The sequence below is a fragment of the Aeromonas media genome (genome assembly GCF_000819985.1).
Taxonomy (GTDB): Bacteria; Pseudomonadota; Gammaproteobacteria; order Enterobacterales; family Aeromonadaceae; genus Aeromonas; species Aeromonas media.
In genome coordinates this window covers 928-58598 of record NZ_CDBZ01000198.1, presented here as the reverse complement: position 1 = coordinate 58598, position 57671 = coordinate 928, and the positions used below count along the sequence as shown (strand labels likewise).

At 62.4% G+C, this 57671-nt stretch carries 50 protein-coding genes (1 of these 50 running past the window's edge); 34 read left to right on the top strand and 16 right to left on the bottom strand.

Annotated elements, in window-relative coordinates; all coding sequences use genetic code 11:
• From BN1127_RS17110 to mltB, 6 genes are all read left to right on the top strand, one after another.
• Positions 1–1843, top strand: the 3' portion of a protein-coding gene (locus BN1127_RS17110; RefSeq protein ID WP_042650238.1) for an FAD-dependent oxidoreductase. 311 nt of this gene lie to the left of the window's left edge; 1843 of the gene's 2154 nt are visible here — the last part of the coding sequence; the start codon falls outside the window, past its left edge; the stop codon is at positions 1841–1843.
• A gap of 18 nt (positions 1844–1861) precedes the next feature.
• Positions 1862–3028, top strand: coding sequence for an ABC transporter substrate-binding protein (locus BN1127_RS17105; protein WP_042650237.1), 1167 nt, complete (start codon positions 1862–1864; stop codon positions 3026–3028).
• Between the two features lie 3 nt (positions 3029–3031).
• Positions 3032–4687 carry an ABC transporter permease gene (locus BN1127_RS17100; protein ID WP_042650236.1) on the top strand — a complete coding sequence of 552 codons (1656 nt, stop codon included), beginning with the start codon at positions 3032–3034 and terminating at the stop codon, positions 4685–4687.
• A 2-nt stretch (positions 4688–4689) separates the two neighbouring features.
• Complete coding sequence (locus BN1127_RS17095; protein WP_042650235.1) at positions 4690–5349, top strand: ATP-binding cassette domain-containing protein; 660 nt, start codon at positions 4690–4692, stop codon at positions 5347–5349.
• A complete protein-coding gene (locus BN1127_RS17090; RefSeq protein ID WP_042650234.1) occupies positions 5342–5944 on the top strand; it encodes a CDP-alcohol phosphatidyltransferase family protein in 603 nt (200 codons plus the stop codon). The genes BN1127_RS17095 and BN1127_RS17090 overlap by 8 nt, the downstream gene beginning before the upstream one ends.
• A 128-nt stretch (positions 5945–6072) precedes the next feature.
• Positions 6073–7158 (top strand): lytic murein transglycosylase B, encoded by a 1086-nt coding sequence (gene mltB, locus BN1127_RS17085; RefSeq protein ID WP_042650233.1) that lies wholly within the window; start codon positions 6073–6075, stop codon positions 7156–7158.
• 43 nt (positions 7159–7201) lie between these two features.
• Here the strand turns inward: mltB and BN1127_RS17080 are convergent, their stop codons facing one another.
• The gene (locus BN1127_RS17080) at positions 7202–7684 is read right to left on the bottom strand and encodes a MarR family winged helix-turn-helix transcriptional regulator (protein WP_005325629.1); all 483 of its coding nucleotides are present in this window, start codon (positions 7682–7684) and stop codon (positions 7202–7204) included.
• A 94-nt stretch (positions 7685–7778) separates the two neighbouring features.
• Here BN1127_RS17080 and BN1127_RS17075 point away from each other — a divergent pair, with 94 nt between their 5' ends.
• Positions 7779–8660 (top strand): DMT family transporter, encoded by an 882-nt coding sequence (locus BN1127_RS17075; protein WP_042650232.1) that lies wholly within the window; start codon positions 7779–7781, stop codon positions 8658–8660.
• A gap of 84 nt (positions 8661–8744) precedes the next feature.
• Here BN1127_RS17075 and pgm read toward each other — a convergent pair whose 3' ends face one another.
• Entirely contained in the window at positions 8745–10394 is a 1650-nt protein-coding gene (gene pgm / locus BN1127_RS17070) for a phosphoglucomutase (alpha-D-glucose-1,6-bisphosphate-dependent) (RefSeq protein ID WP_042650231.1), read from the bottom strand.
• A 52-nt stretch (positions 10395–10446) separates the two neighbouring features.
• Positions 10447–10953, bottom strand: coding sequence for a replication initiation negative regulator SeqA (gene seqA, locus BN1127_RS17065; protein ID WP_042650230.1), 507 nt, complete (start codon positions 10951–10953; stop codon positions 10447–10449).
• A 289-nt stretch (positions 10954–11242) separates the two neighbouring features.
• Between seqA and BN1127_RS17060 the strand changes: the two genes are divergently transcribed.
• The 4 genes from BN1127_RS17060 to fldA are packed head-to-tail and all read left to right on the top strand — an operon-like array spanning position 11243 to position 13164.
• On the top strand, positions 11243–12007 hold the full coding sequence (locus BN1127_RS17060; RefSeq protein WP_042650229.1) for an alpha/beta fold hydrolase: 765 nt from the start codon (positions 11243–11245) through the stop codon (positions 12005–12007).
• Positions 12008–12062: 55 nt separating this feature from the next.
• The gene (locus tag BN1127_RS17055) at positions 12063–12284 is read left to right on the top strand and encodes a DUF2788 domain-containing protein (RefSeq protein WP_005325663.1); all 222 of its coding nucleotides are present in this window, start codon (positions 12063–12065) and stop codon (positions 12282–12284) included.
• A gap of 20 nt (positions 12285–12304) precedes the next feature.
• Positions 12305–12601, top strand: a complete 297-nt coding sequence (gene ybfE / locus BN1127_RS17050; protein WP_005325670.1) for a LexA regulated protein — start codon at positions 12305–12307, stop codon at positions 12599–12601.
• A 38-nt stretch (positions 12602–12639) separates the two neighbouring features.
• Complete coding sequence (fldA, locus tag BN1127_RS17045) at positions 12640–13164, top strand: flavodoxin FldA (RefSeq protein ID WP_005325673.1); 525 nt, start codon at positions 12640–12642, stop codon at positions 13162–13164.
• A 46-nt stretch (positions 13165–13210) separates the two neighbouring features.
• Here fldA and BN1127_RS17040 read toward each other — a convergent pair whose 3' ends face one another.
• On the bottom strand, positions 13211–13711 hold the full coding sequence (locus BN1127_RS17040) for a DUF4442 domain-containing protein (protein WP_042650228.1): 501 nt from the start codon (positions 13709–13711) through the stop codon (positions 13211–13213).
• A 244-nt stretch (positions 13712–13955) separates the two neighbouring features.
• Here BN1127_RS17040 and fur point away from each other — a divergent pair, with 244 nt between their 5' ends.
• Positions 13956–14384, top strand: coding sequence for a ferric iron uptake transcriptional regulator (fur, locus tag BN1127_RS17035; protein ID WP_005325677.1), 429 nt, complete (start codon positions 13956–13958; stop codon positions 14382–14384).
• A gap of 117 nt (positions 14385–14501) precedes the next feature.
• Here fur and glnS read toward each other — a convergent pair whose 3' ends face one another.
• From glnS to nagE, 3 genes are all read right to left on the bottom strand, one after another.
• Entirely contained in the window at positions 14502–16163 is a 1662-nt protein-coding gene (glnS, locus tag BN1127_RS17030) for a glutamine--tRNA ligase (RefSeq protein ID WP_005325679.1), read from the bottom strand.
• Positions 16164–16502: 339 nt separating this feature from the next.
• A complete protein-coding gene (locus tag BN1127_RS17025; RefSeq protein ID WP_042650227.1) occupies positions 16503–19166 on the bottom strand; it encodes a beta-N-acetylhexosaminidase in 2664 nt (887 codons plus the stop codon).
• Between the two features lie 122 nt (positions 19167–19288).
• Positions 19289–20743 carry an N-acetylglucosamine-specific PTS transporter subunit IIBC gene (gene nagE, locus BN1127_RS17020; RefSeq protein WP_042650226.1) on the bottom strand — a complete coding sequence of 485 codons (1455 nt, stop codon included), beginning with the start codon at positions 20741–20743 and terminating at the stop codon, positions 19289–19291.
• A 271-nt stretch (positions 20744–21014) separates the two neighbouring features.
• On the opposite strand from nagE, the gene nagB reads away from it, so the two are divergent.
• Genes nagB through nagC form a run of 3 tightly spaced genes read left to right on the top strand, consistent with a single transcriptional unit; the run spans position 21015 to position 24189 of the window.
• On the top strand, positions 21015–21815 hold the full coding sequence (gene nagB / locus BN1127_RS17015) for a glucosamine-6-phosphate deaminase (RefSeq protein ID WP_005325685.1): 801 nt from the start codon (positions 21015–21017) through the stop codon (positions 21813–21815).
• A gap of 9 nt (positions 21816–21824) precedes the next feature.
• The gene (gene nagA / locus BN1127_RS17010; protein ID WP_042650225.1) at positions 21825–22970 is read left to right on the top strand and encodes an N-acetylglucosamine-6-phosphate deacetylase; all 1146 of its coding nucleotides are present in this window, start codon (positions 21825–21827) and stop codon (positions 22968–22970) included.
• 4 nt (positions 22971–22974) lie between these two features.
• Complete coding sequence (gene nagC, locus BN1127_RS17005; protein WP_042650224.1) at positions 22975–24189, top strand: DNA-binding transcriptional regulator NagC; 1215 nt, start codon at positions 22975–22977, stop codon at positions 24187–24189.
• A 68-nt stretch (positions 24190–24257) separates the two neighbouring features.
• Here nagC and BN1127_RS17000 read toward each other — a convergent pair whose 3' ends face one another.
• The 3 genes from BN1127_RS17000 to aspS form a co-directional block, all read right to left on the bottom strand.
• A complete protein-coding gene (locus tag BN1127_RS17000; protein ID WP_042650223.1) occupies positions 24258–25883 on the bottom strand; it encodes a phosphoethanolamine transferase in 1626 nt (541 codons plus the stop codon).
• Between the two features lie 347 nt (positions 25884–26230).
• Positions 26231–26971: a YebC/PmpR family DNA-binding transcriptional regulator gene (locus tag BN1127_RS16995; RefSeq protein ID WP_005325689.1), complete on the bottom strand. Its 741-nt coding sequence runs from the start codon at positions 26969–26971 to the stop codon at positions 26231–26233.
• Positions 26972–27039: 68 nt separating this feature from the next.
• On the bottom strand, positions 27040–28818 hold the full coding sequence (gene aspS, locus BN1127_RS16990) for an aspartate--tRNA ligase (RefSeq protein ID WP_042650222.1): 1779 nt from the start codon (positions 28816–28818) through the stop codon (positions 27040–27042).
• A 432-nt stretch (positions 28819–29250) separates the two neighbouring features.
• Here aspS and BN1127_RS16985 point away from each other — a divergent pair, with 432 nt between their 5' ends.
• The 8 genes from BN1127_RS16985 to BN1127_RS16950 all read left to right on the top strand — a co-directional run bounded on the left by BN1127_RS16985 (position 29251) and on the right by BN1127_RS16950 (position 37332).
• Positions 29251–30099, top strand: coding sequence for a DUF72 domain-containing protein (locus BN1127_RS16985; RefSeq protein ID WP_042650221.1), 849 nt, complete (start codon positions 29251–29253; stop codon positions 30097–30099).
• Positions 30100–30482: 383 nt separating this feature from the next.
• Entirely contained in the window at positions 30483–31223 is a 741-nt protein-coding gene (gene cmoA / locus BN1127_RS16980; RefSeq protein ID WP_042650220.1) for a carboxy-S-adenosyl-L-methionine synthase CmoA, read from the top strand.
• The gene (cmoB, locus tag BN1127_RS16975; protein WP_042650219.1) at positions 31220–32197 is read left to right on the top strand and encodes a tRNA 5-methoxyuridine(34)/uridine 5-oxyacetic acid(34) synthase CmoB; all 978 of its coding nucleotides are present in this window, start codon (positions 31220–31222) and stop codon (positions 32195–32197) included. The genes cmoA and cmoB overlap by 4 nt, the downstream gene beginning before the upstream one ends.
• 52 nt (positions 32198–32249) lie before the next feature.
• Positions 32250–33038 (top strand): ATP-dependent zinc protease family protein, encoded by a 789-nt coding sequence (locus BN1127_RS16970; protein WP_005325701.1) that lies wholly within the window; start codon positions 32250–32252, stop codon positions 33036–33038.
• Between the two features lie 3 nt (positions 33039–33041).
• Positions 33042–34580 (top strand): inactive transglutaminase family protein, encoded by a 1539-nt coding sequence (locus BN1127_RS16965; protein ID WP_005325703.1) that lies wholly within the window; start codon positions 33042–33044, stop codon positions 34578–34580.
• 3 nt (positions 34581–34583) lie between these two features.
• On the top strand, positions 34584–35549 hold the full coding sequence (locus BN1127_RS16960) for an alpha-L-glutamate ligase-like protein (protein WP_005325705.1): 966 nt from the start codon (positions 34584–34586) through the stop codon (positions 35547–35549).
• A gap of 304 nt (positions 35550–35853) precedes the next feature.
• On the top strand, positions 35854–36768 hold the full coding sequence (locus tag BN1127_RS16955) for a hydrogen peroxide-inducible genes activator (protein ID WP_042650218.1): 915 nt from the start codon (positions 35854–35856) through the stop codon (positions 36766–36768).
• A 117-nt stretch (positions 36769–36885) separates the two neighbouring features.
• Entirely contained in the window at positions 36886–37332 is a 447-nt protein-coding gene (locus BN1127_RS16950) for a C40 family peptidase (RefSeq protein WP_042650217.1), read from the top strand.
• A gap of 82 nt (positions 37333–37414) precedes the next feature.
• Here the strand turns inward: BN1127_RS16950 and BN1127_RS16945 are convergent, their stop codons facing one another.
• Positions 37415–37708, bottom strand: a complete 294-nt coding sequence (locus BN1127_RS16945; protein WP_042650216.1) for a hypothetical protein — start codon at positions 37706–37708, stop codon at positions 37415–37417.
• Positions 37709–37921: 213 nt separating this feature from the next.
• Here BN1127_RS16945 and BN1127_RS16940 point away from each other — a divergent pair, with 213 nt between their 5' ends.
• From BN1127_RS16940 to BN1127_RS16925, 4 genes are read left to right on the top strand one after another with little or no spacing between them, the layout of a single operon-like run.
• On the top strand, positions 37922–39349 hold the full coding sequence (locus BN1127_RS16940; RefSeq protein ID WP_042650215.1) for a coniferyl aldehyde dehydrogenase: 1428 nt from the start codon (positions 37922–37924) through the stop codon (positions 39347–39349).
• 8 nt (positions 39350–39357) lie between these two features.
• Positions 39358–39948, top strand: coding sequence for a TetR/AcrR family transcriptional regulator (locus BN1127_RS16935; RefSeq protein ID WP_042650214.1), 591 nt, complete (start codon positions 39358–39360; stop codon positions 39946–39948).
• Positions 39938–40447, top strand: coding sequence for a hypothetical protein (locus BN1127_RS16930; protein ID WP_042650213.1), 510 nt, complete (start codon positions 39938–39940; stop codon positions 40445–40447). The genes BN1127_RS16935 and BN1127_RS16930 overlap by 11 nt, the downstream gene beginning before the upstream one ends.
• Before the next feature lie 17 nt (positions 40448–40464).
• Positions 40465–41649 carry an iron-containing alcohol dehydrogenase gene (locus BN1127_RS16925; RefSeq protein ID WP_042650212.1) on the top strand — a complete coding sequence of 395 codons (1185 nt, stop codon included), beginning with the start codon at positions 40465–40467 and terminating at the stop codon, positions 41647–41649.
• A 39-nt stretch (positions 41650–41688) separates the two neighbouring features.
• On the opposite strand, the gene cysM is transcribed toward BN1127_RS16925, so the two are convergent.
• A complete protein-coding gene (gene cysM, locus BN1127_RS16920) occupies positions 41689–42591 on the bottom strand; it encodes a cysteine synthase CysM (protein ID WP_042650211.1) in 903 nt (300 codons plus the stop codon).
• A gap of 146 nt (positions 42592–42737) precedes the next feature.
• Between cysM and BN1127_RS16915 the strand changes: the two genes are divergently transcribed.
• The 6 genes from BN1127_RS16915 (at position 42738) to BN1127_RS16890 (ending at position 48056) form a co-directional block, all read left to right on the top strand.
• A complete protein-coding gene (locus BN1127_RS16915; RefSeq protein ID WP_042650210.1) occupies positions 42738–42995 on the top strand; it encodes a GNAT family N-acetyltransferase in 258 nt (85 codons plus the stop codon).
• On the top strand, positions 42985–43569 hold the full coding sequence (locus tag BN1127_RS16910; RefSeq protein ID WP_042650209.1) for a nucleotidyltransferase family protein: 585 nt from the start codon (positions 42985–42987) through the stop codon (positions 43567–43569). The genes BN1127_RS16915 and BN1127_RS16910 overlap by 11 nt, the downstream gene beginning before the upstream one ends.
• Before the next feature lie 70 nt (positions 43570–43639).
• Positions 43640–45463, top strand: a complete 1824-nt coding sequence (locus BN1127_RS16905) for a SulP family inorganic anion transporter (RefSeq protein ID WP_042650208.1) — start codon at positions 43640–43642, stop codon at positions 45461–45463.
• A gap of 142 nt (positions 45464–45605) precedes the next feature.
• On the top strand, positions 45606–46952 hold the full coding sequence (locus tag BN1127_RS16900) for an MATE family efflux transporter (protein ID WP_042650207.1): 1347 nt from the start codon (positions 45606–45608) through the stop codon (positions 46950–46952).
• Between the two features lie 11 nt (positions 46953–46963).
• The gene (locus tag BN1127_RS16895; protein WP_042650206.1) at positions 46964–47554 is read left to right on the top strand and encodes a hypothetical protein; all 591 of its coding nucleotides are present in this window, start codon (positions 46964–46966) and stop codon (positions 47552–47554) included.
• 286 nt (positions 47555–47840) lie between these two features.
• Complete coding sequence (locus BN1127_RS16890; RefSeq protein WP_005313020.1) at positions 47841–48056, top strand: HP1242/YdcH family protein; 216 nt, start codon at positions 47841–47843, stop codon at positions 48054–48056.
• A 196-nt stretch (positions 48057–48252) separates the two neighbouring features.
• Here the strand turns inward: BN1127_RS16890 and BN1127_RS21795 are convergent, their stop codons facing one another.
• The 3 genes from BN1127_RS21795 to BN1127_RS16880 form a co-directional block, all read right to left on the bottom strand.
• Positions 48253–49296, bottom strand: a complete 1044-nt coding sequence (locus tag BN1127_RS21795; protein WP_082030145.1) for a GIY-YIG nuclease family protein — start codon at positions 49294–49296, stop codon at positions 48253–48255.
• Positions 49297–49731: 435 nt separating this feature from the next.
• Positions 49732–53337: a pyruvate:ferredoxin (flavodoxin) oxidoreductase gene (gene nifJ / locus BN1127_RS16885; RefSeq protein WP_042650205.1), complete on the bottom strand. Its 3606-nt coding sequence runs from the start codon at positions 53335–53337 to the stop codon at positions 49732–49734.
• Entirely contained in the window at positions 53334–54980 is a 1647-nt protein-coding gene (locus tag BN1127_RS16880; protein WP_042650204.1) for an NAD(P)-binding protein, read from the bottom strand. Before BN1127_RS16880 ends, nifJ begins: the two co-directional genes overlap by 4 nt.
• Before the next feature lie 352 nt (positions 54981–55332).
• Here BN1127_RS16880 and BN1127_RS16875 point away from each other — a divergent pair, with 352 nt between their 5' ends.
• Positions 55333–57135 carry an MOSC N-terminal beta barrel domain-containing protein gene (locus BN1127_RS16875; RefSeq protein WP_042650203.1) on the top strand — a complete coding sequence of 601 codons (1803 nt, stop codon included), beginning with the start codon at positions 55333–55335 and terminating at the stop codon, positions 57133–57135.
• A gap of 89 nt (positions 57136–57224) precedes the next feature.
• On the opposite strand, the gene BN1127_RS22910 is transcribed toward BN1127_RS16875, so the two are convergent.
• Positions 57225–57671: M48 family metalloprotease (locus tag BN1127_RS22910; protein WP_042650202.1), on the bottom strand; the 447-nt coding region annotated here is incomplete at its 5' end.

Here is a 57671-nt window from a genome sequence, read left to right as displayed (position 1 = left end):
CGCCCGCTTCCTGTTGCGCGACTGGGTGAGCCGCCGCTTCGGGGACAAGCTGGCCACCTTTGAGGCCGGCATGGCGAAGGATGGGGCCTTCTATCTGCTGAGCCTGCGCCTCATCCCCCTCTTCCCCTTCTTTCTGGTCAACCTGCTGATGGGGCTCACTCCCATCAGAGTCAGTACCTACTACTGGGTCAGCCAGCTCGGCATGCTGCCGGGCACCTTCGTCTATGTGCTGGCGGGCAGCGAGCTCGCCACCCTCACCAGCACGGGCAAGATCCTCTCCCCCGGTCTGGTGGCGGCCCTGACCCTGCTCGGCCTGATGACCTGGCTGATGCGCTGGCTGCAACGCAGGCTCGCCCTGCGCCGGTTGCACGGCCTCTACCGCAAACCGGCTCGCTTCGACTACAACCTGCTGGTGGTGGGCGCCGGTGCCGGGGGCCTGGTCACCAGCTACATCGCCGCCGCGGTCAAGGCCAGGGTGGCGCTGATCGAGCAGCACAAAATGGGGGGAGATTGCCTCAATACCGGCTGCGTTCCCTCCAAGGCGCTGATCCGAAGCGCCCGCTTCGCCGTTGAACAGCGCAAGGCCGGCGAGCTTGGCTTCAGCCCCAGCCAATCACAGGCCGATTTTGCCGCCGTGATGGCACGGGTGGCCGAGGTGATCAGGGAGGTCGAACCCCACGACTCGGTTGAACGCTATCAGGAGCTGGGGGTGGAGTGCATCCAGGGCCGGGCCAGCCTCGTCTCCCCCTGGGAGCTGGAGGTGGACGACAGACGCCTGAGCAGCCGCCACATCGTCATCGCCACGGGGGCCAGGCCCCTGGTGCCCAAGCTGCCGGGTCTCGAGCAGGTGCCCTACCTCACCTCGGACAGCCTCTGGCAGCTACGCGAACCGCCCCGCCACCTGCTGGTGCTCGGTGGCGGCCCCATCGGCTGCGAGCTGGCTCAGAGCCTTGCCCTGCTCGGCATTCCCGTCACCCTGGTGGAGCTCGCCGATCAGCTGCTGCCCCGGGAAGAGCGGGAGGTCGCCGAGGCGCTGGCCGAACAGATGACCCGCGACGGCGTGCGGCTACTCACCGGCTGGCGGGCGGAACGTGCCGACTACGAGCCCGCGGCCGAGGGCACGCTGCCTATCCGGCTGCAACTGCGCCGGGGGGAGGAAACGCACCTGGTTGAGGGGGATCAGCTGCTGCTTGCCCTGGGCCGGGTCGCCAACGTGAGCGGCTTCGGGCTCGAAGAGCTGGGGGTGGAGCTGGCCCCCCGTGGCACCATAGCAGTCGATGGCTTCCTCGCCACCAACTACCCCAGCATACTGGCGGTGGGAGACGTCGCTGGCCCTTACCAGTTCACCCACTTCGCAGCCCATCAGGCCTGGTATGCCGCCGTCAACGCCCTCTTTGGCCAGTTCAGGCGCTTCAAGGCTGACTACAGGGTGATCCCGGCGGCCACCTACACCAGCCCCGAGATTGCCCGGGTCGGCCTCAACCGCAAGGAGGCCGAGACCCAAGGCATTCCCTTCGAGGCGACCCGCTTCAATCTGGCCGAGCTGGATCGCGCCATCGCCGACGGGGAGCGCCACGGCTTTGTCGAGGTGCTGACGGTGCCGGGCAAGGATAAAATCCTTGGCGCCACCATAGTGGGCGCTCACGCCGGCGAGCGGATCGCCGAATTTGTGCTCGCCATGCGCCACCACCTGGGGCTTGGCAAGATCCTGGGCACCATCCACGCCTATCCCACCCTGATGGAGGGGAACAAATACGTGGCGGGTGAGTGGAAGCGGGCCCACCAGCCCACCCGCCTGTTGACCCTGCTGGCCCGTTATCACAGTTGGCGCCGCGGCGCCTGAGCCCACGAGACCCTCACCATGTTCAAGACCCGAGTTCGCGCCCTGCTCCGCCCCCTGCTCACCGCCGCCCTGCTGCTGACGACCCAGCTCCACGCCGCCGAGACGACCTGGCAACAGACCCTCGCCGAGGCGAAGGGCCAGCGCGTCTACTTCAATGCCTGGGGCGGCAGCCCGGAGATCAACGCCTACCTGGTATGGGCGGGTCAGGAGATTGAGCGCCAATACGGGGTCACCCTGGTGCAGGTGAAGGTGGATGACATAGCCCAGAGCGTCAGCCAGTTGCTGGCCAGCAAGCAGGCGGGCAAGACGTCGGACGGCCCCATCGACCTGCTCTGGGTCAACGGCGAGAACTTCAAGGCGCTCAAGGAGCAGGGGCTGCTGGGGGCCCCTTTCACCCAGGATCTGCCGAACATGGCACTGGTGGACACCAAGCTGCCGGTGCACGAGGACTTCACCCTGCCGGTCGCCGGGCTAGAGGCCCCCTGGGGCATAGGCCAGCTCAACCTGATGGTCAATGGGGACGAGGTGGCCACCCCGCCCACCTCGGCGGCCGAGCTGCTCGCCTGGGCCAGGGCCAACCCTGGCCGCTTCACCTACCCCAAGCCGCCCCAGTTTCATGGCTCGAGCTTCCTCAAGCAGATCTTGCTGGAGCTGACCGCCGATCCTGCGCCCCTCTATCGGGAGGCGAGCAACGCCGACTTTGCCCGCCTCACGGCCCCGCTCTGGGGCTGGCTCGATCAGCTGCACCCCGTGCTCTGGCGCAAGGGCAAGCTCTTCCCCACCAGCGCCGCCGAGACCAAACAGTTGCTCGATGACGGCGAGCTGGCCATGGCCATCAGCTTCAACCCGGGCGAGGCCCAGAGTTCGGTGCAAAACGGCACCCTGCCCCCTGCGGTGAAGGCCGTTGCCATGGCCAAGGGGGCCCTGACCAACAGCCACTTCCTCGCCATCCCCTTCAACGCCAGCGCCCGGGCCGGTGCCAAGGTGGTGGCCAACTTCCTGCTGAGCCCCACCGCCCAGGCCCGCAAGGTGGATCCCGCGTTCTGGGGGGACCCCAGCGTGCTGCGCCAGGATGCCCTGCCGGGGAACCGTCAGCCGGCCCTGCGCTTCAAGGCGGTGGCCGAACCCCATCCCAGCTGGCAGACCCGGCTGGAAGCGGCCTGGGCCGAACGCTACGGCCACTAGACCATGAGCATCCGGCCCTGGCGCCTCCTCTTTCTCCTGCTGTGCGCCCTGTCGCTGGCCGCGCCTGTCGCCGGCGGTCTGCTGCTCCTGCTGCTTGAAGGCCTGGCCAAAGGCCATGTCAGCCTGCTGCTCGCCCAGCCTGGGCTCTGGCACTCGATGGGCCTGAGCCTCTGGGTGGCGGGGGCCTCCACCCTGGGGGCCCTGTTCTTCACCGCCCTGCTGCTCGCCCGGGGGGAGGGGCGCCCCTGGATGCGCTGGCTGCGCCGCCTGCTCTCCCCCTTGCTGGCCCTGCCCCACGTCGCCTTCGCCATCGGCGTGGCCTTCCTGCTCGCCCCCTCCGGCTGGTTGTTGCGCCTGATCTCCCCCGCCCTCACCGGCTTTGACTTGCCGCCCGACTGGCAGACCCTGAGAGATCCCTGGGGGCTCGGCCTCATCCTGGCGCTCATCTTGAAAGAGACCCCCTTTCTGCTGCTGATGGCGCTCTCGGCCCTCGACCCTGCCCGAGTCAGCCGCCAGCAGTGGCTTGGGCAAACCATGGGCTTCAGCGGGTCGCAGATCTGGTGGCGCCTGCTGCTGCCCGCGCTCTGGCCCGCCCTGCGCCTGCCCCTCTATGCGGTGGCGGCCTATGGCCTGGGGGTAGTGGATCTCGCCCTGCTGCTGGGGCCCGATGCGCCAGCTCCCCTGGCGGTGCGGCTCTGGCTCTGGTATCAGGACCCGGACCTCCAGTGGCGCGGGGCCAGCGCCAGCGGCGCCCTGCTGCTGCTGGCGCTCAACCTCTTGCTGCTCGCCGCCCTGCGGCTGCTGGAGTGGAGCCACGGGACGCTTGGCAAGGCCCGTTGGCTGGACGGCAGGCGCAGCCTCCCCTCGCCCTGGCCCGAGCGCCTCACCCGGGCAGGGGTCTGGGTCCTGCTCGCCATCAACCTGCTGGTGCTGGCCTCCCTGCTGCTCTGGTCCCTGGCCCGGCGCTGGTCCTTCCCCGCGCTCTGGCCCAGCGAATGGAGCGGCCACCACTGGCTGGAGTTGCTGCCCACCCTGGGGCCCCTGCTGTGGCAGAGCCTATGGCTGGCCCTGCTCTGCGCCGGCCTCTCGCTGCTGCTGGCGGTGCTCGCCCTGGAGGCGCAGCAGGGCCGCCGCCCCCACCACAGCCAGTGGCCGCTCTGGCTCATCTGCCTGCCGCTGCTGCTGCCCCAGGCCAGCCTGCTGTTCGGGTTGCGCCTGCAGATCGACTGGCTTGGCGGCGTCGACGGCATAGGACCGGGCTGGGTGCTCTGGAGCCAGCTGCTGTTTGTCTTCCCTTACGTCTATCTCTGCCTGCACGGCCCCTATCGCCAGTTCGACGATCGCCTCACCCGGGCGGCACTCTCCCTCGGAGCCAGCCCCTGGCGCGCCTGGTGGCAGGTGAAGGGGCCGCTGCTGGCGCGGCCGCTGCTGTTCTCCTTCGGGGTCGGGGCGGCGGTGAGCCTGGCCCAATACCTGCCCACCCTGCTGTTTGGCGCGGGCCGCGTGGTCACCATCACCACCGAGGCGGTGGCCATAGGCAGCGGCCTCAACCGGCGACTGGCTGGCCTCTATGGCCTGCTGCAACTGCTGTTGCCACTCTTCATCTACGGCCTGGTGCTCTGGCTGCCCCGCCGTATCAACCCCGCACTGAGGCATTGATCATGCTGCATACCACCGAGCTCACCCTCTACCTGGATGATCACCCCATGCTGACACTGCCCCCCCTGACGGTGGCCCCCGGCGAGGTGCTGACCCTGATGGGCCCGAGCGGCTGCGGCAAGAGCTCCCTGCTGGCGGCCTTCGCGGGGGTGCTGCCCCCTGGGCCTATCCGGCTGGCGGGGGAGATACGGCTCGGCGAGCGGCTGCTCACCCCCCTGGCGCCCCAGGCGCGGCGCATCGGCATGCTGTTTCAGGACGATCTGCTGTTTGCCCATCTGACGGTGGCAGAGAACCTGATGTTCGGCATGCCGGCGCATCTCAGGGGGATGGCGGCGAGACGGGCCTGCGCCCTCGAGGCGCTGGCAGAGGTGGGGTTGGCAGGGCAGGCGGACAAGCTGCCGGGCCAGCTCTCCGGCGGTCAGAAGGCACGTGTCAGCCTGCTGCGGGCCCTGCTGGCAGAACCAGAGGCCCTGCTGCTGGACGAGCCTTTCTCCCGGCTGGACAAGCCGCTACGGGCGGCCTTCAGAACCCTGGTATTCGAGCGGCTCAAGACGCTCGGCATGCCCGCCCTGCTGGTTACCCACGACGAGGAGGATGCCCCGGGGACTGTCCTGACACTCACCACTCCCTGCTTGACCAAAGAGGACTCCGACTTTGTTTGATCGCCACCTGATCCCCCTCATTCGCCGCCCCCTCCAGCTGCTGGCCGCCCCCCTGTGTCGGGCCGGGATCAGCGCCAACCAGATAAGCCTCACCGGCTTTGCCGTCGGCATGCTGGCCTTGCCGCTGCTGGCACTGGGCTGGCACGGCTGGGCCCTCGCCGCCATCCTGTTCAACCGGCTGCTAGACGGCCTGGATGGGGCCGTGGCGCGCCAGACCGGGATCACCGACTGCGGCGGCTTCCTCGACATCAGCCTCGACTTCATCTTCTATGCCGCCGTGGTGCTGGGCTTTGCCCTCGGTGACCCCGCCAACGCCCTGCCCGCCGCCACCCTGCTGTTCGCCTTCATGGGCACGGGCTCGAGCTTCCTGGCCTTTGCCGTCATGGCGGGCAAGCGCGGCATCGAGAACCCCGTCTACCACCACAAGTCCCTCTACTATCTGGGCGGCCTGACCGAGGGGAGCGAGACCATCGCCCTGTTCGTGCTGATGTGCCTCTGGCCCGCCGCCTTCGCCCCGCTCGCCTACGGCTTTGCCCTGCTCTGCGCCATCACCACCCTGACCCGGCTCTGGAGCGGCTACCACACCCTGCGTTGAGAGGAGAGGGGCCTGTCGGCGAATTCAGCGGCTGATGAATATGGCCCCCAGGCCCTGCACTGAGCACTTGCGCATGGACGCCAATGTTTTACCATGACGGCACTCTTTTTCAGGCTCACGAGAACCATATGCGTCGCCTTCTTTTCACCCTCTCCCTGTTCCCTCTGCTGTATGGCTGCAGCAGCACACCGGCCCCCAAGCCCGTGGTCAAGCCGCAGCCCCGGAGCGCCTTCATCAATCAGACGCCGCCGAGCAAACCTTTCTACCAGCAGGGGGTCAGCAAGGGAGACTTCGCCAACCGCAGCAACGTGGATCAGTTCGTGCAGCGCATGGTCGACAAGCACGGCTTCAACGGCGCCGAGCTGCATAGGGTGCTGGCCCAGGCCGAACGCTACGACTGGATCATCCGGCTGATGGACGCCCAGGCGCCCACCACCACGCCGCCCACAGGGCCGACCGGTGCCTGGAATCGCTACCGCGCCAAGTTCATCACCCCGGACAATGTGCAAAACGGCGTCAGCTTCTGGCGTGAGTACGAGAGCGAGCTCAATCGGGCGCAGCAGATCTACGGGGTGCCCCCCGAGATCATCGTTGGCATCATAGGAGTGGAGACCCGCTGGGGCCGGGTGATGGGCAAGACCCGCATCCTGGATGCCCTGGCGACCCTGGCGTTCGACTATCCGCGCCGGGCAACCTTCTTCACCGGCGAGCTGGAGGCCTTCCTGGTGATGACCCGGGATGAGGGCATGGATCCCACCGAACCCAAGGGTTCCTACGCCGGCGCCATGGGCTATGGCCAGTTCATGCCGTCGAGCTTCCAGAGCTATGCGGTGGACTTCAACGGCAATGGCCACACCAATCTGTGGGATCCGGTGGATGCCATCGGCAGCGTGGCCAACTACTTCAAGGCCCATGGCTGGGAGAAGGGGCAACCGGTGGCGGTACGCGGTCAAGGCCAGCTGCCCGGCTATGAGCACGGCTTCCAGACCCGCTACCCGGTCACCACCCTGCGCGGGGCAGGGCTGGCCCCCACAGCGTCGCTCGGCAACCACAAGGAGGCGAGCCTGCTGCGCCTGGACGTGGGCACCGGTTATCAGTACTGGTACGGCCTGCCGAACTTCTACGCCATCACCCGCTACAACCACAGCACCCACTACGCCATGGCGGTGTGGCAGCTGGGTCTGGCGGTCAGGGATGCCAGAGGCGGCTACTGAGCCAGCCCCACCCTACGAAAACGGGCCCATCGGGCCCGTTTTGCTATTCGTTTTCCAGCAGCCAGCGCTTGAGCAGAGCAGCCAGTTGCCCCTGCTCCTCGTTCGTCAGCGGGGCCAGCAGGCGTCGTTCGTTCGCCACGTGGCGCTCCACCGCCTGATCGACCAGCTCCCGCCCCGGCTCCGTCAGGCAGACCAAGAGGCTTCGCCTGTCATCGGGGGAAGCTTCACGTCTTATCAGGCCACGCTGCTCCAGCTTGTCGAGCCGGGCCGTCATGGCCCCCGAGCTCAACATGGCGGACTGGTAGAGGGCGGTCGGGGTCAGCGGCTCACCGGCCCGGCGCAGGGTTGCCAGTATGTCGAAGTCCGAGCCCAGCAGGCCGCACCCCTTGAGCTCTTCACTCACCTCGCGCCCGGCGATGGCCGCCATGCGCGCCACCCGCCCCAGCACCCCCATGGGGGAGCAGTCGAGATCCGGTCGCTGCCGCGCCCACTGGGCCAGCAACAGGTCTACATGATCACTATCCATTCCGGCTCCATTATCTTTTCGAAAAGATACTTGATAATAAACTAACTCGCGGCTAATTTATCTTTACTTAAAGATACTTTATTGCGAGACAACCATGCCACTGCTGATTGCCCTGCTCGCCCCCCTGCTCTGGGGCAGTACCTATGCCGTCGTCAGCCTCTACCTGACCGACTACTCCCCCTACTGGGTGGCCGTGTGGCGGGCGCTGCCGGCCGGTATACTGCTGTTGCTGCTCCATCCCCGCCGGCCACCCCTCACCTGGAACCGGCAGTTTCTGCTGGCGTTTTGCAACATCACCGCCTTCTTTGCCCTGCTGTTCGTGGCGGCCTATCGCCTGCCGGGGGCGGTGGCGGGCACTCTGGGCGCCACCCTGCCGCTGATCCTGATGGGACTCGCCTGGTGGCAGGATGGCAAGCGACCCAGCCTGAAGTGGCTGCTGCTGGGCCTGATGGGGCTCGCGGGTGTGCTCCTGCTGCTCAATCCCTCCGCCAACCTGGATCCCGTCGGCGTGGCGTGCGCCCTGCTGGCCACCCTGCTCATCGGCCAGTCCAGCCGCTGGATGCAGCGCTGGCCGGTGAGCGATCTGCTGGCGCTGACCGCCTGGCAACTGCTGCTCGGGGGCCTGATGCTGATCCCGCTCGCCTGGTGGCTGGCGGGCCCCATGCCGCTGCCACAGCTGGCGAGTGCCCCCGGGCTCATCTGGCTTATTCTGCTCAACACGGCGCTGGCCTACTGGGCCTGGTTGTGGGGGCTCAAGCGCCACGGTCCCGAGGTGATGGGCATGCTGGCCCTCACCAACCCCATGGTGGCTGTCTCCTTCGGCGTGCTGCTGGTGGGAGAGACCCTGGACGGCCGCCAGTGGCTCGGCATCGCGGTGATCCTGCTCTCCCTGTTCCTGATGAAGCTGCCGACCCGTCCCCTCTTCAAGGGCGGGCAGGTTGCCAAGGCTTGCCCAGACCAGCCGGGAAATGGCTGATCGGGCACCAGATCCCCGCCAGGCACACAGCAAAAAGGAGCCGATATGGCTCCTTTTTATGCGCTTCAGTGACTGGCTTCAGGCTCAGACGCCGGCCTTGGCCAGGGCCGCAGAGACGATCTGCTGGGCCTCCTGCTGAATGAGGTCCAGGTGCGCCTCGCCCTTGAAGCTCTCCATGTAGATCTTGTAGATGGACTCGGTGCCCGAGGGGCGCGCCGCGAACCAGCCGTTCTCGGTCACCACCTTCAGGCCGCCGATGGCGGCGTCGTTGCCGGGGGCCTTGGTCAGCTTGGCAAGGATGGGCTCACCGGCCAGGGTCGAGGCTTCCACCAGCGCCGGATCCAGCTTGGAAAGCACCGCCTTCTGGGCGCTGTTGGCGGGAGCGTCGATGCGGCGGTAGCTGGAGCGGCCGAACTTCGCTTCCAGGGCATCGTAGTGGGCCTGGGGATCCTTGCCGGTGACGGCCAGGATCTCGGCCGCCAGCAGGGCCAGGATGAAGCCATCCTTGTCGGTGGTCCAGACGGTACCGTCCTTGCGCAGGAAGGAGGCGCCCGCGCTCTCCTCGCCGCCGAAGCCGAACTCGCCGCTGAAAAGACCATCCACGAACCACTTGAAGCCGACCGGCACCTCTTTCAGGGTGCGACCGATCTCGCCGGCAACCCGGTCGATCATGGACGAGGAGACCAGCGTCTTGCCGACGGCGGCGTTCGCAGACCAACCGGTTCTGTGGGTGAACAGGTACTGGATGGCCACCGCCAGGTAGTGGTTCGGGTTCATCAGACCCGCCTTGGTGACGATGCCGTGACGGTCGTAGTCAGGATCGTTGCCAAGGGCGATGTCGAACTTGTCTTTCAGGGCAATCAGGCCCGCCATGGCGAACGGGCTGGAGCAGTCCATCCGGATCTTGCCGTCTTTATCCAGGGTCATGAAAGAGAAAGTCGGATCGACGCGATAGTTGACCACCTCGATGTCGAGATCGTAGCGCTTGGCGATCACATCCCAGTAGGCCACGCCAGAGCCGCCGAGCGGATCCACCCCGATCTTGATGCCGGCACGCTTGATGGCCGCCAGGTCCAGCACGTTCTCGAGATCGTCCACATAGGGAGTGACATAGTCGTGTTCGACCACGAATTCACTCGCCAAGGCCTCGGCGAACGGCATCCGCTTCACGCCAGCCAGACCGGCTTCCAGAATAGCGTTGGCGCGGTCTTCCACCCACTTAGTGATCTCCCCTTCGGCAGGACCGCCGTGGGGGGGGTTGTACTTGAAGCCACCGTCTTCCGGCGGGTTGTGGGACGGGGTGATCACCACACCGTCCGCCAGGGCCGCAGGTTTGCCGGCGTTGTGGCGCAGGATGGCGTGGGAGATGACCGGGGTCGGCGTGAAGCCGAGGCCTGCCTGAATGCGAGTCTCGACGCCATTGGCCGCCAGCACTTCCACCGCGCTGGAGAACGCCGACTCAGAGAGGGCGTGGGTGTCCATGCCTACAAACAGCGGGCCCGTGATGCCGGCCTGCTGGCGATACTCCACCAGCGCCTGGGTCACCGCCAGGATATGGGATTCGGTGAAGGCGTTGTGCAGGGCGCTGCCCCGGTGGCCAGAGGTGCCGAAGGCCACCCGCTGCTCGGGGCGGCTCATGTCCGGCTTGTTGAGGTAGTAGGCGCTGACCAGACGGGGAATGTTGGTCAGATCGCTTATGCGGGCCGGCTTGCCGGCGTGGGAATGCTGTGCCATGGCGTTTTCCTTGGTGAGACCTTGCCTGGCAAGGCCTTGAGTCTGTGATGCGTTAAACTGCGCCGCACACCCGAGCCGTCAGAGCCTCGTCATAACCCATGCTGGCCATCAGCTGGGCCACCATGTTCTGCTTGCGGCTGGTGTTGGTGTTGGTGATGACCCAGAACGGGGTATCCGGCACCTGCTTGGGCTTGGTGGTGCTGCCGCTGGCACGCAGTGCCTCGGGATCCCGGGAGAAATAGACGCGCTTGCGCCCCTTGATCTCGGTCGCCTGAGTGAAGCTATCCGGGTTGTCCCGGTACAGGGTGCTGAGCACCAGCATGAAGCGGTTGATGGACTTCTCTTCTTTTTGCAGCTCGTCGGAATCGAGCAGGGCTTCCAGTCCCATGGCATCGGCCAGGGGCTGAGGCTGGACCACAGGCGCAGCCGGCACTGTCGTCCCCGCCTTGACGGGTTGTTCCAGCAGACGGCGCAGGATATCGGAGGCACTCTCGCCGATGTGCCGGGTCTGGCTCGCGATAAAGAAGTAGAGATCGTCATCAAGCTCGATGGTTTTCATAGGGATGCGCTGGACTCGTCGAAATTCGGATGCGGCGATTATACATAGGCAAACCCGGCAGCCCAAGGGAGGGGCTGGCAGATGTGCATGAATCTCCTTGAGAATACGGCATAATACGGGGCCAGGTGTGTGATCCCCCGCACTGATAGCCGATCCCGGGTCGTTTTTTTGGAAAAAAAACCACAAAAAAATCCCCCCTGAGGAATGAAATCCTTTTCTTTCAGTGTGTTAAAAATATGGCGAAACAGCCCACGACCGATAAGGTGTCATTTTGCAACAAAACTCATTATTGAATTTCAAGGATCAAGGACAAGGCCCGGTCGTCGTGCTGATCCACGGCCTGTTCGGCAGCCTGGACAACCTGGGCCTGCTGGCCCGCCCCCTCAGCGAGCAGTACAGGGTCATCAGCGTCGATCTGCGCAACCACGGTGCCTCCTTTCACAGCGGCGAGATGAGCTATCCACAGCAGGGGGCGGATGTGATCGCCCTGCTGGATCAGCTCGGGCTTGAGCAGGTGGCCCTCGTCGGTCACTCCATGGGGGGCAAGGTAGCCATGCAGGTCGCCAAGCAGGCCCCTGCCCGGATCGACCGGCTGGTGGTGGCCGACATCGCCCCGGTGGCCTATCCCCATGCCCGCCACCAGAATGTGTTCGCCGGACTCAACGCCACGCTCGAGCGCCTTCCTCAAAGCCGCAGCGAGGCGGAAGCCATCCTGGCTGAACATATCGAAATCCCCGGGGTGCGCCAGTTCCTGCTCAAGTCCTTCGCCAAAACCGAGGCGGGCTGGGGCTGGCGGTTCAATGTGCCGGCCCTTGAGCGAAACTACGCCAACATCATGGGCTGGCCCGACGGCCAGACCCGCTTCGAGGGGCAGACCCTGTTCATCAAGGGGGGGGATTCCGACTATATGCAGCCCCAATACACCGAGACTGTGATGGCACAATTTCCGGCAGCGAAGGCCCGCATCATCGCCGGAACCGGTCACTGGCTGCACGCAGAAAAGCCGGCGTTGTTCAACAAACTGGTTGTGGATTTCCTGTCGACAGGCGGTTAACAGTTTCAAATCCTTTGTGATATAGTGCGCCCTTCATAAGGAGTGCGCGCAATCCATGCTGAGTGAACACATCGATCTGATCGAGAGTCTGGGCCTGAAGCTGTTCTTCGTGGCCATCTTCCTGCTGATTGGTCTGGCCATTCACGACGTTCTCAAACGCGGCAACGTGCCCCGTTTTGGTCGTCTCATCGTCTGGCTGGTTCTGTTTCTGGGTTGCGCGGGTTTTGTCGCCAAGGGGCTGATCGAAATGGGCTGGGAAGGCTCAGGGATCGGCTAACTACTTTTCATCTGTGATGTATGGCCAAACAGCAAACTGATCGAACAACACTGGATCTGTTCGCAACTGAGAAGCGCCCCGGCAGGCCAAAGACCAATCCACTCCCCCGTGAGACCCAACTCAAGATCAACAAGCGCAACCAGCTCAAGCGCGATCGGGAGAACGGCCTGAAACGGGTCGAGTTAAAGGTGGAGGCCGAATTGCTGGAGCGCCTGAACCAACTTGCGCTACAACAGAACGTCAGCCGAGCCGAGCTGATCCAATCTATCCTGAAGCAACAGATTGAGTCTGCGCATGCAGCAGGCATCGCAATCTGAACCGTTAAGCATTAACCAGATACGGGTAACTAAACACTATGGCTAGTGTAGGTCTGTTTTTCGGCAGCGATACCGGTAATACCGAAGCTGTCGCCAAGATGATCCAGAAAGAACTGGGCAAACAACTGATTGAAGTCCGTGACATTGCCAAGAGCAGCAAGGCCGACATCGACAGCTTCGATCTGCTGATGTTCGGTATCCCGACTTGGTACTACGGCGAAGCCCAGGCCGATTGGGATGACTTCTTCCCCGAGCTCGAAGAGATCGACTTCAACAACAAGCTGGTTGCCATCTTCGGCTGCGGCGATCAGGAAGACTATTCCGAATATTTCCTCGACGCCATGGGCACCCTGCGTGACATCGTCGAAGCCAAAGGTGCCATCATCATCGGCCACTGGCCAACCGCGAGCTACGAGTTCGAGGCCTCCAAGGCACTGGTAGATGACAAGCACTTCGTCGGTCTGGGCATCGATGAGGATCGCCAGCCGGAGCTGACTGCCGAGCGCGTCAAGGGCTGGTGCAAGCAGTTGCACGAAGAGATGTGTCTGAGCGAGCTGGAGTGATCTCCCTCCTCTGACAACAAGGGCCCTGCTGGGGCCCTTGTTGTTTTTACTCCTTCATGGTCGATGCAGCCTGACCCGGCGTCCTGTGCTCCGGCTTGGATTTCACATACAGGGTGCGCCTGACCTGGGCCACCAGTTCGCCCCGCTTGTCCTGTACCTGCACCTCGAACTCGGGGAAATGCTTGTTGCCCCCCTCGGTCGCCGCCACGATCGATGCCAGCTTGGCGTCGGTCAGATTGAACTCCGCCACCAGCATCCCCTTGCCAGGCTTGATGAAATTGATGCTGCCCGCCTTGTCCCAGACGTAATAGCGGTTCTTGAAATGGCCCATCAGCATCAGCGGATAGATGGGATCCGTCATGGCGAACATGCTGCCGCCGAACTGGGTCCGGTTGGCATTCTTGTTCCACCAGCGGGACTTGAGGGTGACCCGACAGAAGCGAAAATCAGGGCTCAATGTTTCTATCTTGATGCCCGCACCCCAGAACGGGGGCCAGGCGTTGAGGGCATGGCGCACCCAGGCCGCGTTGTCAAAAAGCCAATCCATGGATCTCATCCGACCAGACTATAGAGAAGTGACATAGTATCAACATTCCCTCGCCGAGCAAGCCTGAACCGGGCTGGCCAGATTAATCTTCCACAGGGGGGAAATGTGCTAAACCCCTTGAATTACTGGGTTTATTTTTGACTTGGCTACGACCTATAATGACAGGCCAAGCGAGTTCGTGGTTGCCATTCCAGCGGCAGTCAATCAGAATAACCACACCTTCGAGAATGCGAATAAATAGAATATGGCAGACAACAACCAAGCGTTAAAAAAGGCCGGGCTCAAGATCACCTTGCCCCGCGTCAAGATCCTGGAAATCCTGCAACAGCCGGACTGCCAGCACACCAGTGCGGAAGATCTGTACAAACGGCTGATCGATCAGGGTGAGGAGATTGGTCTCGCTACCGTCTATCGCGTTCTCAACCAGTTTGATGATGCCGGTATCGTCACCCGTCACCACTTCGAAGGGGGCAAGTCGGTGTTCGAGCTGGCGACCCAGGAGCATCACGACCACCTGGTCTGCCTCGACTGTGGCAAGGTGATCGAGTTCTCTGACGAGGTGATCGAGCAGCGTCAGCGCGACATCGCCAAACACCACAATATCCGCCTGACCAACCACAGCCTCTATCTCTATGGTCACTGCGTGAACGGTGACTGCAAACACGACGAATAACGCCGTCGGCTGCGAGCAGCCATGAAAAAGCCAGCATCACGCTGGCTTTTTTTGTGTCCACAATCCGGACCAGAGTGGCAGGGTCTCCCCTGCCCTCTGCCTGTCAGACGGCAGCCATCAGGCCTCGGCCTTGCCCCAGACATCGCGCAGAGCCACGGTGCGGTTGAACACCAGGTGCTCCGGGCTTGAGAGCTTGTTGTCGGCGCAAAAATACCCTTCACGCTCGAACTGGTAGGCAAACTCAGGCTTGGCGTCCTTGAGGGACGCCTCGACCCGGGCACCGGCGATGATCACCAGGGAATCCGGGTTGAGCGCCGCCTCGAAGTCGTCCTCGGCACCGGGGTTCGGCATCTTGAACAGACGGTCGTAGAGACGGATCTCGGCCGGCAGGGAGTGAGTAGCGCTGACCCAGTGGATCACGCCCTTCACCTTGCGGCCATCGGCCGGATCCTTGCCCAGGGTCTCGGGATCGTAGGAGCAGTAGATACAGGTGACCTTGCCGTCCGCATCCTTCTCGACCCGCTCGGCCTTGATGACGTAGGCGTTGCGCAGGCGCACTTCCTTGCCCAGCACCAGCCGCTTGAACTGCTTGTTCGCTTCTTCCTTGAAGTCCGCCTCGTCGATGAAGATCTCGCGGGTGAAGTTCAGCTCGCGGGTACCCATCTCGGCATTGCTCGGGTGCGCCGGTGCGGTCAGCACCTCGTCGGCGGCCAGGTTCTCGATGACCACTTTCACCGGATGCAGCACCGCCATGGCACGGGGGGCGTTCTCGTTGAGATCGTCACGGATGCAGGCTTCCAGCATGCTCATCTCGACGATGTTGTCCTGTTTGGTCACGCCGATGCGCTGGCAGAACTCGCGGATGGAGGCCGGAGTGTAACCACGGCGACGCAGTCCGGAGACGGTCAGCATGCGCGGATCGTCCCAACCGCTGACGTGCCCCTCGGTCACCAGCAGGTTCAGCTTGCGCTTGGACATGACGGTGTATTCGAGGTTCAGACGAGAGAACTCGTACTGACGCGGGTGACAGTCGATGCTGATGTTGTCCAGCACCCAGTCATAGAGGCGACGGTTGTCCTGGAACTCCAGGGTGCACAGGGAGTGGGTGATCCCCTCCAGGGCGTCCGAGATGCAGTGGGTGAAGTCATACATCGGGTAGATGCACCACTTGTCACCGGTCTGGTGGTGGTGAGCAAACTTGATGCGATAGATGACGGGATCGCGCATCACCATGAAGGGAGATGCCATGTCGATCTTGGCGCGCAGGCAGGCGCTGCCTTCGGCCATCTCACCGCTCTTCATCTTGGCAAACAGCGCCAGGTTCTCTTCCACGCTGCGATCGCGGAACGGGCTGTTCTTGCCAGGGGCGGTCAGGGTGCCGCGGTATTCGCGCATCTGCTCGGGGGAAAGCTCGTCCACATAGGCCAGACCCTTCTCGATGAGCTCGATGGCATAGCCGTGCAGCTTGTCGAAATAGTCGGAGGAGTAGCAGATCTCGCCGCTCCACTGGAAGCCGAGCCACTGTACGTCCTGCTTGATGGACTCCACGAACTCGATGTCTTCCTTCGCAGGGTTGGTGTCATCGAAGCGCAGGTTGCACTGGCCCTGATAGTCACGGGCGATGCCGAAGTTCAGGCAGATGGACTTAGCGTGGCCGATATGGAGATAACCGTTCGGCTCCGGCGGAAAACGGGTATGCACGCTCTTGTGCTTACCGCTGGCCAGATCTTCATCGATGATCTGACGGATAAAGTTGGTTGGGCTGCTCGCCTCGCTCATGGCTCACCTCAAAAATGCGTCACTGGCGGAAGTTGTGCCGGTTGGCACCCTCATCACCCCGCCGTCAAGCCGGATATGATCCCTCATTACGCGCCCTGCCTCAACCTGAATTTGGCCAATCCGGGCCATTGGCGTGCTAAAAACGGGAAACAGCGGGAGCCCCTCTGAACCCTGGCTAAAAAAAGCCCCGCACGAGGCGGGGTCACAAGTGATGAAAAACAGACAATACACACACAACAAAGGTTCACACGCACAGTCAACCTTTCCCAAAGCCGATGACCTATCGGTCTTGGGAAAGGCGGGTCTTGCGACCCACCTTGCGTTATGGATTGAGGACTATCAGTTCAGCTCTGTGACGCGGCTGGTGCGCTTGCCATCGAAGCTGGTGGTACGCAGCCAGACCTTGCCATTCACGCTCGGCTTGGCCGCGGCGTCATAGGCGGTCCAGGTGGTGCCGTCCAGGCTGTACTGAATGGGCAGACCCGGCAGATCCACGTTCGCTTCCAGCTTGCCGTTCACCACCTTGGCACCCGGCACCGAGAGGCGGTATTCCACACCGGCCTGGTCGAGTTTGGGCAGCACGCGCTGACCCAGCAGGTTGGCGAACTGGTTCCACTCCTTGTTCAGGGTGGCCTTGTTGACGTGCTTGGTGGTGCCGGAGAACTCGCGACCCTTCACGTAGTCCAGCTCGAAGCCACCCTTGTGCCAGGCACGCTCGGCCACGGAGAAGATGCGCGGGTAGACCATGTACTCGTACTGGGCGTCGGTGCGTACTGTCTCGCTCCACTGCTGACCAGAGATCCCCTTGAACTTGACCGGATCCTGGTCCCCCTTGGCCACGAAGGCGTTGCCGTCGCGGTCAACCGAGGTCTCGGCGTTCTGCGGCAGGTTTTCCGGGGCGAAGGCGAACACCTTGCGGGTGTCGTTGAAACGGGTCGCCCAGTAGTAGCCGCGCTCGGCCGGGTGTACCTCGTTCGGGAAGTCGAAGTAGAGGTAGTCCGGGTTCGAGAGCACCACGTCATAGCCCTTGTGCGCCCACTTCATCGCCTCGTTGAAGCCACCCCAGTAGAGGGTTTCCCAGAAGTTGACCCGGGTCTTGTCGGTGGCGAACACGCTGGCATCCGTGGCGTACTTCAGACCATCTTCCCACGCCTGCAGGGTGGAGAAGCCATGGCCCTTGACCATCTCGCTCACTTCCTTGGCGAAGTGGACAGGCAGCTCGGCCACGTCCTTGATCTTGCCATCGTCGATCATCTTCTGGCACAGGGGGGACTTGCCGAACGGCTTGTCCTGCTTGCTGGAGTCGACGTTGCCCTTCCAGGCGACCAGTTCTTCTTTCTTGGTGACGGCCGGATCCTGGTAACCACCGCCCTGCATGATGTTCTTCGCCTCGTCACCACCGTAGTGCCAGGCGGTCAGCGGCTGGCCGGCGGCCTGGTGCATCTGGGCCACTTCATCCATCACCTTGGCCACGAAGGTGGCAGCACCCGGCTGGCAAGGGTTGATGAAGGACATCTTGTCGTAGAACTGCACCGAGGTGACGTTGGAGGTGTCATCCGGGTCAGTCAGACGGAACTGGTTCGCTTCGGTCTCTTTACCTTCAGCCAGCAGACGCTTGTAGCGCGCCTCCATGGAGACCACGGCGGCACGGGCGTGAGCCGGCATGTTGATCTCGGGGATCACGGTCACGCCGCGGGCCTTGGCGTAACGCACCAGGTCGATGTAGTCGGCCTTGCTGTAGAAGCCGGAGCCCTGGTTGTCGTTGGTGGGACCAGAGCCGAGCTGCGGCATCAGGCACTTGGTTTCGGACTCGTCGTGGCAACGCTGGCTGCCGACCTCGGTCAGCTCCGGCAGGCCCGGGATCTCGATGCGCCAGCCTTCATCGTTGGTCAGGCCAAGGTGCAACACGTTGAGCTTCATGGCAGACATCTGGTCAACCAGCCTCTTCATGGTCTCCGGGCTTCTGAAGTGGCGGGCCACGTCGGTCTGCATGCCGCGGTATTCAAAGCGCGGAGCATCTTCGACGCTCATCTGGCTCACCAGTTTGTCGTCAACCCCCAAGAGGGAGATCAGGGACTGGGCGCCCCAGAAGGCCCCGTCGATGTCATGACCCTGCACCACAGTGCCTTTGGCGCCTATGGTCATGTCGTAGCCTTCGGCCTGCTTGAGCTTGCTGCCGAGCTTGATGGTGACCGGGTAGCCGGTGTCGGAGAGGGTAACACCCAGCTTGGTCAGTTGAGCCTTGATGGCCTCGGCGCGATCGCTTGGCAGGTCCAGGGCATTGAGCTTGATGGTAGAGAAGTCGACCTGGGGACCGGCCTTGACCACCTGCTTCATCGGGGTCGGCAGGATCTGGTCGTCAATCTTGCCGGCAGGCAGCAAGGTGCTGGTCTGGTTGGCGGCAAAACGGGTCTCGCTGTTCATCAGGATGTTGTTGTCATCCTTGGTGCGCTTCCAGCCGTCGGCCGGCATCGGCTTCTCATAGGTGGTGGCATCGTCGATGTTGCTCATGCTGGCCAGCACTTTCGGCTCGGCCCCTTCGCTGGCGACGTACCAGTTCGGCATGATGTCAGATTCGAACAATACCCAGTACTCCACCACCAGGGGCACTTCGACCGTGGCGTCCTTGGCAAAGCCCTGGAACTTCTCGGTTGGCGTCAAACGATAGAGGTCGCCGGTCAGGTGGGTGATGGTGAACTGGTCGTTGTCCACCCGCTGGATGCGGCGGATGGAGGAGACATAGATGCTCCAGTCCTTGGAGGTAACGTCGGCACCGGTATTGGTCAGGTGCAGCTTGGCGACACCGCAGCTCGCCCACTCGGAGCCCAGTGCCTGGCAATCGAGACCGGCGCCGGCACCGTCATTGGTGACGACTTCGTACTTGACGACCAGATTGCTGGCGAGGGAATCGACCACGGCTTGCTTGGCGGCATCGGCTGCCTGTACCTGGCTGACGAAAACGGTAGACATGGCAATGGCTAACAGAGAATGTTTCAAGTTCATAACTGCTGCTCTCATTTGAAGTAAAGGTTGGATTTTCTTGGCTTTTTTTATATGGGGCCCCTGAGCGGGGCCCTTAGTTATGTCAACAATGGACTTAGACTTGAGGTGAGCGAGGCGCTCGATTAACGCAGGGCTTTCATCTCACCGGCGATGATCTCGGCCAAGGGGCCCAGAATCACCTGCAGGTTCTGCTCACCGAGCTTGACCACACCGGCCGCGCCCAGGGCTTTGAGCTTGCGCTCGTCGACGATGCTGCGATCTTTCAGGGTCAAACGCAGACGGGTGATGCAGGCATCTATGGTCACCAGGTTGTCCTGACCACCCAGCACTTCCAGATACTGGCGAGCCAGCTCGGTGCGGTCAGTGGTCTGAGCCTGTACCTGCACGGCTTCGTCATCTTCACGACCCGGGGTTTTCAGGTTGAACTTGACGATCACGGCACGGAAGATGGCGTAGTAGAGACCGAAGAACACCAGGCCCTGTACCAGCAGCATGTACCACTGGGTCGCCAGCGGGTTGCGCGATTGAATGAACATGTCAACAAAGCCGGCGCTGAAGCCGAAGCCTGAGATCCAGTGCATGCTGGAGGCGATGAACACGGACAGACCGGTCAGCAGGGCGTGGATGACATAGAGCACCGGCGCCACGAACATGAAGGAGAACTCGAGCGGCTCGGTCACCCCGGTGAAGAAGGCGGCGAAGGCGGCCGCGATCATGATGGAGGCAACTTTCTCTTTGTTCTCTTTCTTCGCGCTGTGGTAGATGGCCAGTGCCGCACCCGGCAGACCGAACATCATGATGGGGAAGAAGCCAGCCTGGTACATGCCGGTCACGCCCACGACAGCCTTGCCGGCGTCGATGGAGGATTGGCCACCCAGGAAGTTCGGGATGTCGTTGATGCCGGCCACGTCGAACCAGAACACGGAGTTCAGGGCGTGGTGCAGACCGACCGGGATCAGCAGACGGTTGAAGAAGGCGTAGATGCCGGCACCGGTGGAGCCCATGCTGACGATGGATTCACCGAAGGAGACCAGGCCACCATAGATAATCGGCCAGACAGCCATCAGGATGAAGGAGACCACGATCATGACAACGGAGGTCACAATCGGCACCAGACGACGGCCGGAGAAGAAGGCCAGCGCCTTGTGCAGCTCGACACCGCTGAAGCGGTTGTACAGCTCGGCAGCGATGACACCGGTCAAGATACCGATGAACTGGTTCTCGATTTTACCGAAGGCAGCAGGGACCTGGTCCAGCGGGATCTGCTGGATCTGCGAGACCGCACCCGGGCTCAGCAGGGTGGTCACTACCAGATAGCCGACCAGACCGGCCAGCGCGGCGGAACCGTCTTTATCTTTGGACATGCCATAGGCGACACCCACGGCAAACAGGATGGCCATCTTGTCGATGATGGCGGCACCCGCCTTGATCAAGAAAGCCGCCAGCGCGCTTTCGCCACCCCAACCGTTAGGGTCAATCCAGTAGCCAATCCCCATCAGGATCGCTGCGGCAGGCAATACCGCTACCGGCACCATCAGGGCACGGCCGATCTTTTGCAAATAACCGAGAATGTTCACGGTTCCTCTCCTTAGTTGATGTTTTTCTAGAAATTAAGTGCTTATCACGTTCGACGCATAAGCCATCAAGGCTTGATTGGCAGTCTATTTGTTTTATTTCGCTTCGCAAATTAATAAACCAACTTTCGTGATCATTATCACTCAACAGAGATAAAGGTAGCGGATAGATGTGGCTTAGTTCGCAATCTTTATTTACGCTATAAAACAACTTGAATCCGTGTTTGGTCCCTTGCCGTCAATCCTGTGCGGCAACCGTTCTGAGGTATATAGAATGCGCCTGATCCCGTTGAAGTCTGCCAGCCAGGTGGGTCTCTGGTCTGCCCGTTACATCGTTGACCGCATCAATGCGTTCAAACCGACCAGCGATCGCCCCTTCGTGCTGGGCCTGCCCACCGGCGGCACGCCGTTGACGACCTACAAGCGCCTGATCGAGTTGCACCAGGCCGGTGAAGTGAGCTTCCAGAACGTGGTGACCTTCAACATGGACGAATACGTGGGCCTGCCGAAGGAGCACCCGGAGAGCTACCACAGCTTCATGCACAACAACTTCTTCAATCAAGTTGACATTCGCCCGGAAAACATCAACATCCTCAACGGCAATGCCGAGGATTTGGTGGCCGAGTGCAAGCGCTATGAGGACAAGATCAAGTCCTATGGCAAGATCAACCTGTTTATGGGCGGCGTCGGCAACGACGGCCACATCGCCTTCAACGAGCCGGCCTCCTCCCTTGCCTCCCGCACCCGGGTCAAGACCCTGACCGAAGATACCCGCATCGCCAACTCCCGCTTCTTCGGTGGCGACATGGAGCAGGTGCCCAAGCTGGCGCTGACCGTGGGTGTCGGCACCCTGATGGATGCCGAGGAGATCATGATCCTGGTGACAGGTCACGCCAAGGCGCTGGCCCTGCAGGCCGCGGTGGAAGGCTGCGTCAACCACATGTGGACCATCTCCACCCTGCAACTGCATCCCAAGGGCATGATGGTGTGCGACGAGCCCTCGACCATGGAGCTGAAAGTCAAGACGGTTCGTTACTTCCAGCAGCTGGAAGCCGCCAACATCGACCGTCTGTAAGGAGCCGTCATGTACGCACTGACTAATTGCACCCTCTATACCGGCAGCTGCGTGCTGACCGGCCACGGCGTACTGATCGAGGGCGACAAGATTGTCGCCATCTCCCACCTGGCCGAGCTGCCCGCCGGCATCGAGCGCATTGATCTCAAGGGCGCCAACCTCAGCGCCGGCTTCATCGACGTGCAGCTCAATGGCTGCGGCGGCGTCATGTTCAACGGCCACATCACCACCGAGACGCTGGCCACCATGCAGGCGGCCAATCTCAAGTCCGGGACCACCAGCTTCCTGCCGACCCTGATCACCAGTCCGGATGCAGACATGAAGCTGGCCGTAGCGGTGACCCGCGACTACATGGCCGCCCATCCGAACGAGGTACTGGGCGTCCATCTGGAAGGGCCCTACACCAACCTCAAGCGCAAGGGCATACACCCGGCGGAGCAGATCCGCCAGCCCGTCGACGAGATGATCGACTTCTTCTGCGCCAACAGCGACGCCATCGCCAAGATCACCCTGGCGCCGGAGCGCAACAAGCCGGAGCACATCCGCCGCCTGGTGGAGGCCGGCATCCTGGTCTCCGCCGGTCACACCGCCGCCAGCTATGACCAGGCCATGGCCGGGTTTGACAACGGCATGCGCTTTGCCACCCACCTCTACAACGCCATGACCCCGACCCTCAACGGTCGCGAGCCGGGCGTGGTGGGCGCCATCTACGATCGCAAGGATGTCTATGCGGGCGTCATCGTCGACGGCCACCACGTGCACTGGGCCAACGTGCGCCTGGCACACAGGATCCTCGGCGAGAAACTGGTGCTGGTCACCGATGCCACCGCTGCGGCCGGGGCACCGGAAGGCTTTGAACAGTTTGATTTTTGTGGCGCAACCGTCTATTTCCGCGATGGTCAGTGCGTCGATGAGAATGGTACACTCGGCGGCTCCGCCCTCACCATGATTGAAGGGGTGGAGAATCTGGTCAAACAGGTCGGATTACCGCTCGATGAAGCACTGAGAATGGCCACCCTTTACCCCGCTCGCGCCATTGGATGGGACTCACGTCTCGGTAGTATCCAGGTCGGAAAAATTGCCAACCTCACCGTCTTTGATCAGGCCTTCACGGTCTGCGGGACCGTGGTTAACGGACACTACACAACACAGTGACACTATGACTGGCGGACAAATAGCAAACGTAGATCTTATCAAGCAGGTGAACAGTGCCGTCGTGTATCGACTCATTGACCTGCAGGGGCCCATCTCGCGGGTCAAAATTGCCGAGTTGAGTCAGCTGGCACCGGCCAGCGTGACCAAGATAACCCGGCAACTGATCGAGCATGGCCTCATCAGGGAGACCTCGCCCCAGGCGTCAACCGGCGGACGACGCGCCATCTCCCTGACCACCATCAAGCATCGCTTTCAGTTTGTCTCCGCCAAGCTCGGTCGCGGCTACCTGCAACTTAGCCTGTACGATCTCGACGGCAAGGAGCTCGATCAGCACATCACCCAGGTGACCGAGATCGAGCAGCAACCCGTGGTCGACATGCTGCTGCGGGAAATTGGCGCCTTCATCGATGCCAATACCGAGCGTAGCCGCAACCTCATCAGCATCGCGCTGACCATGCCGGGTCTGGTCAACCCGGAATCCGGCATGGTCATCTATACCCCCACCTACCAGATCCGCAACCTGGGCCTAGCCAAGCTGTTGGAGCACCATTTCAACCTCCCCTGCTACGTGGGCAACGACACCCGTTCCCTGGCGCTCGCGGAGCACTTCTTCGGCGAATCTCGCGACTGCATGGACTCCATCCTGGTCAGCGTGCACCAGGGCACCGGCTCCGGCATCATCACCAAGGGGCAGGTGTTCCTCGGTCATAACCGCAACGTCGGCGAGATCGGCCACATCCAGGTCGAGCCGCTTGGCAAGCGCTGCCACTGCGGCAACTTCGGCTGCCTCGAGACCATCGCCTCCAACGAGGCCATCGTCGACAAGGTGAAGGAGCTCATCAGCCGCGGCCATCTGAGTTCGCTGCAGGAGAAGTACATCACCATCCAGGAGGTGTGCAAGGCGGCCATGGCCGGTGACGAGCTGGCCCGCAGCGTGATCGAGAACGTGGGAGAACACCTGGGCCGGGCCATCGCCATCACGGTCAACCTGTTCAATCCCCAGAAGGTGCTGATCGCCGGCGAAATCACCGCTGCCGAGGAGATCCTGATCCCGGCCATCCGCCGCTGCGTCGAGCACCAGTCCCTGCCGAGCTTTCACCGTGGTCTGCCCATCGTGAAGGCCCGCTTCCAGAACCAGCCAACCATCGGCGGTTTCGCCCTGGTGAAGCGCTCCCTGCTGGAAGGGGATCTGCTGCAGATCATCATGGAGCAGAAGTAACCCAGCTCCTTGCATCAATAAAAACGGCAGCCAGTGGCTGCCGTTTTTATTGGTCTGTTTTCGCCGGTTTACCCCGCCCTACACGGCTTGAACAGGTCAAGCTTGCCGTCATAAGCCTGGGTCTGCACATCCATGATGCCGAGCATCGAGTGGAACAGATTGTCGTGGGAGAAGCGCTTGCTGCCCGCCTCCTGACGCAGGCAGTCCTGGTCCAGCTGGCGGTCACGCTGCAACTGGGGAGAGAACCAGGTCAGCAAGGGCACCCGGGTCTGATCGTCCGGGGCAAACTTGTAGGGAGTGCCGTGCAGATAGAGTCCCATGGCGCCCAGGGATTCCCCGTGATCAGACAGGTAAACCAGCCCCACGTTGTACTGGCTTTCCAGGGTTTTGAGCTTGTCGATGAGTTGGGACAACACCTTGTCGGTGTACCTTATGGTGTTGTCATAGGTGTTGACCAGCTCCTCATTGCTGCAGTTCTCGATGTCGCTGCGCGGGCAGTCCGGCAAGAAGACGCGGTCGGCGGCCGGGTAGCGACGATAGTAGGTCGGGCCGTGGCTGCCCATCAGGTGGAAGGCGACCAGCTTGCTGCCCTGCTTGCCCTTCATCCCGGCGATCTGCTGATCCAGTCCCTGCAGCAAGACCTCGTCATAGCAGGAATCCCCTTCACAGTATTCGGGGAAGGTCTTGGGCTCGATCTCCAGGGTGGGCACGTGATTGCACACCCCCTTGCAGCCGCCGTCGTTCTCCTTCCACAGCACGGAGACTCCGGCGTGCTGCAGCACGTCCAGCAGGCCGTCTCTGGACTTGGCCAGGGTCTCGTCGTATTCACGGCGCGTAAGGTTGGAGAACATGCAGGGCACGGAGACCGCGGTGGCGGTACCACAGGAGCGTACGTCCCTGAAGGAGACGAGATCCGGCTCCTTCATGGTGAAGCCGTTGGTCTCCTTCTGGTAGCCGTTGAGGGAGTAATTCTGGCTGCGGGCTGTCTCCCCCACCACCAGAAACATCAGAGTCGGCTTGTCGCTCTTGGCGACCACCCTGGCATCTGTGCCTATCGGCTCATAAGGGACAGGGGTAGCGAAGAGAATATCCCGGGCGTAGCGATAGAGGCCGCGCACGTAGTTGGAGGGGACTATCTCCTTGACGATGGAGTGGTTGTTGCGCCCGACCGAGGCATAGTCCTGGTAATAGAGGGCGGCAACGCCCACCAGAAACAGCAGCGACAGAGCGATGGAACCGAGCCGCAGACCCAGCCCCTTGTACCAGGGGGTTGGGTACTCCACCTTGATCCACAGCAGACCAAGTACCGGCAACACCGCGGTCAGCAGGAACCAGAGCACCACTGAAGCATTGAGATAGGAGGTCGCCTCCCCGCTGTTGGTCTCCAGAATGTTCTGCACCATGCCCACATCGAAGATGATCCCGTATTTCAGCATGGCGTAGCTGACCAGAGAGGCCGTCATGATCAGCAGGATGAAGAAGGGCTTGAGCAGATAACGGAAGGTGAACGGCAGGAAGACCGCATTGAGCGCGGCGATCAGCACCAGGGGGATAGAGAGGGCAAATCCCGCCTTCACATGCTCGAGCGCGGTGAGAATACGGTAAAAGTGCAGGAAAATGGGCCAGTTGAACACCAGTGCAAACAGCAACACCAGCAACAGGTTGACCTTCATCACTCCCAGAGTGAGGCGCATAAGAAGACTCCGACAAACCAGTGATCTGGAGACCCTGCATGGGGGCTCCGTTGTGGGCATCCCGCTCCCCCGCCCCTCTTCCCGAGCAGACGGTGGATCATGGCCAGAGCGGCCCGGATACCAGGTGATACTAGAAAGTCAAACTTAAGCGGGCATTAAGGGCAGCAAAGGAAATGGGGCAAGAGGGGGGCAGGTGATAAAAAAACGGCAGCCTTGGCTGCCGTTTGGTCGGAGGTGACACCCTGGTGGTGCCCCTGGTCTTCTATCTGGCGATCAGAGCAGCGCGGCCACTTCGTCGGAGGTGACACCGTTGTGGTGCACCTCCTATCGCTAGTTGCTGCTGACGATCAGAGCAGCGCGGCCACTTCGTCGGAGATGGAGCCGTTGTGGTAGACCTCTTGCACGTCATCCAGGTCTTCCAGCATGTCGATGAGACGCATCAGCTTGGGTGCGGTGTCGGCGTCCAGCTCGGCTTCGGTGGAAGCTATCATGGTCACTTCGGCGCTTTGGGGCTTGAAGCCGGCGGCTTCCAGGCCGTCCAGCACTGTGCCGAAATCGTTCGGGGTGGTGTAGACCTCGATGGAGCCATCCTCTTCGGTGACCACGTCATCGGCGCCCGCTTCCAGAGCCGCGTCCATCAGGGCATCCTCGTCCACGCCCACGAAGGTCAGCAGACCCTTCTTGCTGAACAGGTAGGCCACTGAGCCGTCGGTGCCCAGATTGCCACCGCACTTGCTGAAGGCGTGACGCACTTCGGCCACGGTGCGATTGCGGTTGTCGGTCAGGCACTCCACCATGACGGCGGAGCCCGCCGGGCCGTAACCTTCGTAGACGATGGTCTCGAGCTGCTCGCCATCACCACCACCGGCGCCACGCTGGATGGCACGGTTGATGGTGTCACGGGTCATGTTGCCGGTCAGGGCAGCTGCGACCGCCGCGCGCAGGCGCGGGTTGTTGGCGGGATCCGCGTCACCGAGGCGAGCCGAGGTGGTAATTTCGCGGATCAGCTTGGTGAAGATCTTGCCACGCTTGGCGTCTTGTGCCGCCTTGCGGTGTTTGATGTTGGCCCATTTGCTGTGACCTGCCATAAAAACTCTCCGTTATAATGTGAAATCAATGGGATACGGGTCGCATGGCGACCCGTTCTTCAATCTTCTCAGGCGTCAGCCTTGGCATCGGCCTTGGCAACGGTGGCGATGGCCAGTTCGGTCAGCTGGGCCTGGTTGGCGAAGCTGGGGGCATCCGTCATCAGGCAGGCAGCTGCCGTGGTTTTCGGGAAGGCGATCACGTCCCGGATGTTGTCGGTACCGGTCAGCAGCATGCTGAGGCGATCCAGACCGAAGGCCAGACCGGCGTGGGGCGGGGTACCGTACTTCAGGGCATCCAGCAGGAAGCCGAACTTCAGGCGCTGCTCGTCCGGGGTGATCCCCAGGATGTCGAACACGGTGGACTGCATCTCGCTGTTGTGGATACGCACAGAGCCGCCACCCACTTCGTAGCCGTTGATCACCATGTCGTAGGCGTTGGCATAGGCCCCCAGGGGGTTGGCCTTGAGCTCGCTCGGGCCCAGGTTGCTCGGGGCAGTGAAGGGGTGGTGCATGGCAGCCAGGCCACCTTCACCATCTTCCTCGAACATGGGGAAGTCGATGACCCACAGCGGCTTCCAGACGTTTTCCACCAGACCCAGATCGCGGCCCACCTTCAGGCGCAGGGCGCCCATGGCGTCGCACACCACCTTCTTGCTGTCAGCACCGAAGAAGAGGATGTCGCCATCGGCCGCGCCGGTGCGGGCCAGGATCTCGCGCACGATCTCGTCGGTGAGGAACTTGGCGACCGGGGACTGTACCCCTTCGATGCCATTGGCCGCTTCGTTGACCTTCATCCAGGCCAGGCCTTTGGCGCCATAGATGCCGACGAACTTGGTGTACTCGTCGATCTGCTTGCGAGAGAGCTCGGCGCCGCCCGGGACTTTCAGGGCTGCCACGCGGCCTTTCGGATCGTTGGCGGGGCCGGCGAACACGGCGAATTCCACCGCAGTCAGCAGGTCGGCCACATCCACCAGCTCCATCGGCAGGCGCAGATCCGGCTTGTCGGAACCGAAGCGGCGCATGGCCTCGTCGAAGGTCATGATGGGGAAGTCGCCGAGATCCACGTTCAGGATGTGCATCCAGAGTTTGCGGATCATCTCCTCCATGATTTCGCGCACCTGCGGCGCGGTCATGAAGGAGGTCTCCACGTCGATCTGGGTGAATTCCGGCTGGCGGTCGGCACGCAGGTCTTCATCGCGGAAACACTTGACGATCTGGTAGTAGCGATCGAAGCCGGACATCATCAGCAACTGCTTGAACAGCTGCGGGGACTGCGGCAGGGCGTAGAACTTGCCCTTGTGCACCCGGCTCGGCACCAGATAGTCACGGGCCCCTTCCGGGGTCGCCTTGGTCAGCATGGGGGTCTCGATGTCGAGGAAGCCCTGCTCGTCCATGAAGCGGCGCACGAAGGCGCTGGCCTTGGCACGGGTCTTCAGGTACTTGGCCATCTCGGGGCGACGCAGGTCCAGGTAGCGATACTTGAGGCTCACCTCTTCGCTGTTGACCTGGTTGAAGTCAAGCGGCAGCGGCTCGGCACGGTTGATGATGGTGAGCTCGTGGGCGAACACTTCGATGGCGCCGGTAGCCATGTCGCTGTTGCGCTGGGAGTCCGGACGGGTACGCACCACGCCGGTCACCTGGATGCAGAACTCGCCGCGCAGCTCGGAGGCCAGGGCGAAGGCGTCCGGCTTGTCCGGGTCGAAGAAGACTTGCACGATCCCTTCCCGGTCGCGCATGTCGATAAAGATGAGGCCGCCGAGATCGCGACGACGATGGACCCAACCGCACAATGTAATGGTCTGCCCGGCATGGGCCTCATTGACCTGTCCGCAATAGATAGAGCGCATGGACTTCTTCCTTCGAAATGGTAGAGAGACGGTTCACCTTGGGTCGCCGGGCACGACTGGCAAGCACCGTCTGTCTCACAGCTGGCCAGATCCTGGTTCTTACCCGGTTTGAAATCAGTCTCATATCATCCGGCTCCCCGAGCCGGATACTTGCCGCCAATGCCGGCTCGCGCCGAGTGCCCCGTCGAGGGGTCGACGCGCGAGGCGAAAACATCGGCAAGCGTCGTTGTCTGGCAACCTTGTGACCCAGGTCATCGCCACCTTAGGCGCACAACCCCGTGAGTCACAACGATTTGGCAAACAAAAGGGCTGGCATTATAGAGGAAAACCCCCATTTGGGTAAAATGGCCCGCAGCCTCCTTTGCCCTGTTTTTTGTTGTCCTGGCGCAAAAAGGGGAGCAAAACAGCATCAATCCGCAGACAGGAACCGACATGAGCCTCTATTTGGGTCTGCCCCAGTGGTCACACCCGGCCTGGCCCGGCCAGTTGCTGGGGGTGGGCGCCAGACCCGCCGAGCACCTCGCCCACTATGCCCGGGTGTTCAATACCGTGGAGGGCAACACCACCTTCTACGCCTCCCCCACCCCGGACACGGTGCGCCGCTGGGCCGATGCGGTGCCGCCCCAGTTCCGCTTCAGCTTCAAGTTTCCGAAAGAAATCAGCCACCAGAGCGATCTGGTGAGCGCCGGCAAGCAGGTGGCGGCCTTCATCGCCCTGCTGGCGCCCCTGCACGGGCAACTGGGGCTGCTCAAGCTGCAACTGCCCGCCCGCTTCGGCCCCGCCGGCCTGCCGCGCCTCACCGCCTTCTTCGAGAGCCTGCCGCCGGATTTCACCTATGCCCTCGAGGTGCGCCACCCCGACTTTTTCGCCAAGGGAGAGGCGGAGCGCGCCCTGAACCGCCTGCTGATGGACAGGGGCATCAACCGCATCATGCTCGACAGCCGACCGCTCTTCTCGGTGCCTGCCACCACGCCGGCCCTCGTCGATGCCCAGGGCAAGAAGCCGAGGCTCCCGGTGCATCTGCTCGCCACCGCCAACAGTCCGGTAGTGCGCCTCATAGGCCTTCCTCATCCCGAGGACAATCACCCCTTTTTGCCCTCCTGGCTGCCCCGCTGGCAGCAATGGCTGGCAGAGGGGAAGGATCTCTACCTCTTTATCCATACCGCCGACAATGCACGGGCCCCCGAACTGGCCCGTCAGGTCAGTCGGTTGCTCGGTCAGGAGATGGCCCCCTGGCCGGGGGAAAACGATCGCGCGCGCCAGGGCCTGCTGCCCTTTTAGCCGCTCGCTTCCCCACTCCTGTTTCACCGCTAAAAAAAGCCGTTTTTTTGTGGCTGGACGGGGCTCGGCGTCAAGACAAACGCCCGCCTTTCCTCTACACTACCGCCCCAAGCAAGGAGCCGGACGCCCGCCATTGCATTGTGCCGCAGGCGACCGTCCAGCTCCCAAGAAGGGGCGCTGACAGTTGTCCATGGCAACACATGCCGCAGACGGCTCATTCCCATAAAGGACCAGGATGATGGTCCATTGCGAACAGGGCAGGCCCGAAGGATCTCAAGGCCAGCCACCCCGTTCGTAAACCGGTGACGACCCGGACGGGTGTCACCCAACGACTCCATTGAACACACAGTCGGTTCGCGCACCGGCTGTCAGGTTGCGCCAGCATGCACGATCAGATTTTTGCCGCCCCCATTGCCCAATTGGGGGATTTTTGCTTTGACGAACAGGTCGTCGATGTCTTCCCCGACATGATCCAGCGATCCGTGCCGGGTTACAGCAACATCATCTCCGCCATCGGCATGATGGCCGCCCGTTACGCCCAGCCCCAAAGCCGACTCTATGATCTCGGCTGTTCGCTGGGCGCCGCCACCCAGGCCATGCGCCGCCATGTCAACCAGCCCGGCTGCCAGATCACGGCGGTGGATCTCTCCCACCCCATGATCGAGCGCGCCCGCGCCCACCTCTCGGGCTTCAAGTCCGAGGTGCCGGTGGAACTGGTGGAGGCAGACATCTGCGACATCGCCATCGAGAACGCCTCCGTGGTGGTGCTCAACTTCACCCTGCAGTTCGTCGAACCCGAGAAGCGCGCCGCCCTCATCGCGCGCATCCATGACGGCCTGCGCCCCGGCGGCATCCTGATCCTGAGCGAGAAGTTCCGCTTCGAGGACGAGCAGGTCAACGCGCTGCTCATCGACTTGCACCTCGATTTCAAGCGGGCCAACGGCTACAGCGAACTGGAGATAAGCCAGAAGCGCACCGCCCTTGAAAACGTGATGCGTACCGACAGCCTGGAGACTCACCGTGCCCGCCTGCGGGACGCCGGTTTCACCCATCAGGATCTCTGGTTCCAGTGCTTCAACTTCGGCTCCATGATTGCCATCAAATCCAGCGACACCCAACCATGATCGATTTCGCCAACTTTTATCAACTGATCGCCAAGAACCGGCTGAGCCACTGGCTGCATACCCTGCCCGCCCAGCTGCACGCCTGGCAGCACGACAACCTGCACGGGGATCTGCCGCGCTGGAACCGGGCTCTCAACAAGCTGCCCGCGGTCGCCCCCAGGAAAGTTGAGCTCAAGAGCCGGGTCGAGATAGGCTCGGCCGAGAGCCTGGGCGAGGGGGAGCGCAAGAAGACCGAGAGCCTGCTGCGCCAGTTCATGCCCTGGCGCAAGGGCCCCTTCCAGGTCCACGGCATCCACATCGACACCGAGTGGCGCTCCGACTGGAAGTGGGAGCGGGTGCTGCCCCACATCAGCCCGCTCGCCGGGCGTTACGTGCTGGATGTGGGTTGCGGCAGCGGCTACCACCTCTGGCGCATGGTCGGCGAAGGGGCAAAACTCGCGGTCGGTATCGATCCGAGCCCGCTGTTCCTGTGCCAGTTCGAGGCCATTCGCCACTTCGCCGGCAACGATCAGCGCGCCCACCTGCTGCCGCTGGGCATCCAGGAGCTCCCTGAGCTGCGGGCCTTTGACACCGTCTTCTCCATGGGGGTGCTCTATCATCGCAAGTCCCCCATCGAGCACATCGAACAGCTGCGCAACCAGCTCAAAGACGACGGGGAGCTGGTGCTGGAGACCCTGGTGATCGACGGCGGCGTCAACGACGTGCTGGTGCCCACCGATCGCTACGGCAAGATGCGCAACGTCTGGTTTATCCCCTCAAGCGCGGCCCTCAAACTCTGGGTCGAACGCTGCGGGTTCAGCGACGTGCGAATCGTGGACGAGAATATGACCAGTACCGACGAACAGCGTCGTACCGACTGGATGATTAACGAGTCCCTGAGTGACTACCTGGACCCAGACGATCCGGCACTCACGGTCGAAGGATACCCGGCACCCAAGCGTGCCGTACTGATCGCCAGAAAGGCCAAAGACTAGCCGATGGCGGCTGTGGAAGTTACACTGACCCAATTCCAGGAAGCACAGTTAAATGAATGACATGAAAAGCAAATTAAAAGGAATGACCCTGCTCTCCCTGCTCAGTCTCGGCGGGTGTGTCAGTATGGAAAAAGCCCCCCCGGCCCCGACCCTGACGCTGGCCGAGCTTCGCAACGAGATCACGTTGAGCGAGCAACGCCTGCAAACATCCATGGAACAGCAACAGAAGCAGTATGTGCAGCAACAGCACCTGCTGGTTCAGCTCAACACCGATGTCACCAACATGAAAGAGTCCGTGAAGAAAGTCGACAGCAAGCTGGCTACCCTGCCACCCGAGCCCCCCAAACCCATGGCCATTCCCACCGAGAAGTGCCCGGCCCCGAGCCAGGGCCACACGGTCGACGGCAAGCTGCTGGTGGGTGAAGCGGAGTGGATCTGGGTCGATGCCGCCAACGATGCCTTCCAGGCACGGGTCGATACCGGCGCCACCACCTCCTCCATCAGTGCCCAGGAGATCACCATCTTCGAGCGCAACGGCAAGAACTGGGTGCGCTTCTTCCTGAGCCACCAGGAGATGGACGACAAGATCCAGATCGAGGCGCCGCTGGTGCGTCACGTGCGGGTGCGTCAGGCTTCTGCCGACGACCTCGACCGTCGTCCCGTGGTGCGCCTCACAGTGCGCATCGGCGACATGACGGAGAAGGCCGAGTTTACCCTCAAAGACCGCAGCGACATGACCTTCCCCGTGCTGCTGGGCCGTGAATTCTTGAAAGACATCGCCGTGGTCGACGTGGCCCGCGAGTATATCCAACCAAAACCCAAGCTCAAGGATGTAAAATAATCCATGGTTTCCCGTAAGCCGTTCTATCTGCTGGTCGCCCTGCTGTTCATTGTCGGCCTGGGAATGACGTTTTATCACCATGTCGCCCTGGACGTGCCCCTCACGCCCGGTGAAAAACGTCAGATCTGGTCTATCGAAGCCAAGCTCGAGTTCGAGGCCACCGGTGAGCCGGTGATCGCCTCCCTGGCCATTCCGGGCACCCAGCCCGGCTTCACCCTGATGAACGAGAATGCCGCGAGCCCGGGCTACGGCCTGTCGTTCGTGGAAAAAGACGGGGATGCCCGCGCCGAGTGGTCCATTCGCACCGCCTCTGGCCGCCAGGAGCTCTACTATCGGGTCGACATGATGGCGGATGCCCATGCCAAGCCCGCCGCCAACCCGCTGCCGCCCGCCATCGAGAAGCAGATCGAGAGTGAGCCCTACGCCACCGCGATGAAGCAGATCCTCGAGCGCGCCCAGGAGCGTTCCGCCGACGGCTACACCCTGACCCGCGAGATCATCAAGGAGATCGAGAAGCAGGAACAGAACGCCGAGCTGCTGAAGTCTCACAAGAGCCGCGCCAGCCTGATCGCCGAGCTGCTCAACAACGCCGAGGTGCCGGCGCGCGTGGTGCACGCCCTGAGCCTGGAAGACGGTCGCCGTCGCCAGGAGCTGGTGGACTATCTGCAGGTGTTCAACAGCCCGACCGACTACAAGCTGTTCAACCCGCAAACCGGTGAACAGGGACAACCGGGGAACCTGCTGCTGTGGGAATACAACTCAGGCGCTCTCTTGGACGTCACCGGTGGTCACAACTCCCGCGTCACCTTCTCGATGATCGAGCAGGAGCAGCCGGTCAACGTGGCCCTGGCGCAGAAGTTCGAGAAGTCCGAGATGATGAACTTCTCCATCCACAGCCTGCCGCTGGAAGAGCAGGCGCTGTTCAAGGGTCTGCTGCTGATCCCCATCGGTGTGCTGATGGTGGTGTTCCTGCGGGTGCTGGTGGGGATCAAGACCTCGGGCACCTTCATGCCGGTGCTGATCGCGGTCGCCTTTATCCAGACCTCGCTGGTCACCGGCCTTATAGGCTTCCTGCTAATCGTCGGCACCGGCCTGGTGATCCGTTCCTACCTCTCAAGGCTCAACCTGCTGCTGGTGGCCCGAATATCGGCGATCATCATCATGGTGATCTCGATGATCGGCATCTTCTCCGCCTTCGCCTTCAAGCTGGGGCTGACCGACGGCATGAAGATCACCTTCTTCCCGATGATCATCCTCTCCTGGACCATAGAGCGGATGTCCATCCTGTGGGAAGAAGAGGGCCCCAAAGAGGTGTTCCGCCAGGGTGGCGGCTCCCTGCTGGTGGCGGTGATCGCCTACCTGGCCATGGATAACGAGCTCATTCGTCACCTCACCTTCAACTTCCTCGGCCTGCAACTGGTGCTGATGGCCACCGTGCTGGTGATGGGTAACTACACCGGCTACAAGCTGAGCGAGCTCAAGCGCTTCAAGCCGCTGGTGGACGAGATGAAGTCCGGTGCCACCCCGGGTAAGGACAAGTAACAGATGTGGTTCTGGCAGAAATACACCAGCCCGTGGAGCCTGTCTCAGGCAGGCATCCTCGGCATGAACAAACGCAACCACTCCTACATCAGCCGCTACAACCCGCGTCGTCTCTACCCGTTGGTGGATGACAAGCTCAAGACCAAGCGCATCGCGCTGGATGCGGGGGTGACGGTGCCTGAACTCATCGGCACCATCCGCGAGCAGCACGACGTGACCCGCATCACCGAGCTGGTGAAGGATTGGCCGGGCTTCTGCATCAAGCCTGCCCGCGGCTCCGGCGGCAAGGGGATCCTGGTGATCCTGCGTCAGGAAGAGGGCAGCTTCTACAAGCCCAACGGCAGCGCCTCCACCGGTCAGGATCTGGAGCGCCATGTCTCCAACATACTGGCGGGCCTCTATTCGCTGGGCGGCAAGCCCGACGTGGCGCTGGTGGAAGGGCTCATCAACTTCGATGACGTGTTCGACGGCTACTCCTTCGAAGGGGTGCCCGATGCCCGGGTGATTATCTTCAAGGGCTTCCCGGTGATGGCCATGATGCGTCTCTCCACCGCCGCCTCGGACGGCAAGGCGAACCTGCACCAGGGCGCCGTGGGGGTGGGTCTGTGCCTGCGTACCGGTCGCGCCCTGCGGGCGGTGCAGTTTGGCAACCCCCTGCGCCACCACCCAGACACCGGCCTGGATCTCTACGATCTCAAGGTGCCCCACTGGGATACCCTGCTGACCCTGGCCGCCTCCTGCTACGAGATGTCGGGGCTTGGCTACATCGGGACCGACATGGTGCTGGACAAGTTCCGCGGCCCCATGCTGCTGGAGCTCAACGCCCGTCCCGGTCTCGCCATCCAGATCGCCAACGGCCGCGGCCTGGTGCCCAACCTCAAGACCATCGAGAAGCTGGGTCAGGTCAAGATGAACGTGGAGCAGCGCGTCAACTTCGCCAAGGATCACTTCGGTATCTTCGACGAATAGCCTGCCTTTAACACCTGCAAAAACGCGCCACCCGGCGCGTTTTTTTATGGCCGGCGTCGGGTGCCCCCCGGGAAGGCCGATCCCCGTCACATCCCATCGCAACCCCCCTTCAACGAGCTGACACATGGGGATAAGCTCCCAAGGCAGTCGCTGCCATTACGGGAGGGAGGATGCTGGACCTCTCCCCTCCGCCTGCCCCGTGATGCACACATCCTGCCAGGAGGGCGCCTAATCTCGGCGACAAAGCAGTCTCTCGATGGTAGATTAATTAAATCAAATAGATAGCATCGATCGGGTTTCCCCTATGCAACGTTGGCCCAGCCTGAAACAGCTGCAGTATCTGGTCGCTCTGGACGAGCACAAGAATTTCAACCGTGCCGCCAAGGCCTGTCATGTCAGCCAGTCCACCCTGAGTACCGGGATCCAGACCCTGGAGGACATGATGAACCTGCAACTGGTGGAGCGGGATCACAAGAGCTTCATCATGACGCCGGTCGGCATGGAGATAGTGGCGCGAGCGCGCAATCTGCTCTCCGATGCCCGGGATCTGATGGAGCTCGGCCAGCAGCAGGGGGGCGTCATGCATGGCACCGTCCGGCTCGGCTGCATTCCCACCATAGCCCCCTTCCTGCTCAGCAAGCTGCTGCAGGTGTGCGGCAAGGCCTATCCGGAGCTGGAGCTGCTGCTGCGGGAAGACACCACCACCAATCTGCTCAAGCAGCTGGAGCAGGGCCAGCTCGACCTGCTGATCCTGGCGCTGCCGGTGGAGATCGGCGGCTTTCACTGCAAGACGGTCGGTCAGGATCCCTTCCATATGGTGATGCCGTCAAATATGGCTGCCACTCTGCACATGCCGTTCGATTACAAGGAGTTGCCCAATCAGAGCATCTTCCTGCTGGAGCGGGAGCACTGCCTGACCGAACACGCGGTGAGTGCCTGCCGGCTGCGGGACAAGAGCAAGATCAACCCGTTCGCCGCCACCAGCCTGCACACCCTGGTACAGATGGTGGGCGCCGGCCTTGGCACCACCTTCCTGCCCCAGATGGCCATAGATGCCGGCATCCTCGAGAACTCGGATCTGGTGGCCATTCCCCTGCCAGGGGAGAAGCCCTATCGCGAGATCGGCCTGGTGTGGCGCCCCAGCACCACTCGGGTGCAGACCTTCTACAAGATCGCCGAGCTGCTCACGCCGCTGATAACCCCCAAGGCGGCCGACTGACGACTGGCTTGCCGGGAGTGCATTTTCTGCCCTCGGCAAGCATTTATGCTATCGCTGTTCAGGTTCCAGGCAGGAACATCATCTATGATGAATCCTGTGCCCTATCAAGGAGTTGAGATGTTTCGCACCTTGCTGCCGCCCCTGCTGGCCCTGCTTGTCGTCGCCTGCTCCAGCACCCCGGAGCCGCCGCCTGCCCGCCAGGCCAGTGCCTTCGACGGCTTCTATCAGCAGTGGCGCGGCGTCCCCTATCGCATGGGTGGCACCAACCGCGCCGGCCTCGACTGCTCCGCCTTCACCCAGCTTGCCTACCAGCAGGTGCTGGGCTTCACCCTGCCCCGCACCACGGAATCCCAGGCCAGCCTGGGTCGCCCGGTGGACAGATACCGGCTGCAACACGGGGATCTGGTGTTCTTCAAGACTGGCTGGCAGCAGTACCACGTCGGTGTCTACACCGGGTCAGGGGAGTTTATCCACGCCTCCACCAGCAAGGGGGTGATCCGCTCGCGCCTCGACAACGTCTACTGGAACAGCCGCTACTGGCAGGCACGCCGCCTGACCCAGTAGCCGCCACCAACGAACATAAAGAAGAAGGCCCCGAGGGGCCTTCTTCTTTATGTACTGCGCCGAAAATAGGCTGCGCAGAGGCTCAGTGCTTGCGGTGCCAGCGGGGCGAAGTGGCTCTCTCCCCCCAGGGGGTCACACAGGGCAGCAGGGCCCCTTCGATGACACCATCATGGCTCGCCAGCGCCAGGGCTATCTTCTCGTGGAGCAGGCGCAGCAGGTTCTTGTCTTGCTCCGCCAGGGAGTGGCCCGCGGCGAAATACTCGCGCTGGTGTTGCAGTGCCAGCTTCTGGGTAAATTCATAGGTGTTGAAACTGTCCGGCATACGCTCGATCACATCGTCCAGCCTGGCCAGCAGGCTGTGCAATTCCCTGGTCATGTGCAGCACTCCATCTGAGTTGATGGGAAAAAAACTACCCCTTATTGGATAATTAACCAATCGAGATAGCCCAAAATTGTGGGGCCGAGCACAGTTCCATCGGAGAACCCCTTCATCCATCCCTGGCCTGGCACGTTCCCGTTTACAGGCTGGCAACAAGCCGGTAGATTCAGACCGACTAATCAGTCGGTCAGTTTTTGTGCGGAGCAAACCATGGAAGCCATACAAACCCAGTCCCCAGACAAGTTCTCCCTGCCCGAGCAGTTGGTCCGCCTCAAGCAGGCCTGTCAGGCCCAGCCCATGCCGAGCCTGGCACAGCGTCGCAGCCGGTTGACCGCGCTCAAGAGCGCCCTGCTCGCCCACAAGCAGGCGCTCTGCGACGCCCTGGCCCTGGACTATGGCCAGCGCAGCGACTACGACTCCTTGGTCGCCGACATCCTGCCCTGCGTCATGCAGATCAACTACAGCCTGAAACGGCTCAAGGGGTGGATGAAGCCAGTGCGGCGCCACCCCGGCCTGCTGCTGGCCCCCGCCAGGGTCGAGGTGCACTATCAACCGCTTGGCGTGGTCGGCATCATGGTGCCCTGGAACTTCCCGGTGATGCTGAGCCTGGGGCCACTCATCGGCGCCATCGCCGCCGGCAACCGCGCCATGATCAAGCTCTCCGAGTTCACCCCCCACACCAACGCCGTGCTGCGTACCCTGCTGGCCCAGGTGTTTGACGACGACGAGGTGGTGATCATCGAGGGGGACGCGGGACTCGCGGCCGCCTTCAGCACCCTGCCCTTCGATCATCTGCTGTTCACCGGCTCCACCGCGGTGGGCAGACGGGTGATGGCCGCCGCCGCCCCCCAGCTCACGCCGCTGACCCTGGAGCTCGGTGGCAAGAGCCCCTGCCTCATCGCCCCCGATATGCCCCTGGCCCTGGCGGTGGAGCGGATGATCTTCGGCAAGAGCCTCAACGCCGGCCAGATCTGCGTGGCCCCGGACTATGTGCTGCTGCCACGAGGGCAGGAGCAGGCCTTTATCGAGGCCTATCAAGCACACTTTCGCCGCCTCTATCCCAAGGGGCTGGATAGCCCGGATTACGGCTCCATCATCAACGGGGCCCAGTATGAGCGGCTCACCGCTTGGCTGGCGGAGGCGAAGCAGGCGGGTGCCCAGGTGCACCCTTGCGCCTCGCCAGCCCGGGATGACGGCGCCCGCCGCCTGGTGCCCCACCTGCTGACCGAGGTGCCCGGCCACTGCCAGCTGATGCAGCAGGAGATCTTCGGCCCCCTGCTGCCCCTGGTGCCCTATGACAGCATCGAGGAGGCCATTGCCTATGTGGCGGCCCGGCCACGCCCGCTGGCGCTCTATCTAATGAGCCTGGATCCGGCGCTGCAGCACCGCTTCATCCGGGAGACCCACGCCGGTGGCATGGCCATCAACGAGTGTCTGTTCCAGGTGGCGGCGGACGACGCCCCCTTCGGCGGCATAGGCCCCTCCGGCATGGGGCACTACCACGGCCATGAAGGCTTTCTCACCTTCTCCAAGGCGAAAACCGTGCTGCGCCGCGGCCGTTTCAGCACGGGGAGCCTGATCCACCCCCCTTATCTGCGCTGGTACCAGCGGCTGATGATGGCCCTGTTCCTGCGCTAGGAGGCAGCATGAGCGATCCCATGACAGACAAACGCCGCCAGATCCTGGATGCCGCCCTTGCCCTGTGCGCCGAGGATGGCCTGCAAGGCGCCGCTACCGCCCGCATCGCCCGGGCGGCAGGGGTGGCCAACGGCACCCTGTTCCACCACTTTCCCAGCAAGGAGCTGCTGATCCAGCAGCTCTACCAGGACGTCAAGCTGCGCCTTGGCGCCGCCATCAGCGAAGCGGATCCGGCCCTGCCCCTCAGGGAGCAGGCGCGCCACTACTGGTGTCAGGCGATGAGCTGGATGCAGGCCCATCCCCATGAGCTCAAGTTCGTGCTGGGCTTCTTCCACTCCCCCCTGCTGGCACGGCCGTTGCGCAGCCAGATCCTGGGGGAGACACTACGCTTCCTGCCGCGCCTGCTTGCCCGGGGTCAAGCCAGCGGCGAGCTGATGCGGGCGCCCCCCGTCCTGATGCTGGAGGTGTGCCAGAGCCAGTTTCTGGCCTGTGCCTCCCTCTTTGTTGACCAGCCCGAGCTCGGGGACGACCCCCACTGGCAGGCCAGCGCCTTCGCACTCTTCTGGTCCGCCATCGCAGGAGGCCTTCATGACGCTTGATCCTTGGCTTGCCACAGGTCGGCGCCTCTGGATAGGGAGTCTGCTCTGGGTCATCGGCCGCACCCTGTGCCGCGCCGCCCGGGTCGACGAGGCGGTGCGCCGCGAACTCGCCCCGCTGCCGGAGGGGCTTCGCATCCGGCTGGAGGTGCATGGGCTGCCTTATGGGCTGACCCTGCACCAGGTGGCCGGGCGCTGGCGATGCGGCCCCGCGCCCCTTGGGGCAACAAGTCCCCATGTTCTGCGGGTCTGCTTCAAGCACCCCGCCATCGCCTTTCGCGCCCTCAGCTTTCGCCTCGGCATCAATCAGGCCTTCTGCGAGAACCGGCTGCTGGTGGAGGGGGATCTCGGTGCAGCCATGCATCTGGTGCGGGCGCTGGAGCAGCTGCAAGCCCTGATCCTGCCTGCCTTCATTGCGCGGCCCCTGCTGCGCCACTACCCTAGCCCGCGCCACAAGCTGACGCGAGCCTGCCACATCTACCTGGGTCTGCTGACCGGTTGAAAAGAAGGATGAACACCATGAGCCGTTATTACGATTTCTTCTGTCCGGTCAGATTGATGGCAGGGGAGCAGGCGCTGGAACAGCTTCCGGACGAGCTGATGGCACTGGGGGCACGCCGTCCGCTGCTGCTGACCGACAAGGGGGTCGGCGGCAGCGGGCTCGCCACCCTGCTGGCCAATGTGCTGGCGGAGGGGGGCCTGCCGGTCGCCGCCATCTGGGACGAGATCCCCGCCGACTCCTCCACCGCCGTGGTGGAGCGCATCGCCACCCGCTGGCGGGAACTGGGTTGTGACAGCCTGGTGGCCCTGGGGGGCGGCTCCGTCATCGATACCGCCAAGGCGGTCAACATCCTGGTCACCCTGGGCGGGGAGCGGCTGCTGGATCATGCGGGGGCCGGTTGCCTGACCCGCCACCTCAAACCGCTGGCGGCGGTGCCCACCACGGCGGGCACCGGATCGGAAGTGACCCTGGTGGCAGTGATCCGGGACGAGGGGAGCGGGCGCAAGGTGCCCTTCACCTCCCCCTTCCTGCTGCCCCAGCTGGCGGTGCTGGACCCGCGCCTCACCCGGGGGCTGCCGCTGCCCATCACCGCCGCCACCGCCATGGACGCCATGACTCACGCCATCGAGGCCTTCATCGGCAATGCCAAGAACCCGGTCAGCGACGCCCTGGCCCTGATGGCGGTGGAGAAGATAGCCGATGCCCTGCCCAAGGTGTTGCAGGCCCCCGAAGACAAGCACCTGCGGCTGCAACTGGCGGAGGGATCCACCCTGGCGGGCATGGCGTTTTCCAACTCCATGGTGGGGCTGGTGCACGCCCTCGGCCACAGCCTGGGGGCCCGCTGCCACCTGCCCCACGGCCTGTGCATGAACCTCTTCCTGCCCGCGGTGCTCGACTACAACAGGCCGCAGATAGACCCTGAGCTGGCCCGCCTGCTGCTGCCGCTGGCGGGGCCGGAGCGCTTCGCGGCCACCCCACAGGCACTGCGCCCCCAGGCGGCCCTGGATGCACTCTGCGCCCTGCGCGACAGTCTCTGGCAGGCGGTGCGGTTGCCGCGCACCCTGGCGGAAGCCGGGGTGACGGACAGAGCCGTGCTCAAGGAGATCCGGGATCTCGCCATCAACGACGGCGCCCTGCTCTACAACCGCAAGGATGCGGACAGAGAACAGCTGCTGGCGCTGCTGGAGCAGGTATGGGAATGACCCCAGGAGAAGGCCCGCGAGGGGCCGGGAAGCGCAGGATCAGATGGGCGGAGTGAAGACACCGGTGGAGAGATAGCGATCCCCCCGATCGCAGATGATGGCCACCACCACTCCCTGCCTGAGCTCGGCCGCTACCCGCAGGGCGCCGGCCACGGCGCCCCCCGAGCTGACCCCGCAGCAGATCCCCTCTTCCCGCGCCAGCCGGCGCATGGTGGTGAGCGCCTCTTCCTGGGTCACATCCAGCACCCGATCGACCCTTTGTGGCTCGAAGATGGCGGGCATATAGGCCTCTGGCCAGCGCCGAATGCCCGGGATCTGGCTCCCCTCTGCCGGTTGCAGGCCTATCACCTCTACCGCCGGGTTCTGCTCCTTGAGGTAGCGGGAGACCCCCATGATGGTGCCCGTGGTGCCCATGGCCGAGACGAAGTGAGTGATTGCCCCCTCGCTCTGGCGCCAGATCTCCGGGCCGGTGGAGAGGTAGTGGGCATCCGGGTTGGCCGGGTTGTTGAACTGATCGAGCACCAGCCCCTCGCCGCGGTCCTGCATGGCCAGCGCCAGATCCCGCGCTTCTTCCATGCCGTTTTCCACCAGCACCAGCTCGGCGCCGTAGGCCTGCATAGCATCGCGCCGCTCCTGGCTCATGTTGCTGGGCATGATGAGGCGCATCCTGTACCCCCGGGCCGCCGCCACCATGGCCAGCGCGATGCCGGTATTGCCCGAGGTGGCCTCGATAAGCCGCGCGCCTGGCACTAAGTGACCACTTGCCTCCGCCGCCCGGATGAGGTTCAGGGCCGGCCTGTCCTTGACCGAGCCGGCGGGGTTGTTGCCCTCCAGCTTCACCAGCAGGGTCACGTCGGGATAGGGGCTGATGCGGCGCAGGCGCAGCAACGGGGTATTGCCAATCAGATCTTCCAGGGTGGCGAAGGCCATAACGGGATCCATCCTCTGCTAACTGTTCTATACCTTGCCTGACGAGCCACTCGCAGGCCGGTCAGTGTAAGCGAGCCTCCTCGGCCCGCAAAGAGCACTGTTGGCAAAGTCCGGCCAGCATGCTCTGATACCCCTTCCCCACCCTTTGAGGAGCCTCCATGAGCGACATTCTTCATCAGGCCGACCAGCAGCAGTTCATCTGCGTGGTGGACGGCAAGACCTCTCGCCTCAGCTACCGCTGGCTGGATGCGGGCACTGTCGATGCCTGCAGCACCCAGGTGCCGTCCGAGCTGAGGGGACAGGGCATTGCCGACAAACTGGCGCGCAGCTTCTACGACTGGGCCCGAGCAGAGGGGCTCACCATAGTGCCGAGCTGCAGCTACATAGACGTCTGGCTGCGCCGTCATGGGGGTTGAGGCACAAGCGGCCCGAGAGGCACAGCTGCAAGCCCGCACCGAGGCCCTGCTGCGGACCGATCCCCTGCGCATGGCCTGCCTCTGGGCTGCGCGGGAGCTGGCCCTGCCGGACTGGGCGCTGGGGGCGGGCTTTGTGCGCAACCTCATCTGGGATCACCTGCACCAGAAAGCCGAGCCCACTCCCCTCAACGACATAGATCTTATCTATATGGATCCCAGCGACCCGGAAGGTGCGGACGAACGGGAGTACGAAACCCGGCTCAGAATTCGCTTGCCTGATCAACGCTGGGAGGTGCGCAACCAGGCGCGCATGCATGTGCGCCAGCAGGTGCCCCCCTTCGCCAGCTCGCTGGAAGCGCTCAGTCACTGGGTGGAGGTCCCCACCTGCATCGGGGTCAGGCTGCTGGCCAACGATGAGTTCGAGTGGCTGGCGCCCCATGGCTTTGGCCACAACTGGTCGCTGCAGGTGAGTGCCAATCCGCGCTGCCGGCAGGAGAGCCGGATCTTCATCGACAGGATCAGGGACAAACAGTGGCAGCGCATCTGGCCTGATCTGGTGGTGAACTGGCCATAACCGGATTGCAATGTTTCGGCAACCTTGGGCACACTAAGGAAAAGCTGTTTATAACTCAATGGGTTAAATAATGCGCGACTTCTTCTCTCTCGAACGCTGGCTGCCGGGCCTCGCCGCCCTGCTGCAATATCAGCGGGCCTGGCTGATGCCGGATCTTCGCGCTGGCCTCTCGGTGGCGGCCGTGGCCTTGCCCGTGGCCATCGCCTATGCGGAGCTCGCCGGGGTGGGCGCCATCGTCGGCCTCTACTCCTGCATACTGCCCATGGTGGTCTACGCCCTCTTTGGCACCTCCCGCCAGCTCATCGTCGGCCCGGACGCCGCCACCTGCGCCGTCATTGCCGCCGTGGTGACGCCACTCGCCGCCGGGGATCCCACCCGCCAGTGGCAACTGGTGATGACCATGACCGCCATGACCGGCTTCTGGTGCCTGATCGCCAGCCGCTTCAAGCTGGGGGTGCTGGCGGACTTTCTCTCCCGCCCCATACTGATGGGCCTGCTCAATGGTGTGGCCATCACCATAATGGTGGGTCAGCTCTCCAAGATCTTCGGCTTCACCTTCAGCGAGCGCTATCTCATCGAGCGTATCCTGAACGGCACAGACTACCTTACCCAGACCCATCTGCCGACCCTGGCCATGAGTCTGACCGCCCTGCTCACCCTGCTGCTGGCCAAGCGCTACAGGCCATCCTGGCCTTCCTCCATGGTGGCCATGGTGGTGACGGCGGCCCTGGTGTGGGCCCTCAATCTCGGCCAGTTCGATATCGCCACCCTGGGTGCCGTGGGCTCGGGCCTGCCCGCCTTCCAGATGCCGGAGTTTCCCCCCGGCCTGATGCGCGAGCTGGTGCTGCCGGCGCTCAACCTCGCCATGGTGAGCTTCGTCTCCATGATGCTCACCGCCCGCAGCTTCGCCGCCAAGAACGGCTACGAAATCGATGCGGACAAGGAGTTTCGGGCCCTTGGCATGGCAAACCTGGCCTCTGCTGTCTCCCAGGGCTTTGCCATCAGCGGCGCCGATTCACGCACCGCGGTCAACGACGCCAACGGCGGCAAGAGCCAGCTGGTCTCCATCATAGCCGCGGCGGTGATCGCTCTCATCACCTTCTACCTGACGGCGCCGCTGCAATTCATTCCCACCGCCGCCCTCGGGGTGGTGCTGGTGATGGCCTCCCTGTCGCTCACCGATTTTCGCGGCCTCTGGGCCCTGCGCGACTCGGACCGCGCCGCCTTCTGGCTGGCGCTGATCACCTTTATCAGCGTGCTCACCATGGGGGTGATCCCGGGGATCACCCTCGCGGTCTTGCTGGGGCTGTTCCAGTTCCTGCGCAACGTGATGCGCCCCACCGATCAGTTGCTCGGCATGGACGATGAAGGGGTGGTGCGCACCCTGGGGGACAACGAGCAGGCCAAGGCCATCCCCGGCATCCTGGTCTATCGCTTCAACTCGCCGCTGACCTACTTCAACGCCCCTTACTTCAAGCGGCGGGTGCTGGCGCTGCTGGTGCAGGATCCCCACAATCCCAAGTGCCTCATCGTGGATGCCGTGGCCTGCTTCACCCACCAGGACATCAGCGTGATGAGCATGGTGGGAGAGCTGCACAAGGAGCTCAGGCGCCGCGGCATCCACATGGTGATGGCCGGTCGCCACGGCCAGATGACCCAGTGGCTCAAGCAGGCGGGGATCCGGATCGGGGACGAGGGGGTCATCCTCAGTCCCGACATGTATCAGGCCCTGCGCCTGACCCGCTGCTACCGGGAGCCTGTGTTCAAGGATGACGAGGTAGTGGAGAGCACCACTGATACCCTGCTCTCCCGCTGGCCCCAGGATGAGACGCTACCGGACTCGGCACGCCTCACCCGGCCCTGCGAGCAGGAAGCGGGCGCCACCCCGGTCTGACGGCGGCGCGCCACCAGACTGCGAGAGGGTGCCGGGCCAGCATCCTCTTTGCTCAGGGCAGGATTGCACCCCGCACCCGCTTGGTGTTAAATGCCCGTCCAGATGGCGCTGACGAGGGCCATCCCCAGTATTTGGACATCCCATGCAGACTCAATCCCACGCGGGCCCGGGCACCCTGTTCGCCCTGACCTGGCCACTGTTCATCGATCTCGCCCTGCACTTCCTGACCGGGGCCCTCAACACCTTCATGGTGGGCCACGTCTCCTATCAGGGGGTGGCGGCACTGGCGGTCGGCAACCAGGTGTTCGATCTCGCCATCACCCTGTTCAGCTTCGTCAGCATAGGCACCAGCGTGGTGATCACCCAGTATCTGGGGGCAGGGGATAGGGAGAAGGCACGCGTGGTCATCCACACCGCCATCGGCTTCAACCTGCTGGTGGGGCTGGTGGCCGCTGTCGGGGCCATGGCTGGTGCCAGCACCATGCTGGCGCTGATGAACCTGCCCGCTCACCTGATGGGGGATGCCACCCTTTACCTGCAGATCATCGGGCTGTGCCTGTTGCCGGAGGCGGCGGCGCTCTGCCTGGCCGCCACCCTGCGCGCCCATGGTCACACCCGTCAGGCCATGTACGTGACCCTGATCGTCAACCTCATCACCTTCGTCGGCAACCTGCTGCTGCTCTATGGCTGGTTCGGCCTGCCTCAGCTCGGGGTCGCCGGGGTCGCCATCAGCACAGTGGTGGGGCGCATCGTCGGCGTGGTGCTGCTGGTGTGGCTGGTGGCGCGCAAGACCGGCATACGGCTGCGGCTGCCGGAGATCCTTCGGCCAAGCAAGGTCATGCTGGACAAGGTGCTGCACATAGGCCTGCCGGCGGCGGGGGAGAACCTCTCCTGGATGCTGCAGTTCATGGTGGTGACCGCCTTCGTCGGCCTGCTCGGCGACAAGGCGCTGGCGACCCAGTCCTACTTCTTCCAGATCTGCCTGTTCATCCTGCTGTTCGGCCTCTCCATCGGCCTTGGCAACGAGATCATCATCGGCCACCTGGCGGGGGCCCGTCGCTTCGAGCAGGCCTATCGCCAACTCATCAAGAGCCTCAAGCTCGGCCTCATCGTCACCAGCCTGATTGCCATAGCCGCGGCCCTGAACGGACGCGCCATCATCAGCCTGTTCACCGACGATGCAGACATCATCACCCAGGTGGCGCAGCTCTTCCTCATCAGCCTCATCCTCGAACCCGGCCGCACCTTCAACCTGGTGGTGATCAACGCCCTGCGTGCCACCGGGGATGCCCGTTTCCCGCTCTACATGGCGCTCGTCTCCATGTGGGGCATTGCCGTTCCCCTGGCCTATTTCCTTGGTATCATGCAGGGCTATGGCCTGGTAGGCATCTGGTTGGCGCTGGCCTGCGACGAGTGGGTTCGCGGTCTGGCCATGTTCTGGCGCTGGCGCAGTCGTCGCTGGCAAAACAAAATTCTTGTCGAAACATAAGCGGAATCACAATGAAGAAAATCGGACTCTTGTTGGCGGCCATCCTGCTCAGCCCGCTCGCCATGGCACAAACCGCCCCGGCGGCCCCCAAGGCGCAAGCCCCCCAGACCTGGTACGTGGCCCCCATCGTCATCGACCAGACCAGCGAGGCGCAGAAGGCCCTGACCAAGGACTTCATGGCCCAGATGATCAAGACCATCAAGATCAACGAGTACCAGACCGGCAAGGCGGTGGGCAAGCACAAGGATCCCAAGTGGCTGATCCGCACCAAGCTGGTGCCCGCAAGCACCGAACCCCTGGTGGGCAAGAAACACCCCCAGGGCCTGACCTACGGCAAGGGCATCCCCACCCAGGAGATAGTCGGCGAGCTCATCATGAACGGCACCCTGGTGGCCCATGTTGGCCAGGGCTGGCGTGAGCCCATAGTGCCGGGCACCCCGGTGGCCGAGAAGATCACCATAGCCAACTACCAGTACGCCATCGGCAACGAGGCCAAGTCCCCGGATCTGGAAGAGCTGGCGGCCCAGATAGGCTTCGAAGTGGGCAAGGTGATAGCCCGCGGCGGTCAGCCCCTGCCCGAGAAGAAAAAGAAAAAAGAGTAAAGACGGCACTGCTTTTGAAGAAGGGGCCCGGCGCCCCTTCTTGCTGCCCGCCTGGCGCACGCCTGCCATCATCAAAAGGTCACAACTGTGAACAGGATCCCAGTTCCCTCCTCTCTGTCCTCCCCATAAATCACTTATCTGCTTGTGATTCAATCAGTTAAAAATCATCCGCCAGATGCAGCAAATCCGTTGCCCCAAATTGGATCGGGATCACATTTATCTCCCGGGGGAAGGGGTAGTTTGAAGGTCAAGGCACAATCAAACGACACCAAGGAGGCTTCATTACATGTTCCCTGAGTACAGAGATCTCATCTCGAAACTGAAGAGCAGTGATGTCCATTTCCAAAAGAAGTTTGACTTGCACAACGACCTGGATGCGGAGATCAGGAAGCTGGAAAAACATCACGCCAGCGATTACAGCTCCGAGGTGAAGGATCTGAAAAAACAAAAACTTAAACTGAAAGAGGAGATATACGACATCCTCAAACAACATCCACACTAGACGCCTCGACGAATTGCCCGGATAAGCAACTTATCCCCCAGCCCGGCTTAAAGCCGGGCTTTTTATTGGTCGCTTGCGGCCAACACCATATGCTGGTACTGAAGCGCAAAAAGTATCTGGATGGCTGTATTGATAAATACGTACGATAGGAAAAACCCGTCAACGTAGAGGTATGTTCGCTCCTGTTCAGGATTTTCTAAAACATTTTTTCATGACTTGCTTTCACCACCCAATCGTACACTGGCTGTAGTTCTGAAATTTTACTTTTGATATTCTCTTCAACATCCCCCTCAATGCTTAAAATAGTCCATATTGTTAGGTGTGGGGAAATATCTTTTATCAATTTTCTACCATCTGACTCTAGTGTGACAAGTTGATTTCTTTTTCTACCACGAAAACCTTTATTTTCATCAAGACAAGTCAATGCTTCTTCTAAAATCTCCATCCATATTTCTTTATTAAGATCTGACAGTGAGTATTCACGACCACCAATAAATTTCTCTTTAATGCTTAGCCTCGAGGGGCCTTGCCATGCATCGCGTGAAAAAATAAGTTCTAAACTTTTTGGATTAGCGATTTTTGATTTCAATATTTCTATGTTTGGATTGTTCAAAATAAATGAAGAAATTAACCACTTCCCTGTCTTTTCACTTCCCTCTAGGTTGACGCCAAGCCTTATTTCACTTTTCTCCGTATTTACTGAAATATTCCACTGCACCCCTCTGTTCCCATCACTCATACCAAAGAGTGGTTTGTTCAACTGTCCAAAAGGCCGGCCTTTTACATTGAGACATTCGGTAAATATCTGAAGTAATTCTGCATACGCTGAATCAATACGTTTAAAAGAATGCTGTCGTGGCTTTCTCTTATAATTTAACTTTTTTGATGTTTTGTTGGCAACTATTAGTTCAGTGTTTAGTTTTTTTATTTCTTTTTGATTATCAAGAATGGATATTATTGCGGCATTTGCATCATCAGCATTTATATTAAAAAACTCTCGTCCTTTTTGACGTAGCGGAGCCAATTTCGAGTGGACTAGAGACTCTAGTTTTCTGCAGTTATCTACGGCTATGTAATGAGCCACTGACCAAATAAAATCACCTGTTGAACTGTTATTTATCTCATTACATCTGTCATGTGGTGTTCTTGTTGTCATGCCAATTTTGCATACAGGGAGGTCTATGTCTTTCACCTCCAGTATATAAACGTAGCCTCTATTATCGGTTGCAGACTCTTCCATTACCCCTCCTTTATTTATTTGTCATGTAAAAAATCAATGCAATACCTTTCGGTCTTGATGGATTAAACTCCATATATCCTGCACTACCTCACATTTTATATCAACGACTTTGCTATACCATTTAAACTGTTTGCCACCGCTGCAGCCAAAACAATTTATTTATAAAAACAACTGTTATAGTTACTATGCTGTTAACTAAAAATGCTGAACCCCTGTAACTCTTAGTTATTAATTAGACCGTCACGCACTCTGTGAAAACATACTGCTAATATATACCTAAATTCCCTCCAACTACACATACCACCATGAAGTTAATAACGTTCTACTCGTGCCCTAACCCTGCAGTGGTATTGATAGATATAACCTCACTCCTGATCTCCCGATAAAGAGAAGCGGCCCAATTGGCCCGCTTCTCTTTATCGATTCACCCCATACTCACACCGGCGGATGGAACTGACTGGCCTCGCGGGTGGCCATCTCCTCGTAGGTGGCCCATCTCTGCCAGACCACCTGCTGCGCCACCTGCATCAGCCGTTCTGCCTCCTGTGGATGGCTCTGGGCCAGTACCCGGTAGCGGTTCTCCTCCGCCCTGTACTCGGCGAGGGGAATAGAGGGACGCAGGCTGTCGAGGCTGAAGGGGTTCTGCCCCAAACTGCGCAATACAGGGTTGTAGCGCATCAGTGGCCAATGGCCCGAATCCACCGCCCGCTTCTGTTGGGCCAACCCCTGCTCCATGTCGATGCCGTGGGCGATGCAGTGGCTGTAGGCGATGATAAGCGACGGGCCTGGGTAGGCTTCGGCTTCCCGCAAGGCCTGCAGCGTTTGCTGCGGATTGGCACCAAAGGCGATGCGGGCCACATAGACGTTGCCGTAGGAGATGGCCTGCAAGGCCACATCCTTCTTGGCCAGCGTCTTGCCTCCCGCCGCGAACTTGGCGACGGCACCGAGCGGCGTCGATTTCGACATCTGGCCGCCGGTGTTGGAGTAGACCTCGGTATCCATCACCAGCACGTTCACATCGCGCCCGGAGGCGAGCACGTGATCGAGCCCCGCCGAGCCTATGTCATAGGCCCAGCCGTCGCCGCCGACGATCCAGACCGAGCGGCGCACCAGCTGATCAATCAAGGAGAGCAGCTCGCGGGCCTTGCCGGATTTCACCTCTTCCAGCCGCTCCCGCATCTGCGCGACCCGATTGCGTTGCGCTCGGATCTCCGACTCCAGCCGCTGCGGGGCGTTGATAAGCGACTCGACCAGCGCCTCCCCCAGCTCCCCCTTCATCGCCTTGAGGGCGGCCACCGCCTGACCATGATGCTGATCGGCGGTGAGACGAAAACCAAAGCCGAACTCGGCGTTGTCCTCGAACAGGGAGTTGGACCAGGCAGGCCCCTTCCCTTCCGAGTTCTTGGCCCACGGCGTGGTCGGCAGGTTGCCGCCGTAGATGGAGGAGCAGCCGGTGGCGTTGGCCACCAGCATGCGATCGCCAAACAGCTGGGTCAGCAGCTTGAGGTAAGGGGTCTCGCCACAACCGGCGCAAGCGCCGGAGAACTCGAACAGGGGTTCCAGGAATTGGGCACCGCGCACCGTGGAGAAATCCACCCGCTCGCGGGCAGGCCAGGGCAGGCTCTCGAACCAGCGCAGCGCCTGTTTCTGGCCAGCGAGGTGCGGCGCCTTGTCCATCATGGTGATGGCACGGTCGCCTTCATGACTTTCTCCTTCTGCACTCTCGCCTTGATGGCTTGCATCAGCCCCGGCCCGCACCGGACAAGCCTGCACGCACTGGCCGCAGCCGGTGCAATCTTCCGGATAGTGTTGCAGGGTGTAGCGGCTGTCGGGGAAACCCCTGGCGGTGACGGGCACCGACTGGGCAGCCTCGGGGGCATTTGCCAGCCAGTCCTGATGGTAGAACTTGGCTCGCAGCGCCGCGTGGGGGCAGACAAAGACGCAGTTGCCGCACTGGATGCAGATATCGGAGTGCCAGATAGGGATCTCGCGGGCGATATCCCGCTTCTCGAAGCGGCTGGTGGCTGTGGGGTAAGTGCCGTCCACCGGCAACATGGAGACGGGAATGAGATCGCCGCGCCCTGCCAGCATCTCGCCTGTGACCCGCTGGACGAACTCGCTGCCACCCGGTGCCAGTGGCAGCGGATAGTCGCTGATCTGCTCATCACCGGCCGGGATCGCCACCTTGCAGAGGTGAGCCAGGGTATCGTCCACCGCCGCGAAGTTGCGCTCGACCACTTCGGACCCCTTGCGGGCATAGCTCTTCTCTATGCTCTCCTTGATCAGCGCAATCGCCTCGTCCCGCGGCAAGACCCCGGCCAGGGCGAAGAAGCAGGTCTGCATTATGGTGTTGATGCGATTACCCATGCCGTTCTGCTCGGCCACCCGATCCCCGTCGATGCAGTAGAGCTGGATATTGAGGGCGCGGATGCGGGCACGCAGCCGCTCGGGCAGCCGGCCCCACACCTTGTCAGCCTCATAGGGGGCATTGAACAGCAGGGTCGCCCCTTCTGCAGCGTGCTCCAGCAGGTCCACTGATTCGACAAAGCCCCACTGGTGGCAGCCGATAAAGCTCGCCTGCTCGATAAGCCAGGGCGCGTCTATGGGCTCGGGGCCAAAACGCAGGTGGGAGACGGTGCGCGAGCCCGACTTCTTGGAGTCGTAGACGAAGTAGCCCTGGGCGTGGAAGCCCTCCAGCTCGCCGATGATCTTGATGCTGTTCTTGTTGGCGCCGACCGTACCATCGGCACCCAGGCCAAAGAAGAGTGCCCGCACCCGGCTAGGAGGCTCCAGATCGCCGATGGGGTGCCAGGCCAGACTGAGGCCCGAGACGTCATCGACAATCCCCACGGTAAAGCGCGGACGCGGTGCATCGGATGCCAGCTCCTCGAATACCGCCGCGCACATGGCGGGGGTGAACTCTTTGGAAGAGAGGCCATAGCGACCGCCACTGAGCCAGGGCAGCCGCTTGAGAAGGCCACGCTGCAAGCCGTCAATCAGGGCGCTCTGTACATCCAGCAGCAGCGGCTCGCCGCCCGCGCCCGGCTCCTTGGTGCGATCCAGCACGGCGATGCGACGCACACTCCTGGGCAGGGCATCGAGCAGCGCCTGCACCGGGAAGGGACGATAGAGGCGAATGACCAGGACCCCGGTCTTGCGATCCTGCCGGTTGAGCCAATCCACGGTAGTGCGGGCGGTGGCCGCCCCCGATCCCATCAGCACTATGACGTCGGTGGCATCGGTTGCGCCGTGGTACTCCACCAGCCGGTAGTGGCGGCCGGTGAGGGATCCCAGCTTGTCCATGCACTGCTGCACCCGGGCCGGCACCGCCTCGTAGAAGGGGTTGACGCTCTCGCGGGACTGGAAGTAGGTATCGGGGTTCTGGGCCGTGCCGCGCATCACGGGGTGATCCGGGTTGAGCGCCCGGGCCCTGTGGGCCCGCACCCAGTCGTTGTCGATGAGGGCGCGGATCTCGTCCCTATGCAGGGCCGTGATCTTGTTCACCTCGTGGGAGGTGCGAAAGCCGTCGAAGAAGTGGATAAAGGGCACCCGACACTGCAGGGTGACGCTGTGGGCAACCAAGGCCAAGTCCTGCGCCTCCTGCACAGAGCCGGAGGCGAGCATGGCAAAGCCGGTGCTGCGCGCCGCCATCACGTCCTGATGGTCGCCAAAGATCGAGAGCCCCTGCGCCGCCAAGGAGCGGGCCGCCACATGGAACACCGCCGCGGTCAATTCACCGGCGATCTTGTACATGTTGGGCAGCATCAACATCAGCCCCTGACTGGCGGTGAAGGTGGTGGCGAGCGCCCCCGCCTGCAGGGCGCCGTGTACCGTACCGGCCGCCCCCCCTTCACTCTGCATCTCCACCACTGTGGGGATGTTGCCCCAGAGGTTGGTCTGCTTCTCATCCGCCCAGGCATCGGCCAGTTCGGCCATGGTCGAGCTCGGGGTGATGGGATAGATGGCACACACTTCACTCAGCTGGTACGCCACCCGGGCCGCGGCTTCGTTGCCATCGACCATGATCAGTTCATGTTTCATTGGGACTCCTCCGGTTGGCGCAGCTCGATGGCGTGACAAGGGCATTGATCGTGACAGGCACCGCAGCCGGTGCAGCGCTCGGCATCCACCTGATAGCCCTTGCCCGACCCCAGCTTGGCGATGGCCTGCTCGGGGCAGCTGCCATAGCAGCCGTCGCACTCGAAGCAGTTGCCGCAGGAGTAGCAGCGCGCCGCCTCGTAGCGGGCGGCAACCTCATCCAGCCCGCCGATGATCTCGCCAAAGTCGTCCCGCGCCCACGCCGGTTTGACCGGCTGACTGCTGGCGGGCGCGTGGGTCTGGAACCAGAGTTGCAACTGCTCGGGCCCCACCAATGGATAGGAGAGCGGTTTGTGGTAGTGGCGACCGCGCAACCAGGCATCCATATGGCGCGCCGCCTTCTTGCCGTGGCCGGTGGCTATGGTGACGGTGCGCTCGGAGGGCACCATGTCGCCGCCCGCAAACAGACCCGGCACATCCGTCATCAGGTTGCCCGCCACCTGCACCACGCCCTCCTGGTTGACCCGCACGCCGGGAATACTCTCCAGCACCGAGAGGTCTACCTCCTGACCCAGCGCCAGGATCAGGGAGTCCGCTTCGAGGGTTTCAAACTTACCGGTGGGCACCGGCTTGCCCCCGGCATCCAGCGCCATCACCTCCACTTCGATGCTGGTGTTGTCGAGCTGGCGGATGCTGCGCAGCCAGTTGATCTTGATCCCCTCCTCCTCGGCCTCGTCGGCTTCGAAGGCGTGGGCCGGCATATGATCCCGGTCGCGGCGGTAGATGATCATCGCCTCCTCGACCCCGAGGCGGCGGGCTGTACGGGCCGCATCCATGGCGGTGTTGCCGCCGCCGTAGATAGCCACCCGCCGCCCCAGTTTGGGTGGCGGCAAGCCCTGCTCTTCGGCCAGACTGGCCTGCTCGAGGAAGCTCACCGCATCGAGGATCTTGCCCGCCTCCCGGGCCGGAATATCGACCCGCTTGGCCAGATGGGCACCTATGGCCATGAAGACGGCATCAAAGCCCCCCTCGTCGCGCGCCTTGAGCACGTCTTCCACCTTGTGGTTGAGGGTGAGGGTCACACCAGCGGCCAGGATGCGGGCCACCTCCCGATCCAGCACGTCGCGGGGCAAGCGGTAAGCGGGAATACCAAAGCGCAGCATGCCGCCCGCCAGTGGCCCCGCTTCGCGGATCTCCACCTGATGGCCGAGCCGGTTGAGGTGCCAGGCGCAGGAGAGGCCGGAGGGGCCAGCGCCAATCACCAGCACCTTCTTGCCACTGGCAGGGGCAGGCGGTGCAGGCAGCCAGCCATGGACCAGTGCCTCGTCGCCGAGGAAACGTTCGATGGCGTGGATGTAGACGGATTCATCCACCTGACCGCGGTTGCAGGCGCTCTCGCAGGGGTGATAACAGACCCGGCCATGGACCGCAGGCAGCGGGTTATCTTCGATGAGGGTTTGCCAGGCCGCCTCGAAGCGGCCCGCTTCGGCCAAGGCAAGCCAGGCCTGGATGTTCTCGCCAGCCGGACAGGCATGGTTGCAAGGTGGCAGGGCCGGTTGCCAGACGGGCAGCCGGGTGCGGACCGGGCCTGTTCCCGTTTTCTGGGAGAGATCCGGCTGTGGGGTCATATCCAGTTGTTTGCTCATACATTGCTTTCTTCTTGTTGGGTAACAGGCCCGCTCCGATGGCGCTTGATACCGTGTAGCCTGGGCAGACGGTGGCCGGAGAGGGAAGAAGCGAAAGCGTCAGAAACTGGAAGCTGGCTCGATGATGGGCCGTTTTTTGTACGACATGGTGGATCAGGATCAATAAATGTTGCGCTTTATGGGGCATCGTCCCCACAACCGGATCTCCGTCACACCACGTACGCCTTCGGGCCTGCAACCCTGTCGCGATCCCCCACCGTTGGGGTGGGGGAAAAGGAGAGGATTGCCGCACGGGGCAGGAATCGTTATCTTGCCCTCTTCACTGGAATCGTCACAGCACAAGGACCCGGACATGCCCAGCCTCGCCAGCATACATCTCTACCCCATCAAATCGACGGCGGGCATGCCGCTGACCCGCGCCCTGGTGACCCAGGAGGGGCTACTGGGGGATCGCCGCTACATGGTGGTCAAGCCGGATGGCAGCTTCATCACAGCCCGCACCCATCCCCAGCTGCAACTGGTGACGGCCACCCCGGTGGAGGGCGGCCTGCAACTGCGTTACCCGGGGCTGGCACAGCTCAGGCTGCAGGAGGTCGACTTCAGCCGCGCCCCCCAGGCCACCGGCGTCTGGGGTGACAGCTTCCATGCCCTGCACACCCAGTCCCAGGCCGATGAGTGGCTGAGCCGGGTGGCGGGGGAGCCGGTTCGCCTGCTCTGGCTCGGCGAAACCTCTGACCGCTTTCGGGAGAAGACCGGCACCCGGGTCAGCTTTGCCGACGGTTATCCCCTGCTGCTGATAAGCCAGAGTTCGCTGGATGATCTCAACCTGAGATCCGATGCCCTGCACCAGATGAGCCAGTTTCGCACCAATCTGGTGGCAAGCGGCACCCGCCCCTTCGAGGAGGATGGCTGGAAGCGGATCCGCATCGGCGAGGTGGAGTTTCTGGTGGCCAAGCCGTGCAGCCGCTGCATCATGACCACGGTGGAGGCGGGCACGGATCGCTTCAACGCGCTGAAAGAGCCGCTCGCCACCCTCACCCGCTACCGCCGTGGCGAGGATGGAGAGGTCTATTTCGGCCAGAATCTGGTGGCGCTGAACGAGGGCTGGATTGAGGCAGGGAGCGAAATCGAGGTGCTGGAAACCGTCCGCCCCCCCGTCTACCCCAATGCGGCGCCGAAGAAGCGGGAGCTGGTCTGCGTCGCCCGCGAGCCGCTGGCGCGGGATCTGGAGACCTTCTGGTTCGAGGCCGCCGACGGCGAGCCGCTGCCCGACTATCTGCCGGGCCAGCACCTGCCCATCAGCCTCGACATCAAGGGGGAACGGCAACAGCGCCGCTACACTCTGAGCTCCACCCCGGAGAGACCAGAGCGCTACGGCATCAGCGTCAAGAAGCTGGCCGATGGCCGTATCTCCCCCTGGCTTCACCATGATCTGCGCGTGGGCGATCACCTGCTGGCCGCCCCCCCGGCCGGCGAGTTTCACTTGGGATTTGAGCGCAAGCTGCTGCTGCTCTCGGCGGGCTCAGGCGTCACCCCCATGCTGTCCATTGCCCGCACCCTGGCGCTGCGCGGGGAGCTGGGAAATGTTCACTTTATGCACCTGTGCCGCAGCGAGGCCGACATTCCGGCCGCCGCCGAGCTGCACGCCATGAGTCAGGCTGGCATGCAACTGACCCTGATCCTGAGTCAGCCTGACGACCACTGGCAGGGCATGGGCGGTCGCCTTGGCAAGGGGCACCTCGAGCAGGTCAGGGATCTGCTGGCGCGGGAGATCTTCCTGTGCGGCCCCCACGGCTTCATGAGCGAGGCGGTCAGGCTGCTGCAGAAGCAGGGGGTCGTCGCCGAGCGCATCCGCCAGGAGAGCTTTGGCGGGGCCATCCTCTCGGTGGCCCGTCCCCACAAGGCGGTGCAACTGCGCATCGGCGAACAGACCTTCGCTGGCAACAATCAGGGCACTGTGCTGGATCAGGCCCACAAGCAGGGGGTGGAGCTGCCCTGGAGCTGCCGCGCCGGCATCTGCGGCAGTTGCAAGCAGACTCTGCTAGAAGGGGAGGTAGACCATCCAGATGCTCCGGCCATCACAGCCGCCGAGCGGGCTGCGGGCAAGATCCTCACCTGCTGTGCCGTGCCCCTCTCCGATCTGGTGATCAAATAAGAGGATGGCGCCGCCATAGATTGCCGCCATCACCACCACAAAGCAAAACGGCTGCCCTGAGGCAGCCGTTTTCTTATCCCATCCGGCAATCAGCCACGCAGGGCGGCGATGCGCTGTTCGATGGGCGGGTGGCTCATGAACAGCTCGCTCATGGAGCGCTTGCCGTTGATGCCGAAGGCCATCATGGTGCCTTCCATCTGCGGCTCGGCACCGCGGGCAAGGCGCTGCAGGGCGGCTATCATCTTGTCGCGACCGGCCAGCTTGGCGGCACCGGCGTCGGCGCGGAACTCACGCTGACGGCTGAACCACATGACGATCATGGAGGCGAGCACGCCGAACAACATTTCCAGCACGAAGACGGTGATCATGTAGGCAAAACCACCGGAGCTGCTGCTCTCCTCGTCGTTGTTGGAGCTGAAGAAGTTGCTGATGACACCGGCCACGATACGGGCGAAGAACATCACGAAGGTGTTCACCACCCCCTGGATCAGGGTCAGGGTCACCATGTCGCCGTTGGCCACGTGGCCAACGGCGAC

Excerpts from the sequence above, each read along its gene's own strand:
- BN1127_RS17105 (WP_042650237.1), top strand. The coding sequence starts at position 1,862 with ATGTTCAAGACCCGAGTTCGCGCCCTGCTCCGCCCCCTGCTCACCGCC.
- BN1127_RS17100 (WP_042650236.1), top strand. The coding sequence starts at position 3,032 with ATGAGCATCCGGCCCTGGCGCCTCCTCTTTCTCCTGCTGTGCGCCCTG.
- BN1127_RS17095 (WP_042650235.1), top strand. The coding sequence starts at position 4,690 with ATGCTGCATACCACCGAGCTCACCCTCTACCTGGATGATCACCCCATG.
- mltB (WP_042650233.1), top strand. The coding sequence starts at position 6,073 with ATGCGTCGCCTTCTTTTCACCCTCTCCCTGTTCCCTCTGCTGTATGGC.
- BN1127_RS17080 (WP_005325629.1), bottom strand. The coding sequence starts at position 7,684 with ATGGATAGTGATCATGTAGACCTGTTGCTGGCCCAGTGGGCGCGGCAG.
- BN1127_RS17075 (WP_042650232.1), top strand. The coding sequence starts at position 7,779 with ATGCCACTGCTGATTGCCCTGCTCGCCCCCCTGCTCTGGGGCAGTACC.
- pgm (WP_042650231.1), bottom strand. The coding sequence starts at position 10,394 with ATGGCACAGCATTCCCACGCCGGCAAGCCGGCCCGCATAAGCGATCTG.
- seqA (WP_042650230.1), bottom strand. The coding sequence starts at position 10,953 with ATGAAAACCATCGAGCTTGATGACGATCTCTACTTCTTTATCGCGAGC.
- BN1127_RS17055 (WP_005325663.1), top strand. The coding sequence starts at position 12,063 with ATGCTGAGTGAACACATCGATCTGATCGAGAGTCTGGGCCTGAAGCTG.
- ybfE (WP_005325670.1), top strand. The coding sequence starts at position 12,305 with ATGGCCAAACAGCAAACTGATCGAACAACACTGGATCTGTTCGCAACT.
- fldA (WP_005325673.1), top strand. The coding sequence starts at position 12,640 with ATGGCTAGTGTAGGTCTGTTTTTCGGCAGCGATACCGGTAATACCGAA.
- BN1127_RS17040 (WP_042650228.1), bottom strand. The coding sequence starts at position 13,711 with ATGGATTGGCTTTTTGACAACGCGGCCTGGGTGCGCCATGCCCTCAAC.
- fur (WP_005325677.1), top strand. The coding sequence starts at position 13,956 with ATGGCAGACAACAACCAAGCGTTAAAAAAGGCCGGGCTCAAGATCACC.
- glnS (WP_005325679.1), bottom strand. The coding sequence starts at position 16,163 with ATGAGCGAGGCGAGCAGCCCAACCAACTTTATCCGTCAGATCATCGAT.
- BN1127_RS17025 (WP_042650227.1), bottom strand. The coding sequence starts at position 19,166 with ATGAACTTGAAACATTCTCTGTTAGCCATTGCCATGTCTACCGTTTTC.
- nagB (WP_005325685.1), top strand. The coding sequence starts at position 21,015 with ATGCGCCTGATCCCGTTGAAGTCTGCCAGCCAGGTGGGTCTCTGGTCT.
- nagA (WP_042650225.1), top strand. The coding sequence starts at position 21,825 with ATGTACGCACTGACTAATTGCACCCTCTATACCGGCAGCTGCGTGCTG.
- nagC (WP_042650224.1), top strand. The coding sequence starts at position 22,975 with ATGACTGGCGGACAAATAGCAAACGTAGATCTTATCAAGCAGGTGAAC.
- BN1127_RS17000 (WP_042650223.1), bottom strand. The coding sequence starts at position 25,883 with ATGCGCCTCACTCTGGGAGTGATGAAGGTCAACCTGTTGCTGGTGTTG.
- BN1127_RS16995 (WP_005325689.1), bottom strand. The coding sequence starts at position 26,971 with ATGGCAGGTCACAGCAAATGGGCCAACATCAAACACCGCAAGGCGGCA.
- aspS (WP_042650222.1), bottom strand. The coding sequence starts at position 28,818 with ATGCGCTCTATCTATTGCGGACAGGTCAATGAGGCCCATGCCGGGCAG.
- BN1127_RS16985 (WP_042650221.1), top strand. The coding sequence starts at position 29,251 with ATGAGCCTCTATTTGGGTCTGCCCCAGTGGTCACACCCGGCCTGGCCC.
- cmoA (WP_042650220.1), top strand. The coding sequence starts at position 30,483 with ATGCACGATCAGATTTTTGCCGCCCCCATTGCCCAATTGGGGGATTTT.
- cmoB (WP_042650219.1), top strand. The coding sequence starts at position 31,220 with ATGATCGATTTCGCCAACTTTTATCAACTGATCGCCAAGAACCGGCTG.
- BN1127_RS16970 (WP_005325701.1), top strand. The coding sequence starts at position 32,250 with ATGAATGACATGAAAAGCAAATTAAAAGGAATGACCCTGCTCTCCCTG.
- BN1127_RS16965 (WP_005325703.1), top strand. The coding sequence starts at position 33,042 with ATGGTTTCCCGTAAGCCGTTCTATCTGCTGGTCGCCCTGCTGTTCATT.
- BN1127_RS16960 (WP_005325705.1), top strand. The coding sequence starts at position 34,584 with ATGTGGTTCTGGCAGAAATACACCAGCCCGTGGAGCCTGTCTCAGGCA.
- BN1127_RS16955 (WP_042650218.1), top strand. The coding sequence starts at position 35,854 with ATGCAACGTTGGCCCAGCCTGAAACAGCTGCAGTATCTGGTCGCTCTG.
- BN1127_RS16950 (WP_042650217.1), top strand. The coding sequence starts at position 36,886 with ATGTTTCGCACCTTGCTGCCGCCCCTGCTGGCCCTGCTTGTCGTCGCC.
- BN1127_RS16945 (WP_042650216.1), bottom strand. The coding sequence starts at position 37,708 with ATGACCAGGGAATTGCACAGCCTGCTGGCCAGGCTGGACGATGTGATC.
- BN1127_RS16940 (WP_042650215.1), top strand. The coding sequence starts at position 37,922 with ATGGAAGCCATACAAACCCAGTCCCCAGACAAGTTCTCCCTGCCCGAG.
- BN1127_RS16935 (WP_042650214.1), top strand. The coding sequence starts at position 39,358 with ATGAGCGATCCCATGACAGACAAACGCCGCCAGATCCTGGATGCCGCC.
- BN1127_RS16930 (WP_042650213.1), top strand. The coding sequence starts at position 39,938 with ATGACGCTTGATCCTTGGCTTGCCACAGGTCGGCGCCTCTGGATAGGG.
- BN1127_RS16925 (WP_042650212.1), top strand. The coding sequence starts at position 40,465 with ATGAGCCGTTATTACGATTTCTTCTGTCCGGTCAGATTGATGGCAGGG.
- cysM (WP_042650211.1), bottom strand. The coding sequence starts at position 42,591 with ATGGATCCCGTTATGGCCTTCGCCACCCTGGAAGATCTGATTGGCAAT.
- BN1127_RS16915 (WP_042650210.1), top strand. The coding sequence starts at position 42,738 with ATGAGCGACATTCTTCATCAGGCCGACCAGCAGCAGTTCATCTGCGTG.
- BN1127_RS16910 (WP_042650209.1), top strand. The coding sequence starts at position 42,985 with ATGGGGGTTGAGGCACAAGCGGCCCGAGAGGCACAGCTGCAAGCCCGC.
- BN1127_RS16905 (WP_042650208.1), top strand. The coding sequence starts at position 43,640 with ATGCGCGACTTCTTCTCTCTCGAACGCTGGCTGCCGGGCCTCGCCGCC.
- BN1127_RS16900 (WP_042650207.1), top strand. The coding sequence starts at position 45,606 with ATGCAGACTCAATCCCACGCGGGCCCGGGCACCCTGTTCGCCCTGACC.
- BN1127_RS16895 (WP_042650206.1), top strand. The coding sequence starts at position 46,964 with ATGAAGAAAATCGGACTCTTGTTGGCGGCCATCCTGCTCAGCCCGCTC.
- BN1127_RS16890 (WP_005313020.1), top strand. The coding sequence starts at position 47,841 with ATGTTCCCTGAGTACAGAGATCTCATCTCGAAACTGAAGAGCAGTGAT.
- BN1127_RS21795 (WP_082030145.1), bottom strand. The coding sequence starts at position 49,296 with ATGGAAGAGTCTGCAACCGATAATAGAGGCTACGTTTATATACTGGAG.
- nifJ (WP_042650205.1), bottom strand. The coding sequence starts at position 53,337 with ATGAAACATGAACTGATCATGGTCGATGGCAACGAAGCCGCGGCCCGG.
- BN1127_RS16880 (WP_042650204.1), bottom strand. The coding sequence starts at position 54,980 with ATGAGCAAACAACTGGATATGACCCCACAGCCGGATCTCTCCCAGAAA.
- BN1127_RS16875 (WP_042650203.1), top strand. The coding sequence starts at position 55,333 with ATGCCCAGCCTCGCCAGCATACATCTCTACCCCATCAAATCGACGGCG.